Annotated in this window: 59 protein-coding genes (1 of these 59 running past the window's edge); 19 read left to right on the top strand and 40 right to left on the bottom strand. The window is 51.0% G+C overall.

Going from position 1 to position 56,981, the window contains the following annotated elements:
• Positions 1 to 965, bottom strand: partial view of an autotransporter assembly complex protein TamB gene (gene tamB / locus C7B16_RS16170; protein ID WP_107179903.1) — the start only. 2,815 nt of this gene lie to the left of the window's left edge; only the first 965 of its 3,780 coding nucleotides appear in the window; its start codon is at positions 963 to 965; its stop codon lies off the left edge, out of view.
• The gene (tamA, locus tag C7B16_RS16165; protein WP_001269290.1) at positions 962 to 2,695 is read right to left on the bottom strand and encodes an autotransporter assembly complex protein TamA; all 1,734 of its coding nucleotides are present in this window, start codon (positions 2,693 to 2,695) and stop codon (positions 962 to 964) included. Before tamA ends, tamB begins: the two co-directional genes overlap by 4 nt.
• Before the next feature lie 205 nt (positions 2,696 to 2,900).
• Between tamA and msrA the strand changes: the two genes are divergently transcribed.
• Both msrA and C7B16_RS16150 read left to right on the top strand, forming a co-directional pair.
• Entirely contained in the window at positions 2,901 to 3,539 is a 639-nt protein-coding gene (gene msrA, locus C7B16_RS16155) for a peptide-methionine (S)-S-oxide reductase MsrA (protein WP_016249513.1), read from the top strand.
• A gap of 187 nt (positions 3,540 to 3,726) precedes the next feature.
• Positions 3,727 to 5,076: a hemolysin family protein gene (locus C7B16_RS16150; protein WP_001517648.1), complete on the top strand. Its 1,350-nt coding sequence runs from the start codon at positions 3,727 to 3,729 to the stop codon at positions 5,074 to 5,076.
• Positions 5,077 to 5,136: 60 nt separating this feature from the next.
• Here C7B16_RS16150 and C7B16_RS16145 read toward each other — a convergent pair whose 3' ends face one another.
• Complete coding sequence (locus tag C7B16_RS16145; protein ID WP_000689228.1) at positions 5,137 to 5,343, bottom strand: DUF1107 domain-containing protein; 207 nt, start codon at positions 5,341 to 5,343, stop codon at positions 5,137 to 5,139.
• Positions 5,344 to 5,667: 324 nt separating this feature from the next.
• Here C7B16_RS16145 and C7B16_RS16140 point away from each other — a divergent pair, with 324 nt between their 5' ends.
• Positions 5,668 to 6,225: a YtfJ family protein gene (locus tag C7B16_RS16140; RefSeq protein WP_001517647.1), complete on the top strand. Its 558-nt coding sequence runs from the start codon at positions 5,668 to 5,670 to the stop codon at positions 6,223 to 6,225.
• Here C7B16_RS16140 and cysQ read toward each other — a convergent pair.
• Positions 6,215 to 6,955 carry a 3'(2'),5'-bisphosphate nucleotidase CysQ gene (gene cysQ / locus C7B16_RS16135; protein ID WP_000886881.1) on the bottom strand — a complete coding sequence of 247 codons (741 nt, stop codon included), beginning with the start codon at positions 6,953 to 6,955 and terminating at the stop codon, positions 6,215 to 6,217. The genes C7B16_RS16140 and cysQ overlap by 11 nt on opposite strands.
• A gap of 171 nt (positions 6,956 to 7,126) precedes the next feature.
• Between cysQ and cpdB the strand changes: the two genes are divergently transcribed.
• Positions 7,127 to 9,070, top strand: a complete 1,944-nt coding sequence (gene cpdB / locus C7B16_RS16130) for a 2',3'-cyclic-nucleotide 2'-phosphodiesterase (protein ID WP_107179902.1) — start codon at positions 7,127 to 7,129, stop codon at positions 9,068 to 9,070.
• 112 nt (positions 9,071 to 9,182) lie between these two features.
• Here cpdB and C7B16_RS16125 read toward each other — a convergent pair whose 3' ends face one another.
• Positions 9,183 to 9,563: a winged helix-turn-helix transcriptional regulator gene (locus C7B16_RS16125; protein WP_001517645.1), complete on the bottom strand. Its 381-nt coding sequence runs from the start codon at positions 9,561 to 9,563 to the stop codon at positions 9,183 to 9,185.
• A gap of 88 nt (positions 9,564 to 9,651) precedes the next feature.
• On the opposite strand from C7B16_RS16125, the gene C7B16_RS16120 reads away from it, so the two are divergent.
• The 3 genes from C7B16_RS16120 to ytfE all read left to right on the top strand — a co-directional run bounded on the left by C7B16_RS16120 (position 9,652) and on the right by ytfE (position 12,356).
• Positions 9,652 to 10,512 carry an SDR family oxidoreductase gene (locus C7B16_RS16120; protein ID WP_001517644.1) on the top strand — a complete coding sequence of 287 codons (861 nt, stop codon included), beginning with the start codon at positions 9,652 to 9,654 and terminating at the stop codon, positions 10,510 to 10,512.
• A gap of 108 nt (positions 10,513 to 10,620) precedes the next feature.
• A complete protein-coding gene (locus tag C7B16_RS16115; protein ID WP_010379620.1) occupies positions 10,621 to 11,586 on the top strand; it encodes a DMT family transporter in 966 nt (321 codons plus the stop codon).
• A gap of 107 nt (positions 11,587 to 11,693) precedes the next feature.
• Positions 11,694 to 12,356 (top strand): iron-sulfur cluster repair protein YtfE, encoded by a 663-nt coding sequence (ytfE, locus tag C7B16_RS16110; protein ID WP_000331472.1) that lies wholly within the window; start codon positions 11,694 to 11,696, stop codon positions 12,354 to 12,356.
• 52 nt (positions 12,357 to 12,408) lie between these two features.
• On the opposite strand, the gene C7B16_RS16105 is transcribed toward ytfE, so the two are convergent.
• From C7B16_RS16105 to fklB, 4 genes are all read right to left on the bottom strand, one after another.
• The gene (locus C7B16_RS16105; RefSeq protein WP_107179901.1) at positions 12,409 to 13,902 is read right to left on the bottom strand and encodes a hypothetical protein; all 1,494 of its coding nucleotides are present in this window, start codon (positions 13,900 to 13,902) and stop codon (positions 12,409 to 12,411) included.
• A gap of 32 nt (positions 13,903 to 13,934) precedes the next feature.
• Positions 13,935 to 15,092: a hypothetical protein gene (locus C7B16_RS16100; RefSeq protein WP_107179900.1), complete on the bottom strand. Its 1,158-nt coding sequence runs from the start codon at positions 15,090 to 15,092 to the stop codon at positions 13,935 to 13,937.
• A gap of 266 nt (positions 15,093 to 15,358) precedes the next feature.
• A complete protein-coding gene (cycA, locus tag C7B16_RS16095) occupies positions 15,359 to 16,762 on the bottom strand; it encodes a D-serine/D-alanine/glycine transporter (protein WP_000228359.1) in 1,404 nt (467 codons plus the stop codon).
• A 301-nt stretch (positions 16,763 to 17,063) separates the two neighbouring features.
• Positions 17,064 to 17,684, bottom strand: coding sequence for an FKBP-type peptidyl-prolyl cis-trans isomerase (fklB, locus tag C7B16_RS16090; RefSeq protein ID WP_000211229.1), 621 nt, complete (start codon positions 17,682 to 17,684; stop codon positions 17,064 to 17,066).
• Between the two features lie 217 nt (positions 17,685 to 17,901).
• Between fklB and ytfB the strand changes: the two genes are divergently transcribed.
• Entirely contained in the window at positions 17,902 to 18,540 is a 639-nt protein-coding gene (gene ytfB / locus C7B16_RS16080) for a cell division protein YtfB (protein WP_001119463.1), read from the top strand.
• Here ytfB and C7B16_RS16075 read toward each other — a convergent pair.
• Entirely contained in the window at positions 18,524 to 19,171 is a 648-nt protein-coding gene (locus C7B16_RS16075) for a TetR/AcrR family transcriptional regulator (RefSeq protein ID WP_107179899.1), read from the bottom strand. The genes ytfB and C7B16_RS16075 overlap by 17 nt on opposite strands.
• A gap of 210 nt (positions 19,172 to 19,381) precedes the next feature.
• Here C7B16_RS16075 and C7B16_RS16070 point away from each other — a divergent pair, with 210 nt between their 5' ends.
• The 6 genes from C7B16_RS16070 (at position 19,382) to C7B16_RS16045 (ending at position 26,800) form a co-directional block, all read left to right on the top strand.
• Positions 19,382 to 20,173: a 3-ketoacyl-ACP reductase gene (locus C7B16_RS16070; RefSeq protein ID WP_000843394.1), complete on the top strand. Its 792-nt coding sequence runs from the start codon at positions 19,382 to 19,384 to the stop codon at positions 20,171 to 20,173.
• 9 nt (positions 20,174 to 20,182) lie between these two features.
• On the top strand, positions 20,183 to 21,025 hold the full coding sequence (locus C7B16_RS16065; RefSeq protein WP_107179898.1) for a sugar phosphate isomerase/epimerase family protein: 843 nt from the start codon (positions 20,183 to 20,185) through the stop codon (positions 21,023 to 21,025).
• Between the two features lie 9 nt (positions 21,026 to 21,034).
• On the top strand, positions 21,035 to 21,811 hold the full coding sequence (locus C7B16_RS16060; protein ID WP_105281570.1) for an enoyl-CoA hydratase/isomerase family protein: 777 nt from the start codon (positions 21,035 to 21,037) through the stop codon (positions 21,809 to 21,811).
• A 9-nt stretch (positions 21,812 to 21,820) separates the two neighbouring features.
• Positions 21,821 to 23,362: an acyl CoA:acetate/3-ketoacid CoA transferase gene (locus C7B16_RS16055; RefSeq protein ID WP_001226987.1), complete on the top strand. Its 1,542-nt coding sequence runs from the start codon at positions 21,821 to 21,823 to the stop codon at positions 23,360 to 23,362.
• A complete protein-coding gene (locus tag C7B16_RS16050; RefSeq protein ID WP_107179897.1) occupies positions 23,359 to 25,431 on the top strand; it encodes an FAD-binding protein in 2,073 nt (690 codons plus the stop codon). Before C7B16_RS16055 ends, C7B16_RS16050 begins: the two co-directional genes overlap by 4 nt.
• 91 nt (positions 25,432 to 25,522) lie before the next feature.
• Positions 25,523 to 26,800: an MFS transporter gene (locus C7B16_RS16045; protein WP_001033611.1), complete on the top strand. Its 1,278-nt coding sequence runs from the start codon at positions 25,523 to 25,525 to the stop codon at positions 26,798 to 26,800.
• A gap of 100 nt (positions 26,801 to 26,900) precedes the next feature.
• On the opposite strand, the gene rplI is transcribed toward C7B16_RS16045, so the two are convergent.
• From rplI to rpsF, 4 genes are read right to left on the bottom strand one after another with little or no spacing between them, the layout of a single operon-like run.
• Positions 26,901 to 27,350 carry a 50S ribosomal protein L9 gene (gene rplI / locus C7B16_RS16040; RefSeq protein ID WP_001196062.1) on the bottom strand — a complete coding sequence of 150 codons (450 nt, stop codon included), beginning with the start codon at positions 27,348 to 27,350 and terminating at the stop codon, positions 26,901 to 26,903.
• 41 nt (positions 27,351 to 27,391) lie between these two features.
• Positions 27,392 to 27,619 (bottom strand): 30S ribosomal protein S18, encoded by a 228-nt coding sequence (rpsR, locus tag C7B16_RS16035; RefSeq protein ID WP_000135199.1) that lies wholly within the window; start codon positions 27,617 to 27,619, stop codon positions 27,392 to 27,394.
• A gap of 4 nt (positions 27,620 to 27,623) precedes the next feature.
• Entirely contained in the window at positions 27,624 to 27,938 is a 315-nt protein-coding gene (gene priB / locus C7B16_RS16030; RefSeq protein WP_001517634.1) for a primosomal replication protein N, read from the bottom strand.
• 6 nt (positions 27,939 to 27,944) lie between these two features.
• Complete coding sequence (gene rpsF, locus C7B16_RS16025; RefSeq protein ID WP_001216676.1) at positions 27,945 to 28,340, bottom strand: 30S ribosomal protein S6; 396 nt, start codon at positions 28,338 to 28,340, stop codon at positions 27,945 to 27,947.
• 326 nt (positions 28,341 to 28,666) lie between these two features.
• Between rpsF and yjfY the strand changes: the two genes are divergently transcribed.
• Complete coding sequence (gene yjfY, locus C7B16_RS16020; protein ID WP_000492914.1) at positions 28,667 to 28,942, top strand: DUF1471 family protein YjfY; 276 nt, start codon at positions 28,667 to 28,669, stop codon at positions 28,940 to 28,942.
• A 129-nt stretch (positions 28,943 to 29,071) separates the two neighbouring features.
• Here the strand turns inward: yjfY and ulaF are convergent, their stop codons facing one another.
• From ulaF to ulaA, 6 genes are read right to left on the bottom strand one after another with little or no spacing between them, the layout of a single operon-like run.
• On the bottom strand, positions 29,072 to 29,758 hold the full coding sequence (ulaF, locus tag C7B16_RS16015) for an L-ribulose-5-phosphate 4-epimerase UlaF (RefSeq protein WP_001170833.1): 687 nt from the start codon (positions 29,756 to 29,758) through the stop codon (positions 29,072 to 29,074).
• The gene (gene ulaE, locus C7B16_RS16010; RefSeq protein WP_000949556.1) at positions 29,758 to 30,612 is read right to left on the bottom strand and encodes an L-ribulose-5-phosphate 3-epimerase UlaE; all 855 of its coding nucleotides are present in this window, start codon (positions 30,610 to 30,612) and stop codon (positions 29,758 to 29,760) included. The genes ulaF and ulaE overlap by 1 nt, the downstream gene beginning before the upstream one ends.
• A gap of 9 nt (positions 30,613 to 30,621) precedes the next feature.
• Positions 30,622 to 31,272 carry a 3-keto-L-gulonate-6-phosphate decarboxylase UlaD gene (gene ulaD / locus C7B16_RS16005; protein ID WP_000056742.1) on the bottom strand — a complete coding sequence of 217 codons (651 nt, stop codon included), beginning with the start codon at positions 31,270 to 31,272 and terminating at the stop codon, positions 30,622 to 30,624.
• Between the two features lie 13 nt (positions 31,273 to 31,285).
• Positions 31,286 to 31,750: a PTS ascorbate transporter subunit IIA gene (ulaC, locus tag C7B16_RS16000; protein WP_000776497.1), complete on the bottom strand. Its 465-nt coding sequence runs from the start codon at positions 31,748 to 31,750 to the stop codon at positions 31,286 to 31,288.
• A 9-nt stretch (positions 31,751 to 31,759) separates the two neighbouring features.
• Complete coding sequence (ulaB, locus tag C7B16_RS15995) at positions 31,760 to 32,065, bottom strand: PTS ascorbate transporter subunit IIB (RefSeq protein WP_000218363.1); 306 nt, start codon at positions 32,063 to 32,065, stop codon at positions 31,760 to 31,762.
• Between the two features lie 15 nt (positions 32,066 to 32,080).
• Positions 32,081 to 33,478, bottom strand: a complete 1,398-nt coding sequence (gene ulaA, locus C7B16_RS15990; RefSeq protein ID WP_001517632.1) for a PTS ascorbate transporter subunit IIC — start codon at positions 33,476 to 33,478, stop codon at positions 32,081 to 32,083.
• Between the two features lie 354 nt (positions 33,479 to 33,832).
• Between ulaA and ulaG the strand changes: the two genes are divergently transcribed.
• Together ulaG and ulaR are read left to right on the top strand one after the other, a co-directional pair.
• Positions 33,833 to 34,897 carry an L-ascorbate 6-phosphate lactonase gene (gene ulaG / locus C7B16_RS15985; RefSeq protein ID WP_107179896.1) on the top strand — a complete coding sequence of 355 codons (1,065 nt, stop codon included), beginning with the start codon at positions 33,833 to 33,835 and terminating at the stop codon, positions 34,895 to 34,897.
• 107 nt (positions 34,898 to 35,004) lie between these two features.
• A complete protein-coding gene (gene ulaR / locus C7B16_RS15980) occupies positions 35,005 to 35,760 on the top strand; it encodes an HTH-type transcriptional regulator UlaR (protein WP_107179895.1) in 756 nt (251 codons plus the stop codon).
• On the opposite strand, the gene yjfP is transcribed toward ulaR, so the two are convergent.
• Positions 35,757 to 36,506, bottom strand: coding sequence for an esterase (yjfP, locus tag C7B16_RS15975; RefSeq protein WP_107179894.1), 750 nt, complete (start codon positions 36,504 to 36,506; stop codon positions 35,757 to 35,759). The genes ulaR and yjfP overlap by 4 nt on opposite strands.
• 181 nt (positions 36,507 to 36,687) lie before the next feature.
• Between yjfP and bsmA the strand changes: the two genes are divergently transcribed.
• A complete protein-coding gene (gene bsmA / locus C7B16_RS15970) occupies positions 36,688 to 37,017 on the top strand; it encodes a biofilm peroxide resistance protein BsmA (RefSeq protein ID WP_000254648.1) in 330 nt (109 codons plus the stop codon).
• 148 nt (positions 37,018 to 37,165) lie between these two features.
• Positions 37,166 to 37,441, top strand: a complete 276-nt coding sequence (yjfN, locus tag C7B16_RS15965) for a DUF1471 family protease activator YjfN (RefSeq protein ID WP_001517630.1) — start codon at positions 37,166 to 37,168, stop codon at positions 37,439 to 37,441.
• A 90-nt stretch (positions 37,442 to 37,531) separates the two neighbouring features.
• Here yjfN and C7B16_RS15960 read toward each other — a convergent pair whose 3' ends face one another.
• The 19 genes from C7B16_RS15960 to amiB form a co-directional block, all read right to left on the bottom strand.
• Complete coding sequence (locus C7B16_RS15960; protein ID WP_107179893.1) at positions 37,532 to 39,157, bottom strand: isovaleryl-CoA dehydrogenase; 1,626 nt, start codon at positions 39,155 to 39,157, stop codon at positions 37,532 to 37,534.
• 83 nt (positions 39,158 to 39,240) lie between these two features.
• Positions 39,241 to 40,404 carry a glutathionylspermidine synthase family protein gene (locus C7B16_RS15955; RefSeq protein WP_000943972.1) on the bottom strand — a complete coding sequence of 388 codons (1,164 nt, stop codon included), beginning with the start codon at positions 40,402 to 40,404 and terminating at the stop codon, positions 39,241 to 39,243.
• A gap of 2 nt (positions 40,405 to 40,406) precedes the next feature.
• Positions 40,407 to 41,045, bottom strand: coding sequence for a DUF1190 domain-containing protein (locus tag C7B16_RS15950; RefSeq protein ID WP_107179892.1), 639 nt, complete (start codon positions 41,043 to 41,045; stop codon positions 40,407 to 40,409).
• A gap of 9 nt (positions 41,046 to 41,054) precedes the next feature.
• Positions 41,055 to 41,453: a DUF350 domain-containing protein gene (locus C7B16_RS15945; protein ID WP_001517628.1), complete on the bottom strand. Its 399-nt coding sequence runs from the start codon at positions 41,451 to 41,453 to the stop codon at positions 41,055 to 41,057.
• A gap of 17 nt (positions 41,454 to 41,470) precedes the next feature.
• On the bottom strand, positions 41,471 to 42,130 hold the full coding sequence (locus C7B16_RS15940) for a YjfK family protein (RefSeq protein WP_001517627.1): 660 nt from the start codon (positions 42,128 to 42,130) through the stop codon (positions 41,471 to 41,473).
• Between the two features lie 50 nt (positions 42,131 to 42,180).
• Positions 42,181 to 42,879: a PspA/IM30 family protein gene (locus C7B16_RS15935; RefSeq protein WP_000511941.1), complete on the bottom strand. Its 699-nt coding sequence runs from the start codon at positions 42,877 to 42,879 to the stop codon at positions 42,181 to 42,183.
• 18 nt (positions 42,880 to 42,897) lie between these two features.
• Positions 42,898 to 43,299 (bottom strand): DUF2170 family protein, encoded by a 402-nt coding sequence (locus C7B16_RS15930; protein WP_000220117.1) that lies wholly within the window; start codon positions 43,297 to 43,299, stop codon positions 42,898 to 42,900.
• Positions 43,300 to 43,425: 126 nt separating this feature from the next.
• Complete coding sequence (gene rlmB, locus C7B16_RS15925) at positions 43,426 to 44,157, bottom strand: 23S rRNA (guanosine(2251)-2'-O)-methyltransferase RlmB (protein WP_001293269.1); 732 nt, start codon at positions 44,155 to 44,157, stop codon at positions 43,426 to 43,428.
• Between the two features lie 179 nt (positions 44,158 to 44,336).
• Entirely contained in the window at positions 44,337 to 46,778 is a 2,442-nt protein-coding gene (gene rnr / locus C7B16_RS15920) for a ribonuclease R (RefSeq protein ID WP_001517624.1), read from the bottom strand.
• Between the two features lie 38 nt (positions 46,779 to 46,816).
• Entirely contained in the window at positions 46,817 to 47,242 is a 426-nt protein-coding gene (nsrR, locus tag C7B16_RS15915) for a nitric oxide-sensing transcriptional repressor NsrR (RefSeq protein WP_001177639.1), read from the bottom strand.
• 206 nt (positions 47,243 to 47,448) lie between these two features.
• Positions 47,449 to 48,747, bottom strand: a complete 1,299-nt coding sequence (purA, locus tag C7B16_RS15910; RefSeq protein WP_000527967.1) for an adenylosuccinate synthase — start codon at positions 48,745 to 48,747, stop codon at positions 47,449 to 47,451.
• 103 nt (positions 48,748 to 48,850) lie between these two features.
• Positions 48,851 to 49,048 carry a DUF2065 domain-containing protein gene (locus C7B16_RS15905; RefSeq protein ID WP_001089300.1) on the bottom strand — a complete coding sequence of 66 codons (198 nt, stop codon included), beginning with the start codon at positions 49,046 to 49,048 and terminating at the stop codon, positions 48,851 to 48,853.
• 81 nt (positions 49,049 to 49,129) lie between these two features.
• Positions 49,130 to 50,134, bottom strand: coding sequence for a protease modulator HflC (hflC, locus tag C7B16_RS15900; RefSeq protein WP_107179891.1), 1,005 nt, complete (start codon positions 50,132 to 50,134; stop codon positions 49,130 to 49,132).
• Between the two features lie 2 nt (positions 50,135 to 50,136).
• Positions 50,137 to 51,396 carry an FtsH protease activity modulator HflK gene (gene hflK / locus C7B16_RS15895; RefSeq protein WP_107179890.1) on the bottom strand — a complete coding sequence of 420 codons (1,260 nt, stop codon included), beginning with the start codon at positions 51,394 to 51,396 and terminating at the stop codon, positions 50,137 to 50,139.
• Between the two features lie 86 nt (positions 51,397 to 51,482).
• Positions 51,483 to 52,763, bottom strand: a complete 1,281-nt coding sequence (gene hflX / locus C7B16_RS15890; protein ID WP_000460354.1) for a ribosome rescue GTPase HflX — start codon at positions 52,761 to 52,763, stop codon at positions 51,483 to 51,485.
• 75 nt (positions 52,764 to 52,838) lie between these two features.
• The gene (hfq, locus tag C7B16_RS15885; RefSeq protein ID WP_001051887.1) at positions 52,839 to 53,147 is read right to left on the bottom strand and encodes an RNA chaperone Hfq; all 309 of its coding nucleotides are present in this window, start codon (positions 53,145 to 53,147) and stop codon (positions 52,839 to 52,841) included.
• Between the two features lie 85 nt (positions 53,148 to 53,232).
• Complete coding sequence (gene miaA, locus C7B16_RS15880; RefSeq protein WP_001280339.1) at positions 53,233 to 54,183, bottom strand: tRNA (adenosine(37)-N6)-dimethylallyltransferase MiaA; 951 nt, start codon at positions 54,181 to 54,183, stop codon at positions 53,233 to 53,235.
• Entirely contained in the window at positions 54,176 to 56,023 is a 1,848-nt protein-coding gene (gene mutL / locus C7B16_RS15875; RefSeq protein WP_107179889.1) for a DNA mismatch repair endonuclease MutL, read from the bottom strand. The genes miaA and mutL overlap by 8 nt, the downstream gene beginning before the upstream one ends.
• Positions 56,024 to 56,032: 9 nt before the next feature.
• On the bottom strand, positions 56,033 to 56,981 hold a 949-nt coding region (gene amiB / locus C7B16_RS15870; RefSeq protein WP_098729139.1), incomplete at its 5' end, for an N-acetylmuramoyl-L-alanine amidase AmiB.

Genomic DNA, 56,981 nt, shown 5'->3' with positions numbered 1-56,981 from the left:
CGCAGCGCACCACCCACTTTCAGCTTCACTTTTTCGCCTTTTAGTGGCTCCACGTTCAGTGTGCTATTGAGGGTGATATCTACCGGCCAGTTATTGGACAGTTGCGCCGTGCCACTGGCATTAACGCTCCCCTGATTAGAGTCGATATCAAGTGCGTCCAGTTTGGTATTGCCATCGATGCTACTGACTTTCAGCAGCATGGTGTGCACGGTGATGTCCGTGTCGCCCGTCACGCGCAGTTGCTCACCCTTAAACTCTTCAATGTTCAGGTTGAGCGGCAAATGTACGTCGGTCATCTCCGGTAATACCGGGCGAGAAAAGAGATCTTTCAGCGTTTCGCCCAGCGGTTTTTCATCCGGCTGCGGATTTTCAATCTTCGGTTCGACAACTTCTTCCTGCGCCACTTCTGCCACTTTCGGCAGGGCAATCAACAGCCCTTTCAGCGATGTCGGTTTCAGGGTCAGGGTTTTCTCTTGCCAGTTCAGACCGGAGGTGAAATCCATCACCGACACCGTAGTGTCATCAATCTTAATGTTGACGTTATCCAGCGCTACCCGCGTCAGGGTGATGGGATATGGCGTAGAGAGATCCAGCGGCCCGCTATCTTCCTCTTCCTCCGCTTGCTCTGAAGGGGGCATTTTTTTACTGTCGATGTTGACCTGAATATCCTTCAGTGCCAAATCGTTAATACAAACACTGCTGTCCCACAGGCACTCCAGCCCGACCGCCAGATGCAGATTGCCCGCTTTTACCGCCACGCCTGGCTGCTCATAACGAACGTCAGACAAGGTAAGGTCGCGCCAGCCACCGGTGACCTTGCCAATATCCAGCCCTGGCACCCAACGGTCTGCCGCTTTAAATACCAGATGCAGGCCGCTGGTGGTGCCCACCAGAAACGCCACTGATCCCAGCAACAGTAAAATAACGATGACTACGCCGAGGCTGATTTTTTTCCATAAACTCATAATTCTGGCCCCAGACCGATGTAAAACTGTAAACCATGCTCGTCTTTGTCAGCGACCGGAACGGCGAAATCGAGCTTGATCGGCCCGACCGGCGATTCCCAACGCACGCCAACCCCGGTGCCGGTTTTAAAGTCACTGCGGCGAATATCGCTTACCGCTTCGCCGCTGTCGACAAACACCGCGCCCCACCATTTTCCGGTCACGTTGTACTGATACTCCAGCGATCCGGTAATTAGCTTTGATGCCCCTTTCAAGTCACCATTGGCGTATTTCGGAGCGATCGATTTGTATTTATAGCCGCGAATACTGCGGTCGCCCCCGGCGAAGAAACGTAAATCCGGCGGTACTTTGTCGAAGTCACCGGTTTCAATCCAGCCCAGCGTGCCGCGAGTGACAAAGCGATGGCGATCGTAAAGTGTGCGGATCCAGACGTTCTGCGCCTGGAATACGGAGAAATCGACATCCGATCCCCAGGCGGTGTTGGAGTAGTCGATAGAGTAACGCTGCGAGTCGCCCCAGGTCGGCATCAGGCCGCCGCGTGATCGCGTCCGGCTAATCATGACCCCAGGATAAAACAGCATCGTGGTGTTAGTGATTTCACCCTGAGTAAAGTGGTCGAGACTCCAGCGCAGGTTAATGGCACGCTGCCAGCCACTGGAAAGATCCCAGTAACGGGAAGCAACCAGGGTGGTGGAATCGGATTCGGTATCATTCAGATCAGTGCGCTTAAAACCACCCTGTACCAGATAGTATTGTTCCAGTGGGTTCTTAAGCAGCGGCATTTTATAACTAAAATCGAGAGTCTGTTCCGGTGCAGAGATACTTGTGCTGGTGGTCAGGCTGTGACCGTAAGAGTTCATCCACGGCTTTTTCCACGAGGCTTTAACTCGTGGGCCAACGTCCGTTGAGTACCCGACCCCGGTTTCAATGGTGTTTTCCGTGCGCGGCGAAACGACGCCAGTCAGTGGCAATACTTTAGTTTCTCGCGCTTTATCAAACTGCGGTGCAACCACCACCGAGTTAAACCAACCAGTAGCGGAGAGACGGCGGTTCAGTTCCGCCAGATCTTTAGATTCGTACTCATCGCCCTCTTTAAACGGCACCAGATTTTGCAGGTACTCATCGCGGATCTGTGATCCTTCGAAGGTCACATGCCCAAAGCGGTAGCGTTCGCCACTGTTGTAATCAATATCCCAGTAGGCTTTATGCAAGCCAAGTGCGATACCCAACTGTGCTTTGGTAAATTCGCTATCGAAATAGCCTTTACGCAACGCGATGCTGGTTAAGGACTTTTTGAAATTTTCGTAGTCGCCCTGATTCAGCACCGTGCCTATAGCCGGGCGGGTATCGAGCAACTTCAAATAGTCTTTATCAGTCCGCGCACCGCCGCGCAAAACCACATCAGTGCCGCCAATCAACACCGGCACGCCGGGCGTGACTTTGGCGATCAACACCTGCCGCCCCTTCTTTGGCGGTGGTCGGAGATCAAATTCAATGGTCGGCTGGTAATAGCCCAGCGCCTTCAGACCTTCGCGGATAGCATCATCAACACGTGCGCGAAAGCGCCGATCTGGCGTAACTTCATCACTTTCAATCGTAGAAAGCTGCGCACGAACGTTCTTTTCTAGCTGCCCCGATAACCCTTCGACCTGTAGACGGACGTTCGCGGCGACGGCAGCTCCGCTAAAGCAGAGTAAGCTTACACAGCATAACTGTCGGATATAGCGCACATTTTCTCCTGAATATCCTTTGTTCCTGCCCCTGGAACTCCGTTAAACGGCTTAACAAAAATCCAGCCATATGGATTTAAAAGCAGACTAAACCCAAAATATTTCTTATGGTTTACTTTATACACATTCACGGGGGTTATTGTGTGCAAATACGTCTCTTGTTACAACCTAATCCCCAAAGGCCGACTTTCGGGAGAGCAACACTATGAGTTTATTTGATAAAAAGCATCTGGTTTCCCCCGCCGATGCCCTTCCTGGACGTAATACCCCGATGCCTGTAGCCACATTGCATGCGGTCAACGGCCACTCAATGACCAATGTGCCTGACGGAATGGAGATCGCCATTTTTGCTATGGGCTGTTTCTGGGGCGTGGAACGCCTTTTCTGGCAACTTCCCGGTGTTTACAGCACTGCCGCAGGCTATACCGGCGGTTACACGCCAAACCCGACCTATCGGGAAGTGTGTTCTGGTGATACCGGCCACGCCGAAGCGGTACGCGTGGTTTACGATCCGTCAGTGATCAGCTACGAACAACTGTTACAGGTATTCTGGGAGAATCACGATCCCGCACAAGGGATGCGTCAGGGCAATGACCACGGCACGCAGTATCGTTCCGCAATTTACCCGCTGACACCAGAACAGGACGCTGCCGCCCGCGCCAGTCTGGAACGTTTTCAGGCCGCAATGCTCACCGTCGGTGACGATCGCCAGATAACCACCGAGATCGCCAACGCTACACCGTTTTATTATGCCGAAGATGACCACCAACAATATCTGCACAAAAACCCATATGGCTATTGTGGAATTGGTGGGATCGGCGTTTGCCTGCCGCCTGAAGCGTAGCAATAAAAGGCTGAACTAAAGCGAAATGAAGCAAAAATTTAACCCTCTGGCGACTTTACAGAACCTTACGCTATACTAGCCACTGAAAATGTCGGTTCACTCTCTTCGAACCGGCTTTCAATGTGTATTTCGCACAAATTAATCAACTTCCCCTTCCGAGGATCTGACCTGAACGGTCGGATAAGATATGTTAAACAGTATTTTAGTCATACTATGCTTGATCGCTGTGAGTGCGTTCTTCTCGATGTCCGAGATCTCGCTTGCCGCCTCACGCAAAATCAAACTTAAACTGCTGGCTGATGAAGGCAATATAAACGCCCAGCGCGTTCTGGATATGCAGGAAAATCCCGGCATGTTCTTTACCGTGGTGCAAATTGGTCTGAACGCGGTGGCGATACTCGGTGGTATCGTCGGTGATGCGGCGTTCTCTCCGGCTTTTAACAGCCTGTTCTCTCGCTATATATCAGCGGAACTCTCTGAGCAACTGAGCTTTATTCTCTCTTTCTCATTAGTGACTGGCATGTTTATTCTGTTTGCGGATTTAACCCCGAAACGCATCGGTATGATTGCGCCAGAAGCTGTGGCTTTGCGTATCATCAACCCGATGCGCTTCTGCCTGTTCGTCTGCACCCCTCTGGTGTGGTTTTTCAACGGCCTGGCAAACATGATCTTCCGTATCTTTAAATTGCCGATGGTACGTAAAGATGACATCACTTCTGATGACATCTACGCGGTGGTGGAAGCCGGTGCACTGGCTGGAGTACTGCGTAAACAGGAACACGAGCTGATCGAAAACGTGTTTGAACTGGAATCCCGTACCGTGCCGTCTTCCATGACGCCGCGTGAAAACGTGATTTGGTTCGATCTCCATGAAGATGAGCAAAGTCTGAAGAATAAAGTGGCGGAGCATCCGCACTCAAAATTCCTCGTCTGTAATGAAGATATCGACCACATCATCGGCTATGTGGACTCGAAAGATCTGCTGAACCGCGTGCTGGCCAATCAAAGTCTGGCACTGAATAGCGGCGTGCAGATTCGCAACACGCTGATCGTACCTGACACTCTGACCCTCTCTGAGGCGCTGGAAAGTTTTAAAGCTGCGGGTGAAGACTTTGCGGTAATCATGAACGAGTACGCCCTGGTGGTGGGGATAATTACCCTCAACGACGTGATGACCACGTTGATGGGCGATCTGGTCGGTCAGGGGCTGGAAGAACAGATTGTCGCGCGTGATGAGAACTCATGGCTAATCGATGGCGGTACGCCGATTGACGACGTGATGCGTGTGCTGGATATTGACGAGTTCCCGCAGTCGGGCAACTACGAAACCATCGGCGGCTTTATGATGTTTATGCTGCGTAAGATCCCGAAACGCACCGATTCAGTGAAACTCTCCGGCTACAAATTTGAAGTGGTGGATATCGATAACTACCGCATCGACCAACTGCTGGTGACGCGGATCGACAGCAAAGCCACCGCCCTTTCACCGAAACAGCCTGACGCTAAAGATAAAAATAAAGAAGAAAGCGTCGCATAACCCCAGAAACATCAACGGCTCCTGAATCAGGAGCCGTCTTATTACTGCATAGCACGCTGGTTAAGCCATCTCTGTTTGCAGACGCATAACCTGACGGTTAACTTCGGACATCACTGACAAATGCAGCTTATCCTTCACTTTTGGGATAAGAATCTTACCCTTATCAAATTCAAAAGCGCCAACGTCCTTGATGTATAACCGTCCACGGAACAGGATTTTCACGTACTTCGCCACCTGCAGTGGGTTGTACCGTTGGAAAATTTTCATTGTTATCTCCTGCTGAGTATTACGCCTTTGTGGTGCCACAATCGGCCCAACTATTATGAGGCGCAAATTTTAATGCCTGATGACTATAGTCTATCGCTGCAATGTTTCCAGTGTGTATAAAGTTTTTTACCTTAACGTTACAGTTATTCAGAATTATCTTTTCGCCTAACCACAATCTTCAGTATAAGCATTCATTTTTCATATGATTTGTGCGCTTGTCCGCAAACTGGCACCACACTTGCGGGAAATTCGATAAATAGCACATATGATTAAAAGTCCGCCCCAAGTGGTCGGATCACCTGCATACGATAAGAAGGAAACACTATGACCCTACGCAAGATTCTCGCGCTGACTTGCTTGCTACTGCCGATGATGGCCTCCGCGCATAAATTCGAAACCGGTCAGCGAGTACCACCAATTGGCATTGCCGATCGTGGCGAGTTAGTACTTGATAAAGATCAGTTTAGCTACAATACCTGGAACAGCGCACAGTTAGTGGGGAAAGTGCGGGTACTGCAACATATTGCCGGTCGCACCTCCGCAAAAGAGAAAAATGCGACGCTGATTGAAGCGATTAAATCGGCAAAACTGCCGCATGATCGCTACCAGACGACCACCATTGTGAACACCGACGACGCTATCCCCGGTTCAGGTATGTTTGTACGTAGCAGCCTGGAGAGCAATAAAAAGCTCTATCCGTGGTCACAGTTTATTGTCGACAGCAACGGCATCGCACGCAGCGCCTGGCAGTTGGATGAAGAGAGTTCCGCCATTGCAGTGCTGGATAAAGACGGTCGCGTGCAATGGGCAAAAGATGGAGCGCTCACTCAGGAAGAGGTGCAGCAAGTGATGGACTTGCTGCATAAGTTGCTTAATAAATAGAAACCCGGAACCCTGGATTCAGGAAGGATTCACGCGGAGTGTAATCCAGCGGTTTCCCCTGCCAGTCGTGGACGTGTGCTCCGGCAGCGGCAGCCACAGCATGACCGGCAGCGGTGTCCCAAATATTGGTTGGCCCAAAACGCGGGTAGAGCTGAGCCTGCCCTTCCGCCACCAGGCAAAATTTCAGTGAAGAACCGATGGATGTCGTCTGGTGTTCGCCAAGCTGTTGCAGATACTCTTTCAGCTCCGCATCCGCATGGGAACGGCTAATGACAACCAGAGGCGGGCGAGCGTCGCGTACCTGAATCTGCTTGCGCACGCCGCACTCTTCTTTCCAGGCTTTTCCTTCCTCCGCGCTGTACATTACGTTCATTACCGGCGCATACACCACACCTAATATCGGTTTGCCTTTGTCGATCAGCGCAATGTTAACGGTAAATTCGCCATTTCGTTTAATAAACTCTTTGGTGCCGTCCAGCGGATCCACCAGCCAGTAACGTTGCCAGTGCTGGCGGACTTCCCAACCGGGAGGATCTTCTTCAGAAAGAACGGGGATATCCGGCGTCAGTTTACGTAATCCTTCCATGATTACGGTATGCGCGGCGATATCTGCCGCCGTCACCGGAGAGTCATCTGCTTTGTTGGCGACGTCCATCGGTTTAGTCCCGTCGTAGACCTGCATAATGGCATCGCCCGCAATCCGTGCAAGCTGGCATACTTGATCTAACATTCTCCACCTCGTCTCTGTGAGCGGCGTTAACTTATTGTTTTACTTATACCCCATCGCTATAGAATCCGCCAACTGTGATGGCGTCATCGTTTCCTGATTTATTATTTATGGCATCCTTCACGCTCCGTATGAAAGACGTTTCATCTTCTCGTTCATAAAAGGATGTCCCTTATGATTAAGTTTAGCGCAACGCTCCTGGCCACGCTGATTGCTGCCAGCGTGAATGCGGCAACAGTCGATCTACGCATAATGGAAACCTCTGATTTGCATAGCAACATGATGGATTTCGATTATTACAAAGACACATCCACAGAAAAATTTGGGCTGGTACGCACCGCGAGCCTGATTAATGACGCGCGCAATGAAGTGAAAAATAGCGTGTTGGTCGATAACGGTGACCTGATTCAGGGCAGTCCGCTGGCGGATTACATGTCGGCTAAAGGATTAAAAGCCGGTGATATTCATCCGGTCTATAAGGCGCTGAATATGCTGGATTATACCGTCGGCACACTCGGCAATCATGAATTTAATTACGGTCTGGATTACCTGAAAAATGCGCTGGCGGGGGCGAAATTCCCCTATGTAAATGCCAATGTCATTGACGTAAAAACCAACCAGCCGATGTTTACACCGTATTTAATTAAAGACACCGAAGTAGTCGATAAAGACGGGAAAAAGCAAACGCTGAAAATTGGCTATATCGGCGTCGTGCCACCGCAGATTATGGGATGGGATAAAGCCAATTTATCCGGCAAAGTTACCGTTAACGATATTACCGAAACAGTGCGCAAGTACGTGCCAGAAATGCGCGAGAAAGGTGCCGATGTCGTTGTCGTTCTGGCGCATTCTGGTCTGTCTGCCGATCCGTATAAAGTAATGGCGGAAAACTCAGTTTATTATCTCAGTGAAATTCCGGGCGTTGATGCCATTATGTTTGGTCATGCCCATGCCGTCTTCCCGGGCAAAGATTTTGCTGATATCAAAGGCGTAGATATCGCCAAAGGTACGATTAACGGTGTTCCGGCGGTAATGCCAGGCATGTGGGGCGATCATCTCGGCGTGGTCGATCTGCAACTCAATAATGACAGCGGGAAATGGCAGGTGACGCAAGCAAAAGCGGAAGCTCGCCCGATTTACGATGTCGCCAATAAAAAATCACTCGCCGCTGAAGACAGCAAGTTGGTTGCAACGCTGAAAGCCGATCACGATGCCACACGCCAGTTTGTCAGCAAACCTATCGGGAAATCCGCCGACAATATGTATAGCTATCTGGCGCTGGTACAGGACGATCCGACGGTGCAGGTGGTGAACAACGCGCAAAAAGCGTATGTCGAACATTACATTCAGGGCGATCCGGATCTGGCAAAACTGCCGGTGCTCTCTGCCGCTGCGCCGTTTAAAGTTGGCGGTCGCAAGAACGATCCTGCCAGCTATGTAGAAGTGGAAAAAGGCCAACTGACTTTCCGTAATGCCGCCGATCTCTATCTCTATCCCAATACGCTGATTGTGGTAAAAGCCAGCGGCAAGGAAGTTAAAGAGTGGCTGGAGTGCTCCGCCGGGCAGTTTAACCAGATAGATCCCAACAGCACTAAACCGCAGTCATTAATCAACTGGGATGGCTTCCGTACCTATAACTTTGATGTGATTGACGGCGTGAATTATCAGATTGATGTTACCCAGCCAGCCCGCTATGACGGTGAATGTCAGGTGATTAATGCCAATGCGGAAAGGATTAAGAATCTGACCTTTAATGGTAAACCGATTGATCCGGACGCGATGTTCCTGATTGCTACCAATAATTATCGTGCATACGGTGGCAAATTTGCCGGAACAGGCGACAGCCATATCGCCTTTGCGTCGCCGGATGAGAACCGTTCGGTGCTGGCAGCGTGGATTGCTGAAGAGTCGAAGCGTGCAGGAGAAATTCACCCAGCGGCAGATAATAACTGGCGTTTAGCGCCGATTGCCGGTGATAAAAAACTGGATATTCGTTTTGAAACGTCCCCGTCCGATAAAGCCGCAGACTTTATTAAAGAGAAGGGTCAGTATCCAATGAATAAAGTCGCGACTGATGATATCGGGTTTGCGATTTATCAGGTGGATTTGAGTAAGTAAGACACACCGTTTTCGGTCTACACATCATGCATCGCATCCGGCACTTCCTGGCGGATGCGATGCTGACGCGTCTTATCCGCCCTACAAACCACGAATCGTAGGTCTCCGGCAGTTATGCCGCACGTTCATCCCGCACCGCCAGCACCTCTGGCAAATTCAACTCAATCCAGTCTGCCAGTGCAGCAACCTTTTCACTGACCTGTTCACCCAGCGGTGTGAGGCTATATTCCACATGCGGCGGCACCACCGGATACGCGATACGGTTAACAAATCCATCCTGCTCCAGCGCCTGTAACGACTGCGCGAGCATCTTTTCGCTCACTCCGCCCATTTTACGCCGCAAGTCGCTAAAGCGATGAGTGCCTTCGCGCAGCGCCACCAGAATCAGTACCCCCCAACGGCTGGTAACGTGTTTCAACACATCCCGCGACGGACACTGCTCAGCGAAGAGGTTTCCCTCTTTCAGTTGTTGCGACAGGCTTACCCGACTCATTTCATACTTACCTTTTTGTATGTACTTACTAAAAGTTAGTTTAGGTGTTAGCGTATTTAAACACAAGACAAACCAATGGAGATTTCTCATGATCGCAATCACCGGCGCGACCGGCCAGCTTGGTCACAATGTAATTGAATCTTTGCTGCAAACCGTTTCTGCCAGCCAAATAGTGGCTATCGCACGTAATCCGGAAAAAGCGCATGCTTTGAGCGCACAAGGCATTAGCGTGCGTCAGGCTGACTACGGCGATGAAGCTGCACTGACATCTGCGCTACAGGGCGTGGAAAAATTGCTGCTGATCTCTTCCAGCGAAGTGGGACAGCGTGCCTCGCAGCATCGTAATGTTATTAATGCAGCAAAGGCGGCTGGCGTGAAATTTATCGCCTACACCAGCCTGTTACATGCGGACACCTCCCCGCTCGGCCTGGCTGCTGAGCATATCGAGACGGAGAAAATGCTGGCTGATTCTGGCATCGCTTATACCCTGCTGCGCAACGGCTGGTACACTGAAAACTACCTCGCCAGCGCCCCGGCAGCACTGGAACACGGCGTATTTATTGGTGCGGCGGGCGATGGCAAAATTGCCTCAGCAACTCGTGCAGATTACGCAGAGGCTGCGGCACGCGTAATTAGCGAAGCAGGTCACGAAGGCAAAGTCTATGAGCTGGCGGGCGACAACGCCTGGACGCTGACACAGTTAGCGGCAGAGCTGACCAAACAGAGCGGCAAACCAGTTATCTACCAGAATATGAGCGAAGCCGATTTCGCCGCAGCGCTGAAAAGCGTTGGTCTTCCTGGCGGACTGGCGGATATGCTGGCTGACTCTGACGTTGGCGCATCAAAAGGTGGTCTGTTTGATGACAGCAAAACACTCAGCACGCTGATTGGCCGCCCGACAACAACATTAGCCGAAAGCGTAAACGCGCTTTTTAATGTTAATAACTAGTTAATTAAAGTGGCATCCTCCCGCATCCTCTCTGATAATGACGGGATGCGGGGAGCAACCATCTCTGTTCCCTGAATATTTCTTCTGACAGACCAATGGATGCCAGTGATGATTAGCGGCGTGCTGTACGCCCTGTTAGCAGGGTTGATGTGGGGGCTTATTTTTGTCGGGCCGTTGATCGTTCCAGAATACCCGGCGATGCTGCAATCAATGGGACGCTATCTGGCATTAGGTTTAATTGCACTGCCCATTGCCTGGCTGGGGCGCGTGCGTCTGCGTCAGTTGACACGTCGCGACTGGCTTACCGCGCTAATGCTCACCATGATGGGCAATCTCATCTATTACTTTTGCCTTGCCAGTGCCATTCAGCGAACCGGCGCGCCTGTTTCCACGATGATTATCGGCACCCTGCCAGTGGTGATCCCGGTCTTTGCCAATTTGTTGTACAGCCAGCGCGACGGCAAACTCGCGTGGGGGAAACTCGCCCCGGCGCTGGTTTGTATTGGTATCGGCCTTGCGTGTGTAAATATTGCTGAGTTAAACCACGGTCTCCCCAATTTTGACTGGGCACGTTATACCTCAGGCGTCATGCTGGCATTAGTCTCCGTGGTTTGCTGGGCGTGGTATGCATTGCGCAACGCCCGCTGGCTGCGGGAAAATCCAGACAAACATCCAATGATGTGGGCGACGGCGCAGGCGCTGGTCACGCTGCCGGTTTCGCTCATCGGTTATGTTGTTGCTTGTTTCTGGCTGAATACGCAAATGCCTGATTTCTCTCTACCTTTTGGCTCCCGTCCACTGGCCTTTATTAGCCTGATGATTGCTATCGCCGTGCTTTGCTCATGGGTCGGCGCACTTTGCTGGAACGTCGCCAGCCAGCGATTACCGACGGTGATCCTCGGGCCGCTGATTGTTTTCGAAACGCTGGCAGGTTTGCTGTACACCTTTTTACTCCGCCAACAAATTCCACCGCTGATGACGCTGAGCGGTATCGCGCTGTTAGTGGCCGGCGTGATCATTGCAGTCAGAGCAAAACCGGAAAAACCCTTAGCTGAACCTGTCTCTGAAAGTTGACACCTTGCCAATCTGTTAAATAATCCTCTGCTACGTAAGGGTTATAGCTTTTAACTTAAAGATGCATTTAAAATACATCTTATCTTATTAAGAATGAGGTATCAGCTATGGCTTATCGCGACCAACCTTTAGGTGAACTGGCGCTCTCTATTCCTCGCGCTTCGGCTCTGTTTCGTCAATATGATATGGATTACTGCTGCGGCGGTAAGCAGACGCTGGCTCGCGCGGCGGCACGTAAAGAACTGGATGTTGACGTCATTGAAGCCGAACTGGCAAAGCTTGCTGAACAACCGATTGAGAAAGACTGGCGTAGCGCGCCGCTGGCAGAAATCATCGACCATATCATCGTGCGCTACCACGATCGTCACCGCGAACAACTGCCAGAGTTGATCCTGCAAGCCACCAAAGTAGAGCGCGTTCACGCCGACAAACCGAGCGTGCCAAAAGGGCTGACAAAATACCTGACTATGCTGCATGAAGAGCTTTCCAGCCACATGATGAAAGAAGAGCAGATCCTCTTCCCGATGATCAAACAAGGCATGGGCAGCCAGGCGATGGGGCCAATCAGCGTAATGGAAAGCGAACACGATGAAGCAGGTGAGCTGTTGGAGGTTATCAAACACATTACCAATAACGTCACACCGCCGCCGGAAGCCTGCACCACCTGGAAAGCGATGTATAACGGTATTAATGAACTGATTGATGATTTAATGGAGCACATCAGTCTGGAAAATAATGTACTGTTCCCACGCGCGCTGGCGGGTGAGTGATTTGTTTGATCAACGATCCTGACATGAGCAGGATCGTTGATTGTTAAGTGATTCAGTCACTCAGTGGAAGCAATTCATTATTGTAACTGGTGTACTTACCTTCAACGGTAAGCAGACTGCCGTTTTTATCAAGATGCGCCGCATTGAGTTGTCGAGTCTCATTACGCCGCTTCGCATCACGAACCAACCCATCTCCTACGTAATAAATATAATGGTCATCATGAGCAAAGGTATCTGATAATTGACCATTGGCGTATTTAAACCACGTCCATTGGCCTTTCAGTTCAAAGAGCTCAACCGTATCTTCGTTAATAAAATACGTATAGCGGTCATCATGTGCCAAATAATTTAATGTTGTGCCATCGGGGCTTTTATACCACGTCCAATGCCCATTAATATCGAAAATAGTCACATCAGCGCTCGCGATGAAATAAACTTTATTCCCTACAATATTAACGCCTCCCTGTAATTCTTGTTTGGGGTCGGGTAAATGAATAACCGAAAGCGTTTTTTCGACCCCAGAAACATACTTCACCAGATAGAGCGAATCTTTATATTGCGCCACATTCTGCGTCAACGGGCGAAAATATTCCGGATCAACATCAGGAATGGTCGCAACCCGGCAGTCATTAGCGCGCCGGGAAGCATCACGCGTCAACCATGTTACTTTATCTCGCTGTAGATCAAACGTACTCCGGCAATCTTTCCCGAACGAATAACGTTTCTCCCCGTTTTTGTCGCGATAAATCAGTAGTGAACCGGCCATCCAGCGCACAAGATGAAAGGTATCCGGATCGGCATTGATGGCATCTCCATTCACAAAGACCTGCGATTGGGTTCGCCAAATGGTATCCCACGGTCCAGGATTACTTTTGCTTTCACAACTATTAGGTGAATAAAGAATGGGGCGACGTGTCCAGGATTTAACGCCAAGAATAGAATACCCTTGTGCACTGCCTAACCAACGCCCTTGAAAATAAATATTGCGGCGATCTTTGAGCACATCCGCAGAATCACCTGAACGAACGCGACCGCCGACTTGTTGCAGCGAATCCATATCAACCTGCTTTTCGCCGCGGTTATCATCCGTGCGTTCGCCATCAAAATAGAGGCTGTCTTTATCAGCGGCAAAACGTCCCCAGGCACGGAATGTTGCGGCATCGACTTTCGGTGTTCCCAGCGGGTTCTGGACTATTTTCCCTGCCCATAAAATATGACGGCCATCAGTCAACCAGTCGAAACGCCAGCCGCCATTAGTTCTGATATAAGTGCCAGCATCCACTTGTACAAAATCATTATTGATATTATCCGGAGAATCATATTTATCATCAGTGCCGTTGGGTACGCGGCGAAGTTGCTTAAACTTGACCTGCGGTAAATGAATATCCGGGAAATAGAGTCCATAATCGTCACTATCTTCAACGCTATATTTTGTTCCTTGCCCCCACGGCTGGTAGTAAAACGCAGCAGAAGGTACACCGGAGCAGGCTAGTGAGATGGTTGAAAATAAAGCCAGGGCGAGACAAAGGGGTTTAATTCGCAACATAGCGTCATCCTGAAGCTGTTAGTGTGAAGAGGTTATTTAAATAAGGGTTTTAGTCCGCTCGGAGGTTGCTTCACCGATGACCATCCTCCCACACCCAGGTTATAACGCAGCCATTCACCTTGCCGGGCACGCTCTTTCCCAATTCCAGTCGCTTGTTGAGTGTAAAGCTGCCCGTCTGTTGATATAAACGTGTTAGTTAATCCCCAACTACCACCTGCTTCAAGTGAGCCGGAGAGTTCCTCCGACTTAAGATTAATCAATTCACCTTCACCCAAGGCGTTGGTTGTTACTTTATAAATTTGGTTCTTATATAAACCGGTGTCCCAAACAAACAGATAAAAATATTCCGGATCAACCCCCACCAGCGTTTCATAAACACAGTCACTGCCCGCTGGAGTGGCTTCATGTTTGAGCCAGGACACATTATTCAGACCACTATTAAATGGCGCACAGCGATACTCAATATCCTCAAGCTCATAGTCATGCTCGCCGCTTTTATCGCGATAAACCAACCGTTCACCAGGCATCCAACGTTTAATCTGAAAAGTTTTGCGATCGGCGGGCAGAAGCTTACCGTTAACAATTACCTGCGAATTTGTCAGCACAACAAATTGTATGGCTGAATCATGCCGCACGATTTGAAATCCATCGGCATGACCCAACCAGCGACCTTTATGCCAAAGACTATTTTTATCACGCAGTAAATTCCAGATGTCCGTCTCTTCCAGCGTTGACATATCCACCTGCTTATCACCGCTATTATCATCGGTACGCTGACCATCAAAATAGATACTGCGTTTATCGGCAGCGAAAGCGCCGAATGCCTGAAAACTGGTGGCATCGACATTAGGTTTACCGGATGGGTTTGTCAGGACTTTGCCAGCCCAAAGGACAGAGCGTCCATCGGTGAGCCAGGTATGCTGACAATCCCCCTCATCATCGCAATCGAACTTATCGGGATTAAAATCGGACAGTAAGCGGGTTTCTTGTTTATTGGCTAAATTGGCAATGCGCCAAAGGTGGGAAAAATTAATATCTGGTAATTCGGAGAGGATCTCATCTTTTTCCCCCTTCTGTTCGGCAATGTAAACCGTACCTTTCTCCTGCTGGCGGTAATAAAAATCTGCGCCCCAGGAAGGTGAAATGGAGAGAGGTAATGCGGCGATTAATAACCAACTGTGCTTAGCCATAGTGAACTCTGCAATAAGTGGCAAAGATTCACGGTAAGCCCGCGCCTGGGCGCTGTCGATGACGGGAAGTATTTTTAGGAATGTATAAAGACAAAAGAGATTGCAGACAAAGTGTGCTTTGTTCATGCCGGATGCGGCGTAAACGCCTTATCCGGCCTACAAAAGCACGCAAATTCAATATATGGCAGAGCTCCCGTAGGCCTGATAAGCGTAGCGCATCAGGCAATTTTGCAGCCTGAAAGGCACCCGCAGGTGCCTTAGCAGCATTACTTCGCTATACGTTTCTTACCAATAAACAACCAGCCCAGCCCTAGTGCGATAAACCACAGCGGAGTAACCAGCAGTGCCTGGCGAGTGTCGTCTTCCAGCGTCAGCAGCACGATAACGAACACAAAGAACGCCATACATACCCAGCACATCAGCTTGCCGAGCGGCATCTTGTAGATCGACTTCTCATGCAGGTGTGGACGCTGTTTGCGATACACCAGGTACGAGCAAAGGATAATAGTCCAGACGAACATAAACAGAATCGCTGAAACCGTGGTGATCATGGTGAACGCGCCAATCACGCTTGGATTCACATACAACATCACCACGCCGCCGAGCAGACAGATACAAGAGAAGGTCAGCCCTTTCGCTGGTACTGCGCGTTTAGAGAGTTTAGCGAACGCTTTCGGCGCGACGCCTTCCTGTGCCAGACCAAACAACATACGGCTGGTAGAGAATACGCCACTGTTAGCAGAAGAAGCCGCAGAGGTCAGCACCACAAAGTTAATCACACTTGCCGCCGCAGGCAGCCCCACCAGCACAAACAGTTCTACAAACGGGCTTTTCTCCGCGACCACTGAACTCCACGGCGTCACGGACATAATCACAATCAGCGCGAAGACGTAGAACATAATGATGCGGATCGGAATGGAGTTAATCGCACGCGGCAGTGATTTCTCTGGATCTTTGGTTTCCGCAGCCGTTGTGCCGACCAGCTCAATCCCCACAAAAGCGAAAACCGCTATCTGGAATCCGGCAAAGAAGCCGCTTAAGCCTTTCGGGAACCAGCCGCCGTCATTCCACAAATGCGCAAACGACGCTTCTACGCCAGTCGGTGACTGGAAGTGCATCATCACCATAATCAGACCGACAACAATCAGCGACACAATAGCGACGATTTTGATCATCGCGAACCAGAACTCCATCTCACCAAACATTTTCACGGTGGCGAGATTAAGAACCAGCAACAGAATGATCACCGACAACGACGCCACCCAGTCGGAAAGTCCTGGAAACCAGAACTGCGCGTAAGCGGTAATCGCCACAACATCCGCCATACCGGTTACCACCCAACAGAACCAATAAGTCCAGCCAGTGAAATAACCCGCCCACGGCCCCAATAAATCGGAAGCGAAGTCACTAAAAGATTTATATTCCAGATTCGAAAGCAGCAACTCCCCCATTGCCCGCATCACGAAAAAGAGCATAAAACCGATGATCATATAAACAAAAATGATCGACGGCCCGGCAAGACTAATTGTTTTACCGGAACCCATAAACAACCCTGTACCTATGGCACCGCCAATGGCAATAAGCTGAATATGCCGGTTTGTGAGATTGCGCCGTAGCGACTGTTCAGCCGGAGCCTGATCATCGGCAACGACTTTTACCTGATCTACCATGTTTTTTCTTCCTGTCTGTGTTGTTCAGGCTCTGCGGCCTTTTGTCAGTCTATGATACGACGAATCGGTATCGGGACTCATCGATATTAGGTAACAATGCGCGGGATGAATACTAAGATTTAGATCTAATGTTAATTTAATGTTTAAAGTGAGTGTCATATCACGGTGATAACGCGAAATAGCTCACAAAAATACACGCTTACGTGGTCTTTGCAACACAAAATAGCGCCGTTTGGCAAACTGAAGGGTTTATTGCTGAATGCCTGCTCCCCTCTGGCTCGAGGGGAACAGAATGCGCTGCTTAGAGGATTTCCAGCAGTTCGACTTCAAACACCAGGGTGCTGAACGGAGGAATAGACGCGCCAGCGCCACGCTCGCCATAAGCCAGTTCCTGCGGGATAGTCAGTTCCCATTTAGAACCTACCGGCATCAGAGTCAGTGCTTCAATCCAGCCGGGGATCACGCCGTTAACCGGGAATTCAGCCGGTTCGCCACGGGCAACGGAGCTGTCAAATACAGTACCGTCGATCAGTTTACCGGTGTAATGAACGCGAACGCGGTCGGTACGTGCCGGAATTGCGCCTTCGCCCTGATTAATCACGCGGAATTGCAGGCCAGATTCGGTGCTGTTCACACCCTCTTTTTTGGCGTTTTCTTCAAGGTATTTCACACCTTCGGCAGCCATCGTCTGGAAACGCTGACGACGAACAGCATCGGCACGTTCGTGGATTTCACGTAGCGCACGGTGCACCACATCAACCGGAACAGCCGGATGTTTGCCTTCCAGCGCATCAGCAATGCCTGCAACCAGTGCTTCTGGCAGTAACCCTTCCAGACCAGATTCACTCAGTTGTTGCCCTACCTGCAAACCAATGCCGTAGCTTGCTTGCGCTTCGATGGTATCAAAAGTTGGGGTGGTCATCGTATTTCCTTTCTTAGGGTAAAAAGTAGCGGGCAGCATATCAGCCACACAACTTTGGGTAAAACTTTGTCGCGGGAATGATGACAAATCACGGGGAAAAAGAAACAATAGCAATATCCCGTATGAATATAATAAAAGCGGGTTTACCACGGACATCATAGCGTTAGCTTATTCATAGGCTATGATTGAGGAACAAGACGCGGAGCAGGAGGAAACCATGCCCGGGCGCTTTGAACTAAAACCAACCCTGGAGAAAGTCTGGCACGCGCCGGACAATTTTCGCTTCATGGACCCGCTGCCGCCGATGCATCGTCGGGGGATCATTATTGCCGCCATTGTATTGGTGGTCGGTTTTCTACTTCCGTCTGATGATACGCCCGACGCGCCGGTGGTGACGCGTGAAGCGCAACTGGATATTCAGTCGCAATCCCAACCGCCGACGGAAGAACAACTGCGGGCGCAATTAGTCATCCCACAAAATGATCCCGATCAGGTGGCACCGGTCGCCCCTGAACCGATACAGGAAAGTCAGCCTGAAGATCAGCCGCAAACCGCACAAACACAACCTTTCCAGCCAGATAGCGGAATTGACAACCAGTGGCGCTCTTACCGTGTCGAACCCGGCAAAACGATGGCGCAACTGTTCCGCGACCACGGTCTACCCGCCACTGATGTCTATGCAATGGCGCAGGTAGAAGGCGTGGGTAAACCGCTGAGTAATTTGCAAAATGGGCAGATAGTGAAAATTCGCCAGAACGCCAGCGGCGTGGTGACGGGCTTAACCATTGATACGGAGAATAATCAACAGGTTCTGTTTACCCGCCAGCCAGATGGCAGTTTTATTCGTGCGCGGTAGATGAAGGTTCAAGCAGAAGCCAGCTAAGGATCGTTTCTTTAATGACCTTACGTCTGGCTTCCAGCGCTTGCGGTGAAACCATGCTGATGTGATAAACCAGGCCAAGCGTATGCTGGTTGATCAAATAATATCCTCCAAGCGCGGCAATATTGATATTCACCTGCAACGGGTCGATATCAGGCTTAAAAATATTGAGTTTCTTCCCTTCAGCCAACAAGGATTCCATTAACTGCAAATGCGCGTGGTTAATTTCCTGAAGACGCTGTGATTTTGCATAATGCACACCTTTGCTCTGGTTTTCACTATGCACAATTTTTAAAAACCAGGGATTAGCAATGTAATAATCCCAGGTAAAATCGATGATTTTTTCAATTGCTTTTTGTGGAGAGAGACCTGAAACATCAAGGGATTTTTCTTTTTGTCGAATATCATTCCAGGTATATTCCAGCACTTCGATAAATAAATTTTCTTTATTACCAAAGTGATGGTAAACCGTCTGTTTACTGCACTCCGCAGCCTTCACGATATTATCGACTCTGGCCCCTTCATAACCATATTCGGCAAATTCATTAACCGCACATAATAATAGTTTTTCCTTCAGGCTTTGTACGTTGCTGGTATCAAGATACATAACGCTTCCCCACGACCTCTTCAGGATTACTATCATAACCTGATTTGATTTCAGCTCCAGAAAAAAGGGCAAAAACTCGTACTTTCATCGAGTTATCAAATGCCCTGTGATCGCTATCGCAGATCAACCAACCAGATGGTTGATCTTTCTTTCCACACGTCGCAAGCTAATCGTCACTCAAGGAAACAATATTCAAAAGAGGGTTATTGTATGAAGTCCACTCGTCCCGTTGCCGTGATTACCGGAGCCGCACGTGGTATTGGAAAAGGCTGTGCGCTGGAACTTGCTCGTGGTGGTTTTAACCTGCTGATTAACGATCGCCCCGATGCCGACAGCGTAGAAAAATTACATGCCACGCAACAGGAATGTCTGGCAGAAGGCGTGGAAGTGATTTGCTTCCCTGCAGATGTTGGCGATCTCTCCCTGCATGAAGAGATGCTCGACGCGGCGCAAAACCAGTGGGGGCGTCTGGACTGTCTGCTCAACAACGCGGGGATTTCCGTGAAAAAGCGCGGTGACCTTCTCGACCTGGAGCCAGACAGCTTCGACCAAAACATTGCCATTAACACCCGTGCGCCGTTTTTCCTCGCTCAGGCATTCAGTAAACGCTTACTGGCACAACCGAAACCGGAAGCGGAGCTACCGCACCGCTCGATTATTTTTGTCAGTTCAATCAACGCTATCATGCTGGCGATGAATCGCGGCGAATATACCATTGCCAAAACCGCCGTTTCTGCCGCTGCTCGTCTGTTTGCCGCTCGCCTTTGCAATGAACAAATTGGCGTCTATGAAGTGCGCCCCGGCCTAATCAAAACCGATATGACCATTCCGGCAACGGCCTATTATGATGAACTAATTGCCAAAGGTCTGGTGCCGTGGGGACGCTGGGGTTATCCGGCTGATATCGCCTCCACAGTACGGGCAATGGCGGAAGGCAAACTGATTTATACCTGTGGCCAGGCGGTCGCTATCGACGGCGGCTTAAGTATGCCGCGCTTCTGAGGCTGAATCATGAGAGATCTGTTACAACGCCCGGATTTATTCAGCATTAATACCGCGACGCTGGGCTATAAAATGCCGCTACCCGCCATTATTGATGCCTGCGCCGCACGCGGTATCGGCGCGCTCGCCCCCTGGCGCAGAGAGTTGCAGGGCGAAGATCTCCAGCAGATCGCCCGCCAGCTTGCCGCCAGTAACATGAGCGTTTCCGGTTTGTGTCGTAGCACCTATTACACCGCGCCGACGCTGGCGGAGCGCAAACTGGCAGTAGATGATAACCGTCGGGCGCTGGACGATGCCGCTGCGCTGAACGCCGCCTGTTACATGCAGGTGGTTGGCGGGTTACCAACTGGCACAAAAGATCTGTATGAGGCGCGGGAACAGGTGAAACAAGGGATTCGCCAGTTGCTGCCACATTCGAAAGAAGTCGGCGTGCCAATTGCGCTGGAGCCACTGCACCCGATGACTGCCGCCGATCGTTCCTGTTTGTGTACGCTACGCCAGGCACTGGACTGGTGTGATGAACTCGATCCCGATGGTGAGTTTGGTCTCGGCGTGGCGGTGGATGTCTACCACGTATGGTGGGACCCGGAACTGGCCAGCCAAATCCTGCGTGCCGGAAAACGAATTCTCGCATTTCATGTTTCCGACTGGTTAGTGCCAACCACCGATCTGGTCAATGATCGGGGAATGCCGGGAGATGGCATCATCAATATTCCGTCAATCCGTCGCCTGGTTGAAAACGCCGGATTTAATGGCGCTATAGAGCTGAAAATATTCTCACCGTACTGGTGGCAGCAAGATATAAACAGCACGCTGGATATTAGCGTCGATCGCATCGCGCATTATTGTTAAGGAATGATCATGAATGACCAACCCGTTCTGTTCAGCAGAGCGGCGGCTTCCTGCCGTCTGACGTTGAACCGTGAAGATAAATGTCATGCCATTAATGAAGAGATGATTGAATCTCTCGATCATTATTTAAATGAAATTGAAAACGACACCACATTACGATTAGTCGAATTAACCGCAACCGGCGATAAATTCTTTTGTGCGGGCGGCGATATTAAATCATGGTCGACTTATTCTCCATTAGATATGGGCAGAAAGTGGATTAAACGCGGTAATGATGTTTTTAATCGCCTACGCAATTTACCGCAATTAACGGTTGCGAATCTAAACGGTCACACCATCGGCGGCGGTATTGAACTTGCCTTGTGCTGCGATATTCGTATCGCTCGCCCCAACGCAAAATTCTCTAACCCGGAAGTGATGCTTGGCATGGTGCCTGGCTGGATGGGCATCGAACGTGTGCTTAATCAGGTCGGTCCGGTGATTGGTCGCCAGATGCTGATGTTGGGTAAACGCCTGACGGCGCAGGAAGCCCTGGCGGCGAATTTGATTGATGAAGTGGTAGAAAAAGAACAGATAGAAAGCTGGATGGCGAATCAGTTAGCGCACCTGGAAAAATGTGGCCCGGTGGCGCTGGCGCATATTAAGCAACTGATTCTGGCGCTGGAAAATAAACATGCCGATTACTCACACCAGTTACTGGCGGGATTAATGTCCGCCACCCACGATTGCCAGCAAGCCACGCGCGCATTTGCCGAAAAAGGCAGCGTCAGCTTCCATAATCAATAAGGAAATTGTATGCGTAAGATAACAACCGCCGGGGCACTGGCGGCGCAAATTCAGGACGGCGCAACCATTGCCATTAGCGGTAACGGCGGCGGCATGGTGGAAGCTGACCATATTCTGGCAGCCATTGAAGCGCGTTTCCTGCAAACCGGACACCCGCGCAACCTGACACTAATCCACTCGCTGGGCATTGGCGATCGCGACAGCAAAGGCACTAACCGCCTCGCTCATGCCGAAATGCTCAAACGCATAATTGCCGGACACTTTACCTGGTCCCCCAAAATGCAGGAGTTGGTAAAAAATAACGCCATCGAAGCGTATTGCTTTCCTGGCGGTGTAATTCAGGCACTGCTGCGGGAGATCGGTGCCGGACGTCCTGGGCTTTTTACCCACGTAGGGCTGGGATCGTTTGTTGATCCACGCAATGGTGGCGGAAAGTCGAACGCTTGCACCACTGACGATCTGGTAGAACTGATTGAAATTGATGGCGAAACCAAACTCCGCTATCGCCCTTTCAAAGTGGACTATGCCATTTTGCGCGGCACTTATGCCGATCCGCGTGGCAACGTTAGCCTCGAAGAAGAAGCGATTGATATGGATAGCTATTCGATGGCGCTGGCAGCACACAACAGCGGCGGCAAAGTATTCGTCCAGGTGCGCGATGTGCTGGAAGCTGGCGCCATCGAACCACGCCGGGTCAAGCTGCCGGGGATTCTGGTCGATGGCATCGTTGAGCACCGCGAACAACCGCAAACCTATCTTGGCGGCTACGACCTGACAATTAGCGGTCAGCATCGCCGTCTGAGTTCTACCGGCGCTATTGAACTGGTTAGCCATCCGGTGCGCCGTCTGATTGCCCGTCGGGCGGCACGCGAACTGGTGGCTGGCGCTTCTACCAACTTTGGCTTTGGTATTCCGGGTGGTATTCCTGGGGTTGCACTGCGCGAAGGTGTTCCTTATCAAAGTTTATGGTTGAGTGTCGAGCAAGGCGTGCATAACGGCATGATGCTGGATGACGCGTTTTTCGGCTGCGCCCGTAACGCTGACGCGATTATCCCTTCGCTGGATCAATTCGAGTTCTACAGCGGCGGCGGCATTGATATTACTTTCCTCGGCATGGGCGAGATGGATCAGCACGGTAACGTCAATGTCTCACACCTGAACGGCAATCTGATCGGCCCTGGCGGCTTCCTCGAAATTGCACAAAATGCCCGTAAAGTGGTGTTCTGCGGCACATTCGACGCCAAAGGCAGCAAGCTCGACGTGACGCCAGATGGTCTGCATATCACCCAGTCAGGTCAAATACCCAAACTGGTTACTCAGGTGGAAAAAATCACCTTTAGCGCCGCTTACGCACAGCAAAGTGGTCAGGAAGTGCTGTACATCACCGAACGCGCGGTTTTTCAGTTAACGACAGAAGGTGTTGAATTAATTGAGATTGCCCCGGGCGTGGAGATTGACCGCGACATTCTGCCGTTCATGGCCTTCCGTCCGATTATCAGGCAGCCGCGTCTGATGGAAAGTAGCCTGTTTACGCCGATGGAGGACGCATGAGCCAGCCTGATGACGCCATCCTCGAGGCGCTGACGCACGTCACCTTTCCGAAAGGTTTTACGCCAGCAGAACCGCACTCAATTGTCACCGTGGAGGATGTTGATTACCCAACCTGGCAAGTTGATGCACTGGTCGTTGGTAGCGGCGCGGCTGGATTACGTGCAGCGGTTGAGCTGAAACGTCGCCAGCAAAATGTGCTGCTTGCTACCGCCGGGTTATACATGGGAACGTCAGCCTGCTCCGGTTCCGATAAACAGACGCTGTTTACCGCTGCTACTGCGGGCAACGGCGACAACTTCGCAAAACTGGCCGAGGCACTGGCGAGCGGCGGCGCGATGGATCACGACACGGCATATGTCGAAGCGGTCGGTTCCCTGCATACCTTTGGTGGGCTGCAATATCTTGGTCTGGAATTGCCGGAAGATCGCTATGGCGCAATTCTCCGTTATCAGACCGACCATGACGAAGCCGGACGCGCGACGTCCTGTGGACCACGCACTTCTCGCCTGATGGTGAAAGTGCTGCTGGAAGAAGTGCAGCGCCTCTCCATTCCACTGGTGACCAGTGCAACGGTGATTAAACTGCTGCATCAACGCGGTGAGAATGGCGAAGATCGCGTGGCGGGGGCTATCCTCGCAACCGGTTCCCGCGCCCATAACCCGTGGGGGCTGGCAATTGTGACTGCGCCCAATGTGGTACTGGCAACGGGCGGACCGGGCGAGCTTTATCGCGACAGTGTTTATCCGCATAAATGCTTTGGCTCGCTGGGGCTGGCGCTGGAAGAAGGTTTGACGCTAACCAATCTGACCGAAAGCCAGTTTGGTATAGGCACGCCGCGCAGCACGTTTCCGTGGAATTTATCCGGCACCTATGTGCAGGTGATCCCGTATATCTATTCTGTGGATACAGAGGGTAACGAGTATAATTTCCTTGCGGATTACTATCGCACTACCCAGGAACTGGCTTCAAATATCTTCCGTAAAGGCTATCAGTCGCCGTTCCACGCCACACGGGTGATGGATTTTGGCTCCAGCCTGCTGGATATGGCGGTGGCAAAAGAGCAGCAATCAGGCCGCCTGGTGTTTATGGATTTCAATCGCAATCCTGAAGCGGTGCCTGGTGATTTGCCATTCTCATTAGCGCGACTGGATGCTGACGTTCACGCGTATCTGGAAAACAACGGCGCGCTGGCACCATCGCCCATCGAACGCCTGCAACGAATGAATCCGCTGTCTATCTCGCTGTACCAGATGCACGGTTACGGGCTCACCACGCAACCACTGCAGTTCGCCATGAACAATCAACACATGAACGGCGGCATTGAGGTGGATATCTGGGGGCAAACCTCTCTCCCCGGCTGTTTTGCCGTGGGGGAAGTGGCCGGAACTCACGGCGTCACTCGCCCCGGCGGCGCAGCGCTGAATGCCGGGCAGGTTTTTGCTGTGCGCCTGGCGCGCTTTATTGGCTGTACGCAAATGCGGTCTGTTGAGGGAGATATCGCGCAACGGGTAGCTTCGCCCCTGACTACCGTAAGAGAGGTCATCACCCAGGCGCTGGCAAACGAAAACGGTATGACGCTGGCAACGGTGAAAGAAAAAATCCAGACGCGAATGTCTGATTACGCTGGATTTATTTGTCATGCCGATAAAGTTCGCCACGCCACCCGCGATGCCCTACTGTTGAGTGAATTTGCCCAGCAACACGGTTTAACCATCAACCACGCAGGCGAAGTTGCTGAATTATTTATGTGGCGGCATATGGCGCTGACCTCTGCCGCCGTTTTAACGCAACTCACACATTATATTGACGCAGGTGGCGGCAGTCGTGGGGCGCGGATGGTTATTGATCCGCAAGGCGAATGCCTGCCACAAACTCGTCGCGGCGCAAAAGAAGAATGGCGTTTTCGCTCTGAGCAAGCCGACGATAAAAATCACAAATTAACGATTCAATATTCACAAGGTTCTTTTATTACCGAAGTTAAGTCTTTACGCAAACAACCGCATATTAACGGTATTTTCTTTGAAAAAAACTGGCCAGATTTTCTGAATGGAGAGATTTACACACAATAATTTTTAATATGTTCTCTGTACCTGATTTTATTACCTATTACACGGAAATACCAACAACCAGGGTTTATTAATATAATTAAAAGGTTTAAACATGAATAAAATAAAGAATTATCGGTGGCATATGATTGCCCTCGTATGTTTTATCACTGTAATCAATTATCTGGACAGAACTGCATTAGGTATTGCGGCTCCAACCATTATGGAGACCACTGGAATAACCAAAGAGCAATATTCATGGATCGTCAGTGCGTTCCAGTTGGCCTATACATTAGGGCAACCGGTGATGGGTTTCTTTATTGATACCGTTGGTCTGAAATTAAGCTTTGCGATTTGCGCCGCAATCTGGGGTCTGGCGACAATGGGTCATGCACTGACCGGAACATGGTCAGGTCTGGCATTTATGCGCGCCCTGATGGGGTTCAGCGAAGCATCGGCAATTCCGGCGGGTGTTAAAACAGCATCAACATGGTTCCCGGCAAAAGAGCGCGGTGTGGCTACGGGGGTTTTCAATATGGGAACTTCACTCGGTGCAATGCTTGCGCCACCGCTGATTGCCTGGTGCATTATGTTTCATAGCTGGCAATTTGCGTTTATTGTCTCGGGTAGCCTTGCTTTGCTCGCGGCTATATTTTGGTTCTTTTGTTATAAAGATCCGAAAGATGCCAAACGCCTTTCTGATGAAGAGCGTCAATATATTGAATCAGGACAAGAGCAGCATCTTAAAACAGGTAAAAAAGAAAAAACGTCAATCAAACATATCCTCAGCCAACGTAATTTCTGGGGTATCGGCATCGCGCGTTTTCTCGCAGACCCGGCATGGGGAACCATTAATTTCTGGGTGCCTATATTCTTCGTTGAAACGCTGCATTTTAGCCTGAAAGAAATTGCCATGTTTGTCTGGCTACCTTTCCTGCTGGGCGACCTCGGCTGTTTAGCCAGCGGTTTTGTGGCGAAGTTCTTCCACGATCGCGGCGTGAGTTTAATTAACTCGCGAAGAATTACCTTCACTATTGCTGCGGTCATTATGATGACAATCGGCCTGGTGAGTATTGTCGAAAATCCCTACATTGCCGTATTGCTGATTAGTATTGGCGCGTTCTCGCATCAATGTCTTTCTACTGTTGCGGCAACACTGGGCGGCGATTTGTTCAAAAAAGATGAAGTTGCCACCGCCGTTGGTATGGCGGGTGCCTGTGCGTGGAGTGGTCAGTTGATTTTCAACCTGTTTATCGGGGCATTCGTTCACATTATCGGCTTCGCGCCGTTCTTTATTGCTCTGGCTTTCTTTGACATCCTGGGGGCAATTGCGCTGTGGGCGCTTATCAAAGTCAAAGATGAAGAACCGCACGTACAATTAGCTACGAGCTAATATTTAAGATGAGTGCGCTGTAATTATGGTTATGGCGCTTCAACAATAAAGCAAAACGCCGGCACATGGCCGGCGTTTTTACGTCTCGTTGAATAACGAATTATTCAGCTACTACGTTTACGATCACTTTCGCGAATACTTCGCTGTGAACCTGGAAGCTTACTTCGTGTTCGCCAGTGGTACGCAGAACGCCGTTCGGCAGACGAACTTCGCTCTTAGCCACTTCAACGCCTGCTGCAGTTACAGCGTCAGCGATGTCGCGAGTACCGATGGAACCGAACAGTTTACCTTCGTCGCCAGCTTTAGACGCGATGGTAACAGTTTCCAGTGCATTGATTTTCTCAGCGCGAGCATTAGCTGCTGCCAGAACTTCAGCCAGTTTAGCTTCCAGTTCAGCGCGACGTGCTTCGAAGAATTCAATGTTTTTCTTGGTAGCTGGAACAGCTTTACCCTGTGGTACCAGGAAGTTACGAGCGTAGCCCGCTTTAACATTTACCTGATCACCCAGGCTACCCAGGTTTGCTACTTTATCAAGCAGAATAACTTGCATTACCTTATCCTCTCAAAGTCGTATTAATGGACCGTGACCGATTACTGATGGCGATCAGTGTACGGCAGCAGGGACAGGTAGCGAGCGCGTTTGATAGCGCGAGCCAGCTGACGCTGGTATTTTGCACGGGTCCCGGTGATACGGCTTGGGACAATCTTACCGCTTTCGGTGATGTAGTTTTTCAGCGTAGCGATATCTTTATAGTCGATCTCTTGAACGCCTTCCGCGGTGAAACGGCAGAACTTGCGACGACGGAAATAACGTGCCATATGGCTAGTCTCCAGAATCTATCAATTCAATCTGCTCGGCATGCAAAACCATTTTGCTCAGACCGTTCTTTGCCTTGTGGCATGAAATGAACCCCTGAACGGTTATGCGACTGCCGACCGTTATACTGTGAGTAATGGCCTGGTTTTCGTGTCCGCTAATAATAACGGGCATTTGGCACCACGCCTGCCGATGAAAACCGGCTTCCTCCTGCACAGAACGATGCTCAAGCACGAACTGGCAGTGAGGAATTCCTGATGGACTGACCTTTCGAAGGGGCATCCTGCACACGGTGCCGGACAACACCAGACGGTTGGTCATCAGAAATTACTCTTCAGAATCCCCAGCTTCAGCATCATCAGCGGTTTCGTTTGCGAAATCATCGCGACGCTCACGGCGCTCGTCTTTCGCTTTAACCATCGGAGATGCTTCGGTAACGGCGTGCTTAGTACGCATTACCATGCTACGGATAACGGCGTCGTTGAAGCGGAAGGTAGTTTCCAGCTCATCGATCACTTCCTGCGGCGCTTCAACGTTCATCAGAACGTAGTGAGCTTTGTGCAGTTTGTTGATCGGGTAAGCCAACTGACGGCGGCCCCAGTCTTCCAGACGGTGGATCTTGCCTTCTGCACCAGTGATGGCAGCAGTGTAGCGCTCGATCATGCCCGGAACCTGTTCGCTCTGGTCAGGATGGACCATAAAAACGATTTCGTAATGACGCATCGAATTGCTCCTTACGGATTATTCAGCCTCCTGTCTGGGTCAGCCGCAGCCCATGGAGGCAAGGAACGTGTTAAAGGGCGGCTGAAAAATGACGCGTTATAGTACTGGTATACCCCGCTAAACTCAAGGCCAGCCGACAAATAATTCTCATCTTTCGCTAAATCGTACTAACCCGCTGATTTGAAGTTCATCACATACCATTACGGTGTTTTTTTGAACAACTGCATCAGAAATGGTCACCATCAACTTCTTTATCATTGATTAAAATTAAATCAGAAGATCATCACAGAGGAGCGCATACAAAGACAGCCGTCGAGGAGGTATTTATGTTCAGTCGTGTTTTAGCCCTTCTGGCTGTGCTTTTGCTAAGTGCAAATACATGGGCAGCCATTGAAATCAATAACCACCAGGCCAGAAATATGGATGATGTGCAGAGCTTAGGCGTGATTTATATCAATCATAACTTTGCCACTGAAAGTGAAGCACGTCAGGCATTAAACGAAGAAACCGACGCGCAGGGCGCAACGTACTACCACGTGATTCTGATGCGGGAACCGGGGAGTAACGGCAACATGCACGCCAGCGCGGATATTTATCGCTAGCACCAGGTATAACCAACGAAACATTGTCATAGTTTGCATTGCCCCCTTCACCGGGGGCTTTTTTATGAAAAACGGCTGCGGAATCAGACCAGTTATCTCCCGAAGAAGGATATTTCCGCAGCGCGTGTTTTACTTCTGCCCGTAATAAGCGTTGGGACCATGCTTACGCATAAAGTGCTTATTCATCAGATAACTATCGATGGGATTCAGTTGCGGGTTAATGCCGCGCGCAATCCACGCCATTTTCGCCACTTCTTCCATCACCACCGCATTATGCACCGCATCATGAGCGTCTTTACCCCAGGCGAACGGCCCGTGCTGGTAAACCACAATCCCTGGCGTATGCAGCGGCTCGGCATCGCCCAGCGTTTCGATGATCACTTTGCCGGTGTTCAGTTCATACTCGCCCTGCACCTCTTCTTCGCTTAATCCGCGCGTACACGGAATATCGCCAAAGAAATAGTCAGCGTGTGTGGTGCCTAACGCCGGGATCGCCATCCCCGCCTGCGCCCATGCGGTGGCATGGGTTGAGTGGGTATGCACGATTCCACCGAGAGATGGATAACGACGGTAAAGCTCGAGATGCGTTGCAGTGTCTGACGATGGACGATACTGCCCTTCCACCACATTGCCACTCATGTCAACCACCACCATATCGTCCACTTGCATGGTTTCGTAGGCGACGCCGCTGGGCTTAATCACCACCAGCCCGCGTCCGCGATCAATGGCGCTGACGTTGCCCCAGGTAAAGGTCACCAGTCCGTAACGCGGCAGATCCATGTTGGCTTCAAATACCTGCTGTTTCAGCTTTTGCATTATGCGGCCTCCACCATGCCCGCTTTGGCCATGCGCGCTTTCACCCAATCACGCGCTTTCGCCACTTCTGCCGCCGGGTCTTCCGCCGTTTCGCTCCACATCTCAATCAGATAAGGCCCGCAATAACCACTCTGTTTGAGCGTTTCAAAGCAACGTTCGAAGTCCACCACGCCTTCGCCAAACGGCACATTTTTAAAGACGCCCGGTTTGGTGTCTTTCACATGCACCGCGACGATGTGCCCTATTCCAGCCTGTAATTCCATCTGCACGTCGTTATCCCACGCCGACAGGTTGCCGATATCCGGATAGAGCTGGAACCACGGGTTGTTGAGATAGTGTGCATAGCCCAGCGCCTTGCTGATGGAGTTCATCAACGGGTAATCCATGATCTCCATCGCCAGCGTCACCTGCGCACGGCTCGCCATCTCAACACTCTCTTTCAGCCCTTCGCGAAAACGACGACGCGTTTCGTTATTGGCTTCCTGATAGTAGACGTCATAGCCCGCCAGTTGGATCACGCGAATGCCGACATCCTGGGCGAACTGGATAGCTTTACGCATAATCTCCAGCCCCTGCGCCCGCACTGTGTCATCTTCGCTGCCCAGCGGAAAACGACGATGGGCAGAAAGGCACATGGACGGTACGCGCACGCCAGTTTCAACAATCGCATTCACCAGCGTCAGACGTTGCTCGCGGCTCCAGTCAAGGCGAGACAGGCGAGCGTCCGTTTCATCTACTGACATCTCAACAAAATCGAAGCCCAACGTTTTTGCCAGTTGCAACCGTTCCAACCAGCACTCCCCGGTGGGGAGTGCTTTTTCATAGATGCCAAGCGGGATTTGTTTGGACAACATATCCGCTCCTTAGCCCCACAGTTGGGCGATGGAACGTTTGAACTGACGCGCAGCTTCAACCGGAGACGCGGCATCACGGATGCTACGACCAGCGATAAAGACATGAATCGGAATACCTTTGAACAGTGGCAAATCTTCCAGCGCCAGGCCACCGGTAATGGTTACTTTGAAGCCCATATCAGAAAGGCGTTTGATCGCAGCGATATCTGATTCGCCCCAGCCTACACCGGCTGCTTGCGCATCACGGCTGCGGTGATACACCACCTGCTGGATGCCCGCTTCACGCCATGCATCCGCCTGTTCCCAGGTCCAGAAACCAGTCAGCTCAATCTGTACGTCGCCGTTAAACTCTTTTGCCACATCCAGCGCGCCTTTGGCGGTGTTGATATCCGCACAGCAAATCACGGTGACCCAGTCAGCGTTGGCTTCAAAGCACATACGAGAAAGGATTTTGCCCGCATCAGCAATTTTGGCGTCTGCCAGCACAATCTTGTGTGGATAGAGTGCTTTCAGATCGCGCACCGCACGCACACCTTCCCCCATACACAGAATGGTGCCCACTTCGATAATATCGACTTCTTCAGCAATCAGACGAGTGGTTTCATAGGCGCTATCCATAGTCTGGTTGTCCAGCGCGACTTGCAACATGGGTAATGACATCTTCAATTCCTTCTTAAGCAGCCGCGTTGGTGCGGTCAATTAAATCCAGTACTTCCTGCTCGGTACGGCAGGCGCGTAAACGGTCGAAATTCTCTTCATCTTCAAACAGGTTGACGATTTGCATGATGCCCACTTCCTGATGAGTATTGGCATCGACTGCCGCCATCGTGATGAGGATATCCACCGGGTCGTTATCTTCGTGGTTGAACTCCAGCGGCTTTTTCAACGTCACCAGCGCAAAACCGGTTTTCTTAACCCCCTCTTCCGGGCGTCCGTGTGGCATTGCCAGGCCTGGCGCGAGCACAAAGTACGGGCCGTGCTGTTCAACCGCATCCAGAATCGCCTGGTAGTAACGCGGCTCAACAACATCCGCCGCCACCAGCAGGTCAACGCCAATTTTTACCGCGTCCTGCCAGGTCTCTGCTTCTGCCTGCAAACAGATAGATTTATTTTCTGCCAGCGAATCACGTAATTTCATGGCGCGTCCTTACTTCATGTCCTGCGGGAAATGTTCTTTGATCACTTCCAGCAGTTTCGGGCCAAAGTCTGTGGGTGAGAGCATGTTGCGCACGCCAACCACATATTTGTTGCCGGTAACAGTGATTTCGCCCGCAATATGGGTAGAAGCGATGATGATATCCGCGCCGCTCAACTCGCTTTTGTACTCGCCAACCGCGCAGCTATTTACCGTGTGGTCAATGTTTGATTGGGTTAAAAACTGGTCCACTTTCATTTTCATGATCATGGAACTGCCTTGTCCGTTGCCACACACAGCCAGAATACGTACGGTCATAATCAAAACTCCTTATTAAGCAGACTGTTCTGCCAGTTGTTTTTCTGCATCTTCTTCTGCGCGCAGCGCGCGGCCAGCGAAGTACATATAAGCCAATGCAATAACGATGATGACGGCCATAAAGGCGATACCGATGGAGAAGAAGCCCTGCATCATCGGCGGTGCCAGAATCGACCAGTCCGCCATGCCCATCCAGGCACTCATACCGGTGAGTTTCACCGCCCAGACGCAGCCAAAGATTTCAATCATCCCCATCACCAGACAAATCTTCAGCGCCGCACGCCAGCCGCCGAAGTGGTTCGCGAATACGCCGATGGTGGCGTTGGAGAAAAACATCGGGATAAAACCAGGAATGATCAGAATCGCGGAACCGCAGGCGACCAGAATACCAACCGCTATTAGTTGCCCGATGGTGCCCCACATAAAGCCCCAGACCACGGCATTCGGCGCAAAGCTATAGATAGCCGCACAGTCAATCGCCAGAACCGCACCCGGGATCAGACGCTGGGAGATACCGTTAAATGCTTCAGAGAGTTCCGCGACAAACATGCGCACGCCCTGAGTAATGATGAAGATCGCCACCGCAAAGGAGAAACCGGTTTGCAGGATGTACACCACCCAGTTCACTTTGCCTGCCATCGCCTGCACGGTATCGATACCGAAAGAGAGCAGAATGGCACCAAAGAAGATGGTCATCACAATCGCCGTGGAGACGATGTTGTCGTGGAAAATGTTCAGCCAACCGGGCAATTTGAGGTCTTCAACGCTTTCCTCTTTTTTGCCCAAATACGGCGCGACCTTATAGGCAAGCCAGGAAGCAAACTGCTGTTGGTGACCGATGGAGAAACCGCAGCCGTCCGTCACTTCCTGAGTCGGCTTGTACATCATGTTGGAGGTGATGCCCCAGTAAAGCGAAACCAGAATCGCAGTGCAGATAATGGTAGTCCACATGGAGTAGCCGAAAATAAACAGCGTGACAGCTATCAGACCCGCCTGTTGGAACATGATGTGGCCGGTCAGCATGATGGTGCGAATACCAGTAATGCGACGCAGCAGCACGTAACAGATGTTTAGCGCCAGTGCCAACAACACCGCATAACCCACCCAGCTATAGGCATCGCCCATACGCTCAATAGTTGCCATCATCGATGCGTAGGTATCTGAAATCGCGCCATTAATGCCATAGACTTCCGACATTTTTGCCACCACCGGTTTAAAAGTGCTGGTCAGGATGCCGGACCCTGCTTGCAGCAACATAAAACCGATAATCGTTTTGATGGTGCCTTTGATAATCACGCTGACGCTTTTACGCAGCAGGATGTAGCCCAGGCAGGTCACAATACCCAGCAATAACGGGGCATTGGTCATGACCTGGTTAAAGAACACGGTAAAGATGCTGTAGAGGATCTCCATAACGATCTCCTGAAGAAGAGGTAACCGGGAATTCCGCACACCCGGAATGTTGTGCACTCACTCTAATTTTCAAAAATAATCACAACAAGATTATTTGTGATTAAATGTGACGCGGCACGCAAATAATTCCACATAGAAAGTATGGTGTTCACAAGACGAAACAATTACTCATTTAAATTCATTTAGTTAATTAAATTACGCACTCCTTTAAATCTTTCCATACTCAAAATCATCAACAACGCTTTCGGTGAAAAGTCAAAAAATGGTCATTGCCTTCCTGAAAAAACAGTGTCAGGATTAATCAAAACCAATCACACATTGATTCAAATTGAACTATCATGAAGGTAAATGGCGATGAGTAAAGTGAAAAGTATCACCCGTGAATCCTGGATCCTGAGCACCTTCCCGGAATGGGGTTGCTGGCTGAATGAAGAAATAGAGCAAGAACAGGTCGCACCAGGCACCTTTGCGATGTGGTGGCTCGGCTGCACCGGGATCTGGTTGAAATCGGAAGGCGGCACCAACGTGTGCGTCGATTTCTGGTGCGGTACTGGCAAACAAAGTCACGGTAACCCACTGATGAAACAGGGTCACCAGATGCAGCGCATGGCAGGGGTGAAAAAACTGCAACCGAACCTGCGCACCACACCATTTGTCCTTGATCCGTTTGCCATTCGCCAGATCGACGCTGTGCTGGCGACTCACGATCACAACGATCATATCGACGTGAACGTCGCTGCAGCCGTAATGCAAAACTGCGCCGACGATGTGCCATTTATCGGGCCGAAAACCTGTGTGGATTTATGGATTGGCTGGGGCGTGCCGAAAGAACGCTGCATCGTGGTCAAACCAGGCGATGTGGTAAAAGTGAAAGACATTGAAATTCATGCCCTTGACGCGTTCGACCGTACTGCACTGATTACCCTGCCTGCGGATCAAAAAGCGGCTGGCGTACTGCCGGACGGAATGGATGATCGCGCAGTGAACTATCTGTTCAAAACGCCGGGCGGTTCCCTGTATCACAGCGGCGACTCCCACTACTCCAACTACTATGCAAAACATGGTAATGAGTATCAGATCGATGTGGCGTTAGGATCTTACGGCGAGAACCCGCGCGGTATTACCGACAAAATGACCAGCGCCGATATGTTGCGTATGGGTGAAGCGTTAAATGCAAAAGTGGTGATCCCGTTCCACCACGATATCTGGTCAAACTTCCAGGCCGATCCGCAGGAAATTCGCGTACTGTGGGAGATGAAAAAAGATCGTCTGAAGTATGGCTTTAAGCCGTTTATCTGGCAGGTTGGCGGCAAGTTCACCTGGCCGCTGGATAAAGACAACTTCGAATACCACTATCCGCGTGGTTTTGACGATTGCTTCACCATTGAACCGGATCTGCCGTTCAAATCGTTCCTGTAATCTGTCGCTTTTACCGGATAGCGTGGAGATGTTCCCGCTATCCGGCGTAGTATTTCCTGGCTATTTCAAATATCATCTAAAAAAATCAAATTTTATCGGAATAGCTCATGACTGAAGCACAAAGACATCAAATCCTCCTGGAAATGCTCGCACAATTGGGCTTTGTGACCGTAGAGAAAGTTGTTGAGCGCTTGGGAATTTCGCCAGCTACCGCACGACGGGACATTAATAAACTCGACGAGAGCGGCAAACTGAAAAAAGTGCGCAATGGCGCGGAAGCCATCACCCAACAGCGTCCTCGCTGGACACCAATGAATCTCCACCAGGCACAGAACCACGATGAAAAAGTGCGTATCGCCAAAGCGGCATCGCAACTGGTCAATCCGGGCGAAAGTGTGGTCATCAACTGTGGTTCCACCGCATTCCTGCTCGGAAGGGAAATGTGTGGCAAGCCTGTGCAAATCATCACCAATTATTTACCGCTGGCAAATTACCTGATCGATCAGGAACATGAGAGCGTGATCATCATGGGCGGGCAGTACAATAAAAGCCAGTCCATCACCTTAAGCCCGCAGGGCAGTGAGAACAGCTTGTATGCCGGCCACTGGATGTTTACCAGTGGCAAAGGGCTGACGGCAGAAGGGTTGTATAAAACCGATATGCTAACAGCGATGGCAGAGCAGAAGATGCTGAGCGTGGTGGGGAAACTGGTGGTTCTGGTCGATAGCAGCAAGATTGGTGAGCGCGCGGGTATGCTCTTTAGCCGCGCCGATGAAATCGATATGCTGATCACTGGCAAAAATGCTAACCCGGAAATCCTGCAACAACTGGAAGCGCAAGGGGTCAGCATTCTGCGCGTTTAAAGATGCTGGCGGAAAAATTTCACCGCGGCATCTAACGCTTCTGGCGTAATGCGATGACGCACGCCTGGCTGCCATGAACAGGTTAACTGTTTATCCAGCCCCGCTTCTCTTAGTGCCTGCTGCAAACGTACTGATTCGTCGGCAGGTACGACATCATCATCAAGACCATGCCATAAGAGCAGTGGTCTGTTTCCCAGCTTTTCCAAGTGGTTTGTCGCTTCCCACTCCACCAGCGGAGCGATAATGTTATTAAATTCGCGCTGCTGCGCTGCCATTTCAGGTATCAGCGGTGGAAACAGTGAACGGGCAAGCGATGTGAAATAGCCCGATCCCATCATGCTGGCGGTACATTTCACCGTGGAGTGGCGAGCGGTAATTCCCAAGGCCGTCATCGCGCCCATCGATGCGCCGCCGACTGCCAGACGGTCATCAAGCAGCCAGTTTTCTTTAACAATAGCCGCACGTAATGGCGTAAATTCTTGCATATTTTGCCGCAATATTTGCCAGAACTGATTTAACCGTCGCGGTGTGTCGCCACTAAAACGGATACCGTGATCGGGTGCGTCTGGCATGATTACCCGCATACCGGCCTGTGCCAGCGCAACGGCAAAATAGCTATACACCAGACTGGATGAAGTAAAACCGTGATAAAAAATCACGCACGGTAACGGAGTTTCTTTTTGCCCAACGGGATAAGCATGTAGAACGGGAATATCTGCCAGTACGCGCGATTCTAATTCAATCATCTATTCCTCCTTTTTGTCTGGTATGACATGAAGAAATCCTTAGCACAAGTTTCCGCTGGCAGTATTAGTTCATAATGTTGAGATATGGGTTACGCTTTCACCACGTTTTCATTCGAAAATCGCGTACCAGGTAACAATTCGGGAACATTCCCCCAAAGTTAAATTAATAAGGCACTACACTATGGTTAGCAGGAAACGTAATAGCGTTGTTTACCGGTTTGCCAGTTTATTATTGGTGTTGATGTTAAGCGCCTGTAGCGCACTGCAAGGTACGCCACAGCCAGCGCCACCAGTAACGGATCATCCGCAGGAAATTCGCCGCGACCAAACCCAAGGGCTACAGCGAATTGGAACGGTAAGCACAATGGTCCGTGGCTCACCGGATGACGCATTAGCAGAAATCAGAGCGAAAGCTGCCGCGGCAAAAGCTGATTATTACGTCGTCGTAATGGTGGATGAAACCATTGTGACAGGACAGTGGTATTCACAAGCCATTTTGTACCGTAAATAAATCAGACAACTTATACAGTAAGCTTTACATTGCTTTGCGTCCCTATGCGTTTACCTGTGCACAATAAATTACCGGCTGGAAGCTCGGGCGTTTATTACCGCGATGGAATGCCCTGCAACATGTGGGGAAACGAAAAATGGAGCTGACGATGAAACAATTACTTGCCTCACCCTCGCTGCAATTAGTTACGTGTCCCGCGAGCGCCACGGCACAGTCTGCAGAATTCGCCAGTGCTGACTGCGTGACGGGCCTGAATGAAATAGGTCAGATCTCAGTTAGCAATATTTCAGGGGATCCGCAGGACGTGGAACGTATCGTGGCGTTAAAGGCCGATGAACAGGGGGCGTCATGGTATCGCATTATTACCATGTACGAGGATCAGCAGCCCGATAACTGGCGTGTACAGGCGATACTGTATGCATGAGTGTTATCAACAGCGAATGAACAATGCCGGATGCGGCGCGAGCGCCCTATCCGGCCTATAAATTCTATATATTTCATTAAGCGTAAACGCTTACAAACACACACCACCAGTCGCCCGCAGTAACAAATCATTCTGGATCTGCCCTGACAACCGCACACCACCGCGCGTATCTAACATCATCTGACACCACGCCTGCGCCATTGGCGGAGAAGCATATTTCAACATTTGCGCGCCACTACCCAGCAAGAATAGCTGATGAGTAATCTCTCGCCCCAGCTCTTCAGACGGTTTGCGCAGTTGCTGCTGTAAACGACGAACCGCGCGATCAAAATAGCGATCCTGTCCTTTCACTTCCATAAACGCTTCCGTCAATAACTCGTATACGCCAGCCTGCTTATTAAGAACGCGCAGCACATCCAGACACATAATATTGCCGGAGCCTTCCCAGATACTGTTCACCGGCATCTCCCGGTACAGCCGCGGCAACTCGCTCTCCTCGCAATAGCCAATACCGCCCAACACCTCCATCGCTTCGGCCACAAATGGGACGCCACTTTTGCAAATCACAAACTTCGCTGCTGGCGTAAATAAACGCGCCCACAGGGCTTCTTTAGCATCGGCACGCCGATCCCACGCCCGTGCCAGACGAAACAACAGCGCCGTTTGCCCTTCAAGCTGAAGCGCCATGCGACTTAAGACATGACGCATAAGGGGCTGTTCGATCAACGGATTGCCAAATACATGTCGTTGATGAGCGTGATAAATCGCCAGCGAAAATGCACGGCGCATCATGGCATGGCTACCCAGGGCGCAATCAAAACGCGTCATCCCGCCCATTTTCAGGATCAGGCGGATGCCTTCTCCCTCCTGGCCTAACAGCCAGCCGATAGCATCCTGAAACTCCACTTCGCAACTGGCATTAGAGCGATTGCCCAGCTTATCTTTCAGGCGTTCCAGGCGAATCGCGTTACGTTGTCCATCAGGCAAAAAACGCGGCACAAAGAAGCAGGACAATCCGCCCGTGGTCTGTGCCAGCACCAAATGCGCGTCGCTTTGCGGCACCGAGAAAAACCATTTATGCCCCACCAGCCGATAAGAACCATCGTCCAGACGCTCTGCCCTGGTAGTATTGCTCATCACATCAGAGCCGCCCTGCTTTTCTGTCATTCCCATGCCAATCAACAGACCGCGTTTTTGCCCGCCTGGCAGCAAATGGGAATCGTAGCGATCGCTCAACAGCGGCGTGGTCCAATCCTTGAATGGTGCAGGTAACATCTGCAATAACAATGGGGTGGCGGCAAAAGTCATGGTTATCGGACATAACGATCCGGCCTCAACCTGTGCGTGCAACATAAAACGCGCCGCGCGCGCCACACATGCGCCAGAACGAGCATCTTCCTCCCAGGCCAGATTGTGCACCCGATTGGTACATAGTGCCTGCATCAGCAAGTGCCATGCCGGATGAAAACGCACATCGTCCAGACGGCGTCCCTGAGCATCGTAGCGCAACAATTCTGGCGGATTCACATTCGCCAGTCGCCCCAGTTCAAGGGATTCAGCCGTCCCTAACTGCTGACCAATACTGGCGAGAAAATCACTATCCCAGCCCGCACCTTCACGTGTTACCGCTTCGCAAAGCGCGCCATCGGACAGGTATAGATTGCTGTTATTTAAAGGTATCGGTTGATTAAAAACGGTGTGAGTTTGCCAGTGCACTGTGTCTCCCTCCATCAATGGCAGTCACCATTAGTATGGTCACTGCCACGGATTCCTGACAGAAAGAGATTGCTAAAACATTCTTAACCCGCAATGTAATGCGGAACAAAACGCGAAGTATCTTTAGTGATCAGCGTGTTATCTTCGCGAATCCCCATACCGCACGCTTCATCATCGACAATCCAGCTACCAATCAATGTGTAGCTATCGCCAAAGCGCGGCAAAGGCTGAAAAGCCTGGTAGATCATCGGTTCATCGGCGTAATCACCCTCAGCATGGTCAACGACGTTGTTCTGACCGTCAAAAATGGTGACGTTACCGCCTTCCCGTGAGTAGATCGGTTTACGCACGTAGCTTTCGCCCGCAGCAATCTGCGGTTTCTCGCCCTCAAACCAGGATGCCAGAAGATTAGGATGACCAGGGAAAAAGCGCCACAATAGCGGCATTAACCCTTTGTTGCTCAAGATACTTTTCCATAATGGTTCCACCCATTGCTCACGACGCTTGCGCAGCAGCGGGCCGTTATCGTCACGCATCATCCACTCCAGCGGATACAGCTTAAACGCACGCTGGATGACGTTATCATCGAGATCGGTCAGCACACCGCCGACGCCCAGGCCGAGATCTTCAATATAGATAAACCGCGATTCCTGTCCTGCCTGCTGGGCGCAGTCCTGCAAGTACAGCACGGTAGTCCTGTCTTCGTCGGTATCCTGACAGCAACAAAAATAAAACGGTTCACGGCTATAAATCTCGCTAAAGCGCGAAATCAGACGCTCCTGAATGACATTGTACTGATCGGCGTCACGCGGAATAATGCCGCTGCGCCGGGCATCTTCCAGCCACAACCACTGAAAATAAGCCGATTCATACAGCGAGGTCGGCGTATCGGCGTTGTACTCCAGCAACTTCACCGGCGCATTACCACACCAGGCAAAATCCATACGGCCATACAGCGAAGGATCGCGCGCGCGCCAGCTTTCAGCAATTACATCCCAGTACAGCGGGGGGATCGCCAGTTGCGTCAGGATCTCTTCATTTTTAACCGCACGATCCACCACCTCAAGGCACATCTGATGCAGTTCCGCAGTCGGTTTTTCGATCTGCTCTTCAATCTGCCGCAGGGTAAAGCGATAAGCACGACTCTCATCCCAATAGATTTCATTGTCGATGATATGAAAGTCAAATCCGTTATCGGCAGCGATCTGATCCAGATCCCGCCGCACAGGAACGTTGTGTCTCAGCATGATTAGCCTCCCCAATGCCCACGGGCGCTGGAAGAACGACCATAGCCGCCGCGAGAAACGGTTGATGCTTTTCTGGTGGTAAAGCCGCCCGAAGAGTAAGACTCTTTTTTGCCAGAACCGGAGCGCCAGGAGTAATCACCGGAAGTGTTGCGCCAGACGGGGCGCGAAGCATAAGAGGAGCCGCCACTGTTATAAACAAACTGCTCATCGCGATCTTTACGAATAACCCGACTTAATAAAAATCCAGAAATGACCGGGAGCCAACTCTGTTCGACGTTGTCGTAATAGCAATTTTCGTACTTAGACTGACAATTCTGCTGAGTCATATTCTTCGGAACATCGGCATAAAATGCCGCTTTGGCGTTGTTCCAGCCATGAGCACAGATATCTGAATTATTACCGCCATCAATGCAATCCTGCACTGTCGAGTAAAACGTTCCGTCGCCGTCGTTATCGACATCGCCACTATCGCCACAACTTTTCAATACGAAAAAAGCGGCTCCCCCCATTAGCGCCAACGTTAAGTATTTATGTGCGTAGCGATTTCGCTGCGGCGCGAAGGGATTATTCGGTCGATTAATACGGCTGATGGCTCCGTGAGCTGGTTTACTGCTATTTCTTGATTTGCGTTTTCTGGCCATGATCGTCCATTACCATGTCATACAAGCTGCGTTAAAAATACCACCAGCCAGCGCGGCGGTTCCCATAAACATTCCTGCGGCGGTATTGTGATTAATAATTTTGTCGCTTAATGCGGGTATATAAAGTCTGACGCCAGAAAAAACGAGTAATTGAATCACCAGTGCGATCCCACCCCAGGCAAAATAATCAGGAATACTCACCGCATTGATTGCCGCACTGGATAATGGAATAACATAACCCAGCAATGTCCCGCTGAACGCCAATGACGCCGCGATATTATTGTTTTTGATTAACTGCCATTCATTATGCGGAGTAATTTTGGAATAGATAAACAGAAAGATAATCACCATAGCCACGCCAATAAAAAAATAGGCGCTAAAAGCAAGGAGTGAATCAAGAATATGCATTATAAACTTCCCTGTAATTAACCAATAATATGAAGTGATGTTAGTGGGATATCTACACCCAGCGCACGCGAAAATAACCACTCCGGTTCACCGAGTTCGTTAAAGGATTCCTCACCATTTAACAGCAAATATTCGTAAGTATCTTCGGTCACCTGTCGCTGGTAACCCATCATAAAGTTATGCACTTCCCATTTGGTATGGTTTTGATTTTCTATTTTTTCCAGCATGTAGACCGGCTCAATATTACCTGGTTCTTCGCTATTAAAAAATCGCTGCCAGCGTTTTTCCTGCCAGTTTAAGGTCATCATCCCCATTGCTTTGGCATTAATTGCCTCGCGCCAGTGGCTCTCTTTGCTGATACCGTAACTCTCTTCATAGACAAAGAGCTTGATATCATCAATGTCATCAATGTCTTCGCCGCCAGTGGTATTGATTTGCAGGAATTCATCACCGGAAGTGTAGTAACGGAATATCTGACTACCGCCCCCCAGATCGATGCGACTGGCTGCAGCTACAGTGTATTCTTCCCCCGGTAACGCAATCAGTAATTCATCTTCCAGTAAACGAAACGCTAACGTATCGAGCGTAAAACCATTATGGAGATGCAACCCCAGCGGACCACGAGCGACAGCAGGCTTATCATCATTGCCAAACAGGCGCTGGAAAAAACCAGACATATTTTACCCTTAAAATAGCTGCCAGCCTTTTAGTGAGGCTGGCAAAAAAATTACTCACCCTGTTGGCGTTGCAGCCTTGCCAGCACATCCTGAGCACTGCTTTTGTTAACTCCACCAATCCCCGCTTCCGCCAGTTTTTCGTCGAGATCGCGGCCGTCTGCCACTTTCTCCAGTTGTGCAGCGGCATCCAGCCGTGCCTGACGTTCGGCCTGACGCGCTTGCAGGCGTTTTAAGGATTCAGCCGCTGTAGAGACGCTGGAAGATGCTCCAACGGTAGAGGTCGTTACTGCCTGTTGCGCACGCTGCATGGCTTCAGTGGCCTTAACGACTTCCATCTGTTGCTCAAATTGAGCAATACGCTGTGCCGTTGCCGTTACCGCTTTTTCCACACCATCACGGGAGACTTCAAGATTCGACAACACTTGCTCTTCAGCGGTAATGAGATTCTCAAGGCGCGCGATTTCTTCAGCGACTTCGTTAATCAACGACGGGTTGACGTTCTTACTTAATGCTTCCAGCGCACGGGCTTCCAGAGTGGCTTTACGCTCACGTAAATCTTTCAGTTTATCGTTACTTAATTTCACTCGCGCCAGCAGATCGACGCGTGATTTTCCGGCTTTATCCAGTTCAGCTTTGGCGTCGCGAATATGTTGTTCCAGCATCCGCACACCCTGGTTTTCTTCAATGGATTCTTCCGCCTGTGAAATAAAAGACTTACCTAATGTAAATAAACTTTTTAAAATCCCCATAAATACCTGTCTTCGTGATTAATATGAATATTCTTCAGTAATTTCAGCTAAATCCAATGCATTATCTACCAGCGTGGTTATCTCCAGCAGGAGATCATCAAGGGAAGAGTTAAGCGATAATGCACCAAAAACAATGTAATACTCTTCCTGCTCCACACTGGAGATCCCTACCGATGACAGTGGCATAATCTTCTGATTTCTTAATAAGAAGGTATTAAATTCATCTGGATTACTGATACAACTTACCGGGCAAATAAATGTTTCGATAATCATCTGGCGGGAAGTAAAAAGAATATTGATTTGCAAATCGCCATAATCATTCATTTTAATAATTAATGCGTTTTCATTATTTGTTATATCAATATTTTGTTCAGGTACAGTTTGCAGCGCCGTCGCCAGCGCCAACGGATTCCATGTCATATATTATTCCATAGTGATTAAGTTAAAATATTAATAATATGAATATTTGTAGCACGTAATTATCTTACCAGCTCCAGGTAAAAAAAAACCATCCAAATATGGATGGTTTTTCATAATTCAGAGGAATTAGCTACGCTGGCGTACTGCTTCAAATAAACAAATGCCGGTCGCTACCGAAACGTTCAGGGAAGAAACGCTTCCTGCCATCGGGATGCTGATCAACTCATCGCAATGTTCACGGGTCAGGCGACGCATGCCTTCACCTTCCGCGCCCATCACCAGTGCCAGACGCCCGGTCATTTTGCTCTGATAGAGAGTATGATCCGCTTCACCCGCCGTACCGACGATCCAGATATTCTCTTCCTGCAACATACGCATGGTGCGCGCCAGGTTAGTCACCCGAATCAGAGGAACGCTTTCTGCCGCGCCACAGGCCACTTTTTTCGCCGTTGCATTGAGTTGAGCGGAACGATCTTTCGGTACAATCACCGCATGAACGCCAGCGGCGTCTGCGCTACGCAGGCACGCACCGAGGTTGTGTGGATCGGTAACGCCGTCGAGGATCAGCAGGAACGGTTGTTCGAGCGAAGCGATCAGATCCGGCAGATCGCTTTCCTGATACTGACGTCCAGGCTTCACGCGGGCGATAATGCCCTGATGCACGGCACCGTCGCTTTTCTCGTCGAGATATTGACGATTTGCCAACTGGATAACCACGCCATGAGATTCGAGGGCGTGAATCAGCGGTAACAGACGTTTATCTTCACGGCCTTTTAAAATAAAGACTTCCTGAAAACGTTCAGGGGCGCGCTCCAGCAGGGCCTGCACTGCGTGGATGCCGTAAATCATTTCGCTCATTAATGTACTCGTTGTTAACGTTTTGCCTGATACGCTACGCTTATCAGGCCTACATGATTCTGCAATATATTGAATTTGCGTGATTATGTAGGCCTGATAAGGCGTTCACGCCGCATCCGGCATGAACAAAGCGCACTTTGTCAGCAATCTGACCCTCTTCTTTTTGAAGAGGGTTTTGATCACTCAGCTACTTTTTTCTTCGCTGCACGCTTCGCTTTGGTCGCTGCAGCTATTTTCTGCGTTTTAGCCGATGGCTTTTTCGCTTTTCTCGCGTCTTTTTTCGCCGCTTTCGGCTTCGCTTTTTTCTCACCACGGAAAGCACTGTCTGGCTCAAAGTTTACCTTTTTGCCCACCTGACGACGCTTACCGGCTTTTTTACCTGCATCACCTTTTTTCGCTTTCTCGCGCGCCGTTTTACCGACGTTGCGTGGCGCGCGTTCGCTGGAGATCAGGCTAAAGTCGATCTTGCGCTCGTCCATATTAACCGCTTCGACGCGAACTTCCACGCGGTCGCCCAGGCGATAAGTCTGGCCGCTGGATTCCCCCATCAGACGTTGACCAACCTGATCAAAGCGATAGTAGTCGTTATCCAGCGAAGAAACGTGGACCAGGCCATCAATAAACAGATCATCCAGGCGAACAAAGAAACCGAATCCAGTGACGCTGGAAATTACGCCTTTAAAGACGTTGCCCACCTGGTCGAGCATAAAGTCACACTTCAGCCAGTCTGCCACATCACGCGTTGCTTCATCGGCACGACGTTCCGCCATCGAACAGTGCTGACCCAGTTGCAGCATCTCTTCCATTGAATAATGGTAGCCACCGGTTTCAGTCGTGTTCCCCTGATGCCCCTGCTCTTTCGCCAACAGATACTTAATGGCACGATGCAGCGTCAGGTCAGGATAACGACGAATCGGTGAGGTAAAGTGGGCATAAGACTGCAATGCCAGACCAAAGTGACCGCGGTTTTCCGGATCGTAAATCGCCTGTTTCATTGAGCGCAGCAGCATGGTTTGTAGCATTTCTGCGTCAGGACGGTCGGCAACCGACTCCAGCAGTTCTGCGTAGTCGCGCGGTTCTGGCTTGTTACCACCCGGCAATTCCAGCCCCAGTTCCGCCAGCACTGAACGGAAAGAGGTAATCGCTTCGGTGCTCGGCTTGTCGTGAATACGGAACAGTGCCGGTTCTTTGGCTTTCTCAACGAAACGCGCCGCCGAGATATTCGCCAGAATCATACACTCTTCAATTAATTTGTGCGCGTCGTTACGCTGAGTCTGTTCGATACGTTCAATACGACGTTCAGCGTTGAAAATAAACTTCGCTTCTTCACTCTCAAACGAGATCCCACCGCGCTCTTCGCGGGCTTTATCCAGCACTTTATAGAGGTTATGCAGCTCTTCGAGATGCTTAACCAGCGGAGCGTATTGTTCACGCAGTTCCTGATCGCCCTGCAGAATATGCCAAACTTTGGTGTAAGTCAGACGCGCATGAGAGCTCATCACCGCTTCGTAGAATTTATAGCCGGTCAGGCGACCTTTCGACGAAATGGTCATCTCGCACACCATACACAGGCGGTCTACCTGCGGATTGAGCGAGCACAGGCCGTTAGAGAGTACTTCCGGCAGCATCGGGATAACCTGCGACGGGAAGTAGACCGACGTACCGCGGTTACGTGCTTCTCTGTCCAGCGGTGTTGGTGGACGCACATAGTAACTGACGTCGGCAATTGCGACCCATAAACGCCAGCCACCGCCGCGTTTCTTCTCGCAGTAAACCGCATCGTCAAAGTCACGGGCGTCTTCGCCATCAATGGTGACCAACGGTAAATCACGCAGATCGACACGGCCTGCTTTTGCCTCTTCCGGCACTTCTTCTTTCAGCCCGGCAACCTGTTGCTCAACAGCCTGCGGCCAGATGTACGGAATTTCATGGGTGCGCAGGGCGATATCAACCGCCATGCCGGTGCCCATATTGTCGCCAAGTACTTCGACGATTTTACCCACCGCTTTGGTACGACGTGTCGGGCGTTGAGTCAGTTCGACAACAACGACAAAGCCCATGCGTGCGCCCATGATCTGATCAGGTGGGATTAAGATATCGAAGCTCAAACGGCTGTCGTCAGGAACCACAAAGCCGACGCCCGCTTCGGTAAAGTAACGACCCACAATCTGGCTCGTTTTTGGCACCAGTACGCGGACAATACGCGCTTCACGGCGGCCTTTACGGTCAGCACCAAGCGGTTGCGCCAGAACCTGATCGCCATGAATGCAGGTTTTCATCTGCTCGCTGGAAAGATACAAATCATCTTTACGCCCTTCAACCCGCAGAAAGCCGTAGCCATCACGGTGGCCAATAACAGTACCTTTCACCAGATCGAGACGTTCCGGCAGCGCATAGCACTGACGGCGAGTGAAGACCAGTTGACCGTCGCGCTCCATCGCGCGCAGGCGACGACGCAGGCCTTCAAGCTGCTCTTCGCCTTCAATGTGCAGCTCTACCGCCAGCTCATCACGGCTGGCCGGTTTTTCACGTTTGGTTAAATGTTCGAGGATAAATTCCCGACTAGGGATGGGATTCGCGTATTTTTCAGCTTCGCGTTCCTGGAAAGGATCTTGTGACATCTCGGTTCCTCCGTTGTCATCTCTGATGAAGATTTTCGTCACTCCACCAGCAATAATTTATAAAGCGGTTGATTCTCTTCAACCAAATCGGCAAGCGTGTAGTTATCCAGTTCCGTAAGAAAACTTTGCACGGCCTTTGAAAGTGCCTGTTTCAACCGACAGGCAGGTGTGATGTGGCAAAACTCACTGCTGCAATTCACCAACGATAAGGGTTCCAGCTCGCGCACCACATCACCAATACGTATAGCACTCGCCGGTTTACCCAGGCGAATGCCGCCATTTTTTCCACGAACAGCAGTCACGTAGCCGGCACGACTAAGTTGATTGATTATTTTGACCATATGATTACGGGAAACGCCGTAGACGTCAGTCACTTCAGAAATGCTGGTCATCCGCCCTTCTGGCAATGATGCCATGTAGATCAGCGCGCGTAATCCGTAATCAGTGAAACTCGTTAACTGCACATCAACCTCAAAAAAGGGAAAGCGGGAAAAAATACATTTACATTGATGATAAACCAGCCACAAGCTGTGTCGCTAATTTATTTCAGTTTGGGGAAGGAAAAAAGCGAGGATTTAACACTGTGTCGGATAGCGTAATGGCTTACCCGACACAGTAATGTATCACACTGCTAGCCCGACAGGCAAAAGATCTGCCGGGCGTACCAGAATTACGCGTCGAACGGGTCGCGCAGAATCATGGTTTCAGTACGATCCGGACCAGTAGAGATGATATCGATCGGCACACCGGTCAGCTCTTCAATACGCTTGATGTAGTTCAGCGCTGCCTGCGGCAGACCGCTACGATCTTTCACGCCAAAGGTGGATTCAGACCAACCCGGCATGGTTTCGTAAATCGGCTCAACGCCTTTCCAGTCATCTGCTGCCAGCGGAGTGGTGGTCACTTCGCGACCATCCGGCATACGGTAGGCCACGCAGAGTTTCACCTCTTTCAGGCCGTCCAGAACGTCCAGTTTGGTCAGGCAGAAGCCAGACAGAGAGTTCAACTGTACCGCACGACGAACAGCAACGGTGTCCAACCAGCCGGTACGACGGCGACGACCCGTTGTCGCGCCAAATTCGTTACCCTGCTTGCAGAGGAACTCGCCAGTTTCATCAAACAGCTCGGTCGGGAACGGACCTGCACCTACACGAGTGGAGTAAGCTTTGAGGATACCCAGAACGTAATCAACATAACGCGGCCCCAGGCCGGAACCGGTCGCCACGCCACCCGCAGTGGTGTTGGAAGAAGTTACGTACGGATAAGTACCGTGGTCGATATCCAGCAGCGTACCCTGCGCACCTTCGAACATGACGAAATCGCCACGTTGACGCGCCTGGTCGAGCAAGTCAGAAACGTCAACCACCATAGAAGTCAGGATGTCAGCAACCGCCATCACATCATCCAGAACTTTCTGGTAATCAACCGCTTCAACTTTGTAGTAGTTAACCAACTGGAAGTTGTGATATTCCATCACTTCTTTCAGTTTTTCAGCGAAGGTTTCTTTGTCGAAAAGGTCGCCAACACGCAAACCGCGACGTGCTACTTTATCTTCGTAGGCCGGCCCGATACCACGACCCGTGGTGCCGATCGCTTTCGCACCACGCGCTTTCTCACGTGCGTTATCCAGTGCCACGTGATAATCAAGGATCAGCGGACATGCTTCAGACAACAGCAGACGCTCACGAACGGGGATGCCACGGTCTTCCAGTTCTTTCATCTCTTTCATCAGCGCAGCCGGAGACAGCACAACACCGTTACCGATGATGCTGGTTACATTCTCGCGAAGAATACCTGATGGAATAAGATGGAGAACGGTTTTTTCACCGTTGATTACGAGAGTATGGCCTGCGTTGTGACCGCCCTGGTAGCGTACAACATATTTAGCCCGTTCAGTCAGAAGATCGACGATCTTACCTTTACCTTCGTCACCCCATTGGGTGCCCAGTACGACGACGTTGTTACCCATTTTTCAAAATCACCGTTTGCTTAAAAATGGATTCTACCATCGCTTTTTCAGAGTTACAGCACTTTTTGCATCCAAAAATGACCTTAGTCAGTCTATTTTTTGCTCAGCCAATCGTTTTCCTCAACATGTAGTAGACCACAACGCCCGCAACCACAAGTCCACCGCCAAAACGGCGTAAAATATTATCGGGTAAATTGGTCATCGCGGAGATCATCTTCTTCCACGCCTGTGGGTAAAGCATCGGCCCTAAACCTTCCAGCACCAAAACCAGAGCAAGCGCCAGCCAGATTGTCGAATTCATTCATTGTCCTTATAGAAAAAGAAAACCACCGGCATCCCTGAGGATGCGGTGGCTTTATTTACCTGTACCGCGGTCGTTATCTTAACGCGTCGCGGAGCTCGGCGTCTTCATGTAGCGGAAGAAATCGCTGTCCGGGCTCATGACCATCACGTCCTGATTACCGGAGAAGCTATTCTCGTAGGCACGCAGGCTACGGATGAACGCGTAGAAGTCTGGGTCCTTGCTGAATGCATCAGCAAACAGTTTAGCCGCTTCGGCATCACCTTCACCGCGCATGATACGACCCTGACGCTCTGCTTCTGCCAGCGTTCTGGTCACTTCATAGTCGGCAGTCGCGCGCAGTTTTTCCGCTTCTTCCTGACCTTGTGAACGGTGACGACGCGCTACCGCTTCACGCTCGGCGCGCATACGGTTGTAAATCGCTTCAGACACTTCGGCCGGCAGGTTGATCTGCTTGATACGCACATCGACAACTTCAATACCCAGCGCAGCCATACTGTTCGGGTTGATGACCGGAACCTTGCCCTTAGTCTCTGCCGTTACACGTTCAGCGGCTTCTGCGATAGCGTTATCTGCCGCAGGCGTAGACACTTCATCTTCCGTCCCCGCAGAACCAGAGTTCAGCGCGTCACGCACTTCAAGGGTCAGACGACCACGAGAATCAGTGACGATGTCTTTCACATCCAGACGACCAATTTCAGAACGCAGACGGTCAGAGAACTTACGTTTCAGCAGCACTTCTGCTTGCGAAATATCGCCGCCGCCCGTTGCCAGGTAGTAACGGCTGAAATCGCTGATGCGCCATTTGATGTAAGAGTCGACGATCAGGTCTTTCTTCTCTTTGGTCACAAAGCGGTCTGCCTGGTTGTCCATGGTCTGAATACGCGCGTCGAGCATTTTCACCGTTTCAATGAACGGTATCTTGAAATGCAGACCCGGTTCATAAACCAGAGGTTTGTTGTCATCGTCACGCAGTACCTTACCAAAACGCAGCGTAATACCGCGCTCACCTTCTTTGACGACAAAGACAGACATGTAAAGCACTACCAGCACGATGATGATAATCGCGATAACTGACTTACGCATCGTTATTCCCCCTGACGCTGGTAGTCGTTACGCTGCGCGTTGGCGCGGCGTTGGTCCATAATATCGCCCTGACTGGTGGACGACGTGTTGCTTGCTCCACTGGTTGTGGAGGAAGAGGCTGGCGGCAGACGCAGCAGGTTGCTGGCACCGTTGTCGCTCTTCGCCGCAGGCGCGTTGCCGCCTTTCAGCATCTGGTCTAACGGCAGAACCATCAGGTTGCCACCTTTATCGTTAACCAGCACTTTGCGGGTGTTACCCAACACTTTTTCCATCGTCTCGATATACAGACGCTCGCGAGTAATTTCCGGAGCGGCTTTATATTCCGGCAGAAGTTTAGCAAAGCGCGCCACTTCACCCTGGGCTTCCAGGATAGTCTGAGCCTTGTACGCACGCGCCTCTTCGAGGATACGTTGCGCCTGACCGTTCGCACGCGGCTGAACTTCGTTGGTATACGCCTCTGCTTCACGAATGTATTGCTGTTCGTTTTCACGCGCAGCAATCGCATCGTCAAACGCGGCTTTTACTTCTTCCGGTGGACGAGCGGCCTGGAAGTTGACGTCCAGCAGCGTGATACCCATGTCATACGGACGAATCGTCTCTTCCAGTTCGCGCTGGGTATCGCTACGAATCACAGTACGACCTTCCGTCAGAATGCGGTCCATGGTGTATTTACCGATAACTCCACGCAGGGCGCTGTCGGTAGCCTGACGCAGACTGTCATCCGGGCTGGTCACGCTATACAGGTATTTTTCCGGATTGGTTACGCGGTACTGCACGTTCATCTCAACGCGCACCACGTTTTCGTCCGACGTCAGCATCACACCGGAAGCAGCCAGTTCACGCACGGCTTCTACGTTCACCGGTTTGACTTCGTCGATAAACGTCGGTTTCCAGTTCAGACCCGGCTCAACCAGATGGCTGAATTTACCAAAGCGTGTTACCACGCCACGTTCGGCTTCTTTAATGGTGTAGAAACCACTGGCCGCCCAGATAATGACAATCGCTGCCGCTGCGATGGTAACGACACGACCGCCAAGCTGCGGGCGCGGACCTTGCGATGAACTACCACCGCCAGATCCAGTGCCTTTGCCGCCGCCCAGTCCACCGAGCTTTTTGCTCAGTTTGCGGAAGATATCATCTAAATCAGGTGGCCCTTGATCATAACCGCCTTTGTTTCCATTTCCCTCAGAGTTGCCGCCAGGTTTGCTGCTTCCCCACGGGTCGCGGTCTTGTCCGTTATTACCGGGCTGATTCCACGCCATGTTTGTGCTCCATATTTGTTATGCGGTGATCCCTGTTGTCTTTCGACGCCAGAGGATATGACTCCACGCTTCAGACGCTTTGCCGGTTAGATCAGGTAATCGATCAACGCCGGTTCTTGTTTACAGAGGCGACGCCAGTCAATGATCGGCATACGAACTTGCAGACTTACGCTGCCGTCCTCCTCCATCCACTCTTTTTCTATTGCCTGAAGCTGATAAAAACGGCTTCTCAGACGCCCTTCCTGCGGCGGCAAACGCAATGTATGCTGCGCCACCTCACCGGAAAGCCGCTCCGTCAAAGCCTGAAAAAGCTGTGGTATCCCCGCTCCGGTCTGCGCGGAAAGCCAGACACGAATCGGTTTGTTCTCTTCATCTCGATCAATACGCGGTTCGAAATCGTCCAGCATATCGATCTTGTTCATCACCAGCAGGGTTGGGATCTCGTGAGCATCGATCTCTTCAAGAACCGTATTCACCGCTTCGATGTTCTCCTGTACGCGCACATCTGCCGCATCAATGACGTGCAGCAGCAATGTGGCTTGCCGCGTCTCTTGCAACGTGGCTTTAAACGCCGCCACCAGATCGTGCGGCAAGTGGCGAATGAACCCTACGGTATCCGCCAGTACGGTTTCACCGACATCCGCGACGTCAATACGCCGCAACGTAGGGTCGAGGGTGGCAAACAACTGGTCTGCCGCATAAACCCGTGCTTCGGTGATGCGATTGAAAAGGGTAGATTTACCGGCGTTGGTATATCCCACCAGCGAAACTGTAGGAACGTCGGCTTTGATGCGCGATTGCCGCCCCTGCTCACGCTGCTTTTCAACTTTTTCCAGGCGCGACTGTATCTGCACAATGCGATTACGCAACAAACGACGGTCGGTTTCGAGCTGGGTTTCGCCCGGCCCACGCAAACCGATCCCGCCTTTCTGTCTTTCAAGGTGGGTCCAACCACGCACCAGGCGCGTGGCCAGATGGCGCAACTGCGCCAGCTCAACCTGCAACTTACCCTCATGAGTACGTGCACGTTGGGCGAAAATATCTAAAATAAGACCAGTGCGGTCGATAACACGACATTCGCACAAACGCTCCAGGTTACGCTCCTGCGCCGGACTCAGTGCATGGTCAAAAAGAACGACCGAAGCACCCGTCGCTTTTACGGCTTCCGCAATTTCAACGGCTTTACCTTCACCAACAAAATACTTTGGGTGCGGCGCTTTACGGCTACCGGTAATCACCTGCAATGCTTCGACACCGGCGGAAGAGACCAGAGATTCAAACTCCTGGAGGTCTTCCATATCTTTGTCTTGCGTAAAATAGATGTGTACCAGCACCGCCTGCTCACCAGCATCATAACGGTCAAACAAGCGTATAACCCTCTAAATAGATCAGCGGGGAACGCAGGATCGCTGGCTCCCCGTGTAAAAAAACAGCCCAAAACCTTATTCGGTTTCTTCGCTGTCCTGTTGCGCGGAAGTATTCTGCGCGCTGCTACCATGATGGTAGTTACTGCTGGTACTGCCACCGGCGTTGTTACTGTGATGAGAAACCGGGCGAGACGGGACAACAGTAGAAATCGCGTGCTTATAAACCATCTGGCTGACCGTGTTTTTCAACAGGATCACGAACTGATCAAAAGACTCGATTTGTCCTTGCAGCTTAATACCATTCACCAAATAAATAGAAACTGGAACACGTTCCCGACGCAGTGCGTTCAGGAACGGATCTTGTAAAGATTGCCCCTTAGCCATTCTCTCTTTTCCTTATATGCTTATTTGTACTTTGAACCTTTCGATTCTGAAAAAATTGCGCACGATACGTCTCAATTGTACACATTCAGCCTGCGATAGCACCAACAACCTGTAATACTTCGTCACGCGCCTGTTCTGGTTTTTCACTGTCAAGCCAGTGAACCCCTTCCCAACCACGTAGCCAGGTTATTTGCCGCTTCGCCAACTGTCTCGTGGCGCAAACACCTCGATAAACCATTTCATCGTATGAGATTTCGCCTTCAAGGTAAGACCACATCTGGCGATAACCCACGCAACGAATGGAAGGCAAATCCGTATGCAAATCTCCTCGGGCAAAAAGCGCCCGGACTTCTGCTTCAAAACCTGAAGCCAACATCTGATGAAAACGCTGCTCAATTCGTTGATGGAGCAGTTCACGGCTCGCCGGGGCGATGGCGAACTGATGCACCTGATACGGTAGAGCGTCTCCTGACGTTTGCGTCAGTTCCGTTAAAGTTTTACCCGAAATGAAAAAAACTTCCAGTGCCCGGGAAAGCCTTTGTGGATCATTTGGATGAATCCTTGCTGCCGCAACCGGATCGATCTCCTGAAGTTGACGGTGCAATGACTCCCAACCTTGCTCTGCCGCCTGTTGCTCAATTCTGGCCCGTACTTCCGGGTCCGCCGACGGTAGCGGCGACAACCCTTCCAGTAACGCCTTGAAATACAACATTGTACCGCCTACCAACAGCGGGATCCGCCCCGCCGCGGTGATATCGGCCATTTCCGCCAGCGCATCGCGGCGAAAATCAGCAGCCGAATAAGCCTGCGACGGATCGCGAATATCCAGCAATCGGTGCGGCGCGGCGAGTAACTCTTCAGCGTTCGGCTTCGCCGTCCCGATATCCATCCCTTTGTAAATAAGGGCAGAATCAACGCTTATCAACTCTACTGGTAAAATTTTACGCAGCTCAATAGCCAGCGCCGTTTTACCGGAGGCCGTTGGCCCCATCAAAAAAATTGCCTTAGGCAGGCTCGCCTTACTGATATCACTCATCTTTCAGGGCTTTTATCGCCGGATGTAAATCAACAGATTGTAACAGACCACCCGGCGGCGTTTTCACAAGCTGAGGACATAACCGTTCTACGTCCGCCAGTAGGGTAATGGCTTGTGCCATTGACCACTGTGCATGTTCGCTCGTCAGATTTCGTGCAATCCACTGCGCAATATTGCCATGTTCGAATACGGACTGCTTTGCCAGGTAGCCTATCAGTTCAGGAATCAAGATTTGTAAATTTTGTTGGCGTAAGGGTAAAGGCACGGCCCTGATGGTCACATGCTGCGCATCGGACTGATATTCAATGCCTAACTCTGCCAGTGCAGACTGCGCTTTTTCTAATGCCGATTTTTCTTCGCCAGAGACTTTTAGCCGCAACGGAATAAGCAACGGCTGGGCGCAAACTGGCGATTCACCCGGCGTCAGTTGCACCTGACGCAACCAGCGTTCCGCTACCGGCAGGGCTAAAAGTGAAATTTTGCCGTCGCGTTCCAGCAGCGCACAGTCAGAATGGACGATAGTCAGCACCCGACCAAAGCTTTGACCATTCGCTGCCAGCGTAAGTTCCTGCGGTTCTGACGCTTTTGGTTTGTGCATTGGCGCAGGCGTTTGCAAAAGCTGGCGATACACTTCGCCTTGCTGTTTCTGGTAGCCTGGCTGTGCGTTCGGCCACGGAGCGGCCTGGCGGCTGCCTGTTGCTGGAGCAGGAGAGTAGCGCTGGGCTGCTGGCTCACGAACTGCCGGTTCAGCGAAATGATTACGCCCTGCTGCCACGCGGTTTTCTGGTACAGGACGCGGTGCTGGCTGAGCGTTACCCTCCAACGGCAAAGGCGTTTCCCGTTGCTGTTGCAGCACGCTTAACACGCCCTGATAGATAAAATCATGCACCAGGCGCGACTGATGAAAACGCACTTCGTGTTTGGCAGGGTGCACGTTAACATCCACCTGATGCGGGTCGATCTCAAGATACAACACAAACGCCGGTTGTTGGTCGGCCCCCAGTTTATCTTCGCAGGCCTGGCGAATCGCGTGATTGATCAGGCGATCGCGCATCATGCGCCCATTCACGTAGCAATACTGAATTTCTGCCAGCGCGGGCGTGGTATGAGTCGGATCTACGACCCAGCCGTGCAGCGTGAGGTCACCGTGCTGCCATTCAATCGCCAGCGCATGTTCGAGAAAAGCGGTGCCACAAATCGCCCCTAAACGGCGCTCTTTTTGCCCGCCTTCCGGCACCGCGCGGTACTGGCGCATGATTTTGCCGTTATGTGACAGGTTGATGGTCACATCGAAACGCGCCAGTGCAATACGCCGGATAATCTCATCAATATGGTTAAATTCCGTTTTCTCGGTGCGCATGAATTTGCGCCGCGCCGGGGTGTTGTAGAACAGATCCAACACTTCCAGCGTCGTTCCCACCGGATGGGCAGCAGGTTTAACCGTCACATCCATATCACGCCCTTCGGCATAAGCCTGCCAGGCTTCCTGCTGTTCCGCGGTGCGCGAAGTGAGTGTCAGGCGGGAAACCGAACTGATACTCGCCAATGCCTCACCGCGAAAGCCCAGGCTGATAATGGCTTCGAGATCGTCCAGAGAGGCGATTTTACTGGTGGCATGACGCGCCAGCGCCAGCGCCAGTTCATCTTTTTTGATACCGCAGCCGTTATCACGAATGCGGATAAGTTTCGCCCCACCACGTTCGATATCAATATCAATGCGCGTCGCCCCCGCATCGAGGCTGTTTTCCACCAGTTCTTTGACTACCGACGCAGGTCGCTCGACCACCTCACCTGCGGCAATCTGGTTCGCCAGTTGTGGCGGTAAGACCTGAATTGGCATCAATAATCCTTAGTTTGGCAGCGTGCGATCTGACGTCGTGGCAGTACTGGCTGTCTGCGCAGTTGCGCCCTGCGGCGCAGACTGCATCGGATGCGCAAGGAAATAATTGCGCAGGCCGTTGTAAATGGCTTCTGCCAACTGCTGTTGATAATCGTCGCTCGCCAGCAAACGCTCTTCGCTGTTATTGCTGATAAAACCGGTTTCGACCAGTACTGACGGGATATCCGGCGAACGCAGAACGCCAAGGCTGGCGTGTTCTGGTCGACGTTTATGAATTTCGCCAATGCGTTGTAACTGGCTGATCATACTGGTCGCCACATCATACCCTACCCGCTGGGAATGACCGAACTGTAAATCCAGCACAGCCTGGCTTAAGTACGGATCCGACTGACTGTTTGCCAGCACATCACCAGCACCGCCCAGCAACTCTGACTGTTTCTCGTGCTGTTCCAGCCAGCTTGCCATTTCACTGTTTGCGCGACGGTTCGAGAGCACCCATACAGAGGCGCCGGTGGCACTGCGGTTCGGTGCGGCATCGGCGTGAATCGACACGAGGAAATTGGCGTTTTGCTTACGTGCGACGTCACTACGCCCCATCACCGAAATAAAGTAATCCCCGTCACGGGTTAAAACCCCCTTAAACATCGGATCGGCATTGAGCAAAGTACGCAATTTACGCGCGATGGCGATGGTGACATTTTTCTCCCGCGTACCGCCAGGGCCGATAGCGCCAGGGTCCTGACCGCCGTGCCCGGCATCAATGGCGATGACAATTTTATCGCCAGTGTTAGCCGTCGCGCGCGCTGCCGGACGCGTTACCGTATTGCTGCTGATGACACCTGTTGTGCGGTTGCTTTCAGTTTTAAACGGATTGCGCGCAGGTTCACTTACGCGCGGTGCGACAACCGTAGGTGTTTCAACGCGTTTAGCAACCACAGGTGGTGGAGGGGGTGGTGGC

This window comes from Escherichia sp. 20412-1 (assembly GCF_003027595.1).
GTDB classification, from domain to species: domain Bacteria; phylum Pseudomonadota; class Gammaproteobacteria; order Enterobacterales; family Enterobacteriaceae; genus Escherichia; species Escherichia marmotae.
Note: the sequence above shows the minus strand (reverse complement) of the source record. Positions and strands in the feature narration are given on the sequence as shown.

Excerpts from the sequence above, each read along its gene's own strand:
- mutL (WP_107179889.1), bottom strand. The coding sequence starts at position 56,023 with ATGCCAATTCAGGTCTTACCGCCACAACTGGCGAACCAGATTGCCGCA.
- ulaE (WP_000949556.1), bottom strand. The coding sequence starts at position 30,612 with ATGTTGTCCAAACAAATCCCGCTTGGCATCTATGAAAAAGCACTCCCC.
- C7B16_RS15930 (WP_000220117.1), bottom strand. The coding sequence starts at position 43,299 with ATGACATGGAATCCGTTGGCGCTGGCGACGGCGCTGCAAACTGTACCT.
- cycA (WP_000228359.1), bottom strand. The coding sequence starts at position 16,762 with ATGGTAGATCAGGTAAAAGTCGTTGCCGATGATCAGGCTCCGGCTGAA.
- msrA (WP_016249513.1), top strand. The coding sequence starts at position 2,901 with ATGAGTTTATTTGATAAAAAGCATCTGGTTTCCCCCGCCGATGCCCTT.
- C7B16_RS15905 (WP_001089300.1), bottom strand. The coding sequence starts at position 49,048 with ATGAATTCGACAATCTGGCTGGCGCTTGCTCTGGTTTTGGTGCTGGAA.
- rlmB (WP_001293269.1), bottom strand. The coding sequence starts at position 44,157 with ATGAGCGAAATGATTTACGGCATCCACGCAGTGCAGGCCCTGCTGGAG.
- fklB (WP_000211229.1), bottom strand. The coding sequence starts at position 17,684 with ATGACCACCCCAACTTTTGATACCATCGAAGCGCAAGCAAGCTACGGC.
- C7B16_RS16100 (WP_107179900.1), bottom strand. The coding sequence starts at position 15,092 with ATGGCTAAGCACAGTTGGTTATTAATCGCCGCATTACCTCTCTCCATT.
- C7B16_RS16045 (WP_001033611.1), top strand. The coding sequence starts at position 25,523 with ATGAATAAAATAAAGAATTATCGGTGGCATATGATTGCCCTCGTATGT.
- ulaC (WP_000776497.1), bottom strand. The coding sequence starts at position 31,750 with ATGAAATTACGTGATTCGCTGGCAGAAAATAAATCTATCTGTTTGCAG.
- ulaR (WP_107179895.1), top strand. The coding sequence starts at position 35,005 with ATGACTGAAGCACAAAGACATCAAATCCTCCTGGAAATGCTCGCACAA.
- cpdB (WP_107179902.1), top strand. The coding sequence starts at position 7,127 with ATGATTAAGTTTAGCGCAACGCTCCTGGCCACGCTGATTGCTGCCAGC.
- ulaG (WP_107179896.1), top strand. The coding sequence starts at position 33,833 with ATGAGTAAAGTGAAAAGTATCACCCGTGAATCCTGGATCCTGAGCACC.
- C7B16_RS16125 (WP_001517645.1), bottom strand. The coding sequence starts at position 9,563 with ATGAGTCGGGTAAGCCTGTCGCAACAACTGAAAGAGGGAAACCTCTTC.
- hfq (WP_001051887.1), bottom strand. The coding sequence starts at position 53,147 with ATGGCTAAGGGGCAATCTTTACAAGATCCGTTCCTGAACGCACTGCGT.
- C7B16_RS15955 (WP_000943972.1), bottom strand. The coding sequence starts at position 40,404 with ATGCTGAGACACAACGTTCCTGTGCGGCGGGATCTGGATCAGATCGCT.
- C7B16_RS16070 (WP_000843394.1), top strand. The coding sequence starts at position 19,382 with ATGAAGTCCACTCGTCCCGTTGCCGTGATTACCGGAGCCGCACGTGGT.
- ulaD (WP_000056742.1), bottom strand. The coding sequence starts at position 31,272 with ATGTCATTACCCATGTTGCAAGTCGCGCTGGACAACCAGACTATGGAT.
- C7B16_RS16075 (WP_107179899.1), bottom strand. The coding sequence starts at position 19,171 with ATGTATCTTGATACCAGCAACGTACAAAGCCTGAAGGAAAAACTATTA.
- rplI (WP_001196062.1), bottom strand. The coding sequence starts at position 27,350 with ATGCAAGTTATTCTGCTTGATAAAGTAGCAAACCTGGGTAGCCTGGGT.
- C7B16_RS16115 (WP_010379620.1), top strand. The coding sequence starts at position 10,621 with ATGATTAGCGGCGTGCTGTACGCCCTGTTAGCAGGGTTGATGTGGGGG.
- rpsR (WP_000135199.1), bottom strand. The coding sequence starts at position 27,619 with ATGGCACGTTATTTCCGTCGTCGCAAGTTCTGCCGTTTCACCGCGGAA.
- bsmA (WP_000254648.1), top strand. The coding sequence starts at position 36,688 with ATGGTTAGCAGGAAACGTAATAGCGTTGTTTACCGGTTTGCCAGTTTA.
- rnr (WP_001517624.1), bottom strand. The coding sequence starts at position 46,778 with ATGTCACAAGATCCTTTCCAGGAACGCGAAGCTGAAAAATACGCGAAT.
- C7B16_RS16145 (WP_000689228.1), bottom strand. The coding sequence starts at position 5,343 with ATGAAAATTTTCCAACGGTACAACCCACTGCAGGTGGCGAAGTACGTG.
- ulaF (WP_001170833.1), bottom strand. The coding sequence starts at position 29,758 with ATGCAAAAGCTGAAACAGCAGGTATTTGAAGCCAACATGGATCTGCCG.
- hflK (WP_107179890.1), bottom strand. The coding sequence starts at position 51,396 with ATGGCGTGGAATCAGCCCGGTAATAACGGACAAGACCGCGACCCGTGG.
- C7B16_RS16120 (WP_001517644.1), top strand. The coding sequence starts at position 9,652 with ATGATCGCAATCACCGGCGCGACCGGCCAGCTTGGTCACAATGTAATT.
- ytfB (WP_001119463.1), top strand. The coding sequence starts at position 17,902 with ATGCCCGGGCGCTTTGAACTAAAACCAACCCTGGAGAAAGTCTGGCAC.
- C7B16_RS15945 (WP_001517628.1), bottom strand. The coding sequence starts at position 41,453 with ATGCATATTCTTGATTCACTCCTTGCTTTTAGCGCCTATTTTTTTATT.
- C7B16_RS15935 (WP_000511941.1), bottom strand. The coding sequence starts at position 42,879 with ATGGGGATTTTAAAAAGTTTATTTACATTAGGTAAGTCTTTTATTTCA.
- C7B16_RS16065 (WP_107179898.1), top strand. The coding sequence starts at position 20,183 with ATGAGAGATCTGTTACAACGCCCGGATTTATTCAGCATTAATACCGCG.
- cysQ (WP_000886881.1), bottom strand. The coding sequence starts at position 6,955 with ATGTTAGATCAAGTATGCCAGCTTGCACGGATTGCGGGCGATGCCATT.
- C7B16_RS15940 (WP_001517627.1), bottom strand. The coding sequence starts at position 42,130 with ATGTCTGGTTTTTTCCAGCGCCTGTTTGGCAATGATGATAAGCCTGCT.
- priB (WP_001517634.1), bottom strand. The coding sequence starts at position 27,938 with ATGACCAACCGTCTGGTGTTGTCCGGCACCGTGTGCAGGATGCCCCTT.
- C7B16_RS16105 (WP_107179901.1), bottom strand. The coding sequence starts at position 13,902 with ATGTTGCGAATTAAACCCCTTTGTCTCGCCCTGGCTTTATTTTCAACC.
- C7B16_RS15950 (WP_107179892.1), bottom strand. The coding sequence starts at position 41,045 with ATGGCCAGAAAACGCAAATCAAGAAATAGCAGTAAACCAGCTCACGGA.
- yjfP (WP_107179894.1), bottom strand. The coding sequence starts at position 36,506 with ATGATTGAATTAGAATCGCGCGTACTGGCAGATATTCCCGTTCTACAT.
- yjfN (WP_001517630.1), top strand. The coding sequence starts at position 37,166 with ATGAAACAATTACTTGCCTCACCCTCGCTGCAATTAGTTACGTGTCCC.
- ytfE (WP_000331472.1), top strand. The coding sequence starts at position 11,694 with ATGGCTTATCGCGACCAACCTTTAGGTGAACTGGCGCTCTCTATTCCT.
- C7B16_RS16060 (WP_105281570.1), top strand. The coding sequence starts at position 21,035 with ATGAATGACCAACCCGTTCTGTTCAGCAGAGCGGCGGCTTCCTGCCGT.
- C7B16_RS16150 (WP_001517648.1), top strand. The coding sequence starts at position 3,727 with ATGTTAAACAGTATTTTAGTCATACTATGCTTGATCGCTGTGAGTGCG.
- yjfY (WP_000492914.1), top strand. The coding sequence starts at position 28,667 with ATGTTCAGTCGTGTTTTAGCCCTTCTGGCTGTGCTTTTGCTAAGTGCA.
- ulaB (WP_000218363.1), bottom strand. The coding sequence starts at position 32,065 with ATGACCGTACGTATTCTGGCTGTGTGTGGCAACGGACAAGGCAGTTCC.
- C7B16_RS16140 (WP_001517647.1), top strand. The coding sequence starts at position 5,668 with ATGACCCTACGCAAGATTCTCGCGCTGACTTGCTTGCTACTGCCGATG.
- C7B16_RS16050 (WP_107179897.1), top strand. The coding sequence starts at position 23,359 with ATGAGCCAGCCTGATGACGCCATCCTCGAGGCGCTGACGCACGTCACC.
- purA (WP_000527967.1), bottom strand. The coding sequence starts at position 48,747 with ATGGGTAACAACGTCGTCGTACTGGGCACCCAATGGGGTGACGAAGGT.
- hflC (WP_107179891.1), bottom strand. The coding sequence starts at position 50,134 with ATGCGTAAGTCAGTTATCGCGATTATCATCATCGTGCTGGTAGTGCTT.
- miaA (WP_001280339.1), bottom strand. The coding sequence starts at position 54,183 with ATGAGTGATATCAGTAAGGCGAGCCTGCCTAAGGCAATTTTTTTGATG.
- rpsF (WP_001216676.1), bottom strand. The coding sequence starts at position 28,340 with ATGCGTCATTACGAAATCGTTTTTATGGTCCATCCTGACCAGAGCGAA.
- ulaA (WP_001517632.1), bottom strand. The coding sequence starts at position 33,478 with ATGGAGATCCTCTACAGCATCTTTACCGTGTTCTTTAACCAGGTCATG.
- C7B16_RS16055 (WP_001226987.1), top strand. The coding sequence starts at position 21,821 with ATGCGTAAGATAACAACCGCCGGGGCACTGGCGGCGCAAATTCAGGAC.